This is a genomic window from Acidobacteriota bacterium (assembly GCA_038040445.1).
GTDB lineage: Bacteria > Acidobacteriota > Blastocatellia > UBA7656 > UBA7656 > Onstottus_A > Onstottus_A frigus.
This window is the reverse complement of the sequence record JBBPIG010000037.1, coordinates 1-41,816: the sequence shown is the minus strand read 5'-3', so window position 1 is coordinate 41,816 and position 41,816 is coordinate 1. Positions and strand designations below refer to the sequence as shown.

The window sequence follows — 41,816 nt, the reverse complement described above, 5'->3', positions numbered from 1 at the left end:
TCAGCAATCCGTAGTACCTCACCTTCACGAACCGCTCCGGCAACACGTGCTGTAACAACACGACGCTGGACGCGAGCCTCGCCGCACATCTCTTGTGGTAGCCAGCCAGGTCGGCGGCTTCGGCCACACCAGCTTACTCGTTAGACGCCCTCTTCGCGATCTTAAGGCGCTATCACTTCGCGCTTGCAACTGATAGCAATAAGCGCTAGCATCTGCCGTTGTGAACGCCAAACACCGAAAGACGCTTCAGGCCATCTTCGCCCGGCCAACGTCGCCGTCGGTTGTTTTCTCTGCCATCGAAGCGTTGGTCGTTGCTCTGGGCGGCTCGATCACAGAGCGTGAAGGTTCGCGCATCAAGATCACGTTGCAGGGTGAACAGTGGCACTGTCATCGTCCTCATCCGGGCAAGCACGCCAAGCGCTATCAGGTCGAAGAGGCTCGCGAGTTGCTGGAACGTATCGGAGTCAAGCCATGAACACCATGAGTCACAAGGGATACACCGCAAGAATCGAGTTCGACGAGCGCGACAACATCTTTGTAGGTCGCGTTCTTGGGCTGCACACCATGATTAGCTTTCACGGCGAAACAGTGGCCGAGTTGCGTTCCGAGTTCGAAACCGCCATCGAAGAGTTCTTGCGCGATTGCAAGGAGCAAGGTGTTCGCCCCGAGAAACCTGCGTCCGGCAAGCTCATGCTAAGAGTGCCTCCTGAGGTACACGGTGCGGCATTGGTCGCAGCTAAGGCGGCAGGCAAGAGCCTGAATCAATGGGCCACCGAGGTGCTCGAAGAAGCGAGCCATGGTTGAGCGTTTCCACCAAGAGGTATCTAACCCTTCCATCGAGCGGACGGCGAACCGCTACTCCCGTCGGCCGCCGCTCATGTCAAACGTTGGGGTGGCGGGACGGTTTGGCTATAAACAGGTCATCCCTCCAGGATAGGCTCAGTCAGGTTCCCGCGATGACGTAACATCCCTCTCGATCATTCGCTTTGCCAACTCGGCTTCCACTTGCTGGAGCGTTATGTCTTTGGCGGCTAACAAGACCATCAAATGATAGACGAGGTCGGCCGCTTCTTCGACGCAGCGTTGAACGTCGGGATATTGCGCGGCGATAGCAAGCTCAACGGCTTCTTCACCCAACTTCTGGCCGATCTTCTGAAGCCCGGCGCTGAACAATTCCGCTGTGTATGATCCCGCCGGTGCTTTCTCTTTACGGTCGGCGATTATCCGAGCGAGTTGGTTGAGAATTCTGCCGGCCTCCTCATCTTGTCGCGCAGGGAAACAACTCCTGCTCCCTGTGTGACAGACCGGTCCGCGAGGCCGTGCCCTGATCAACAACGTATCCCTGTCACAATCCAGGTCCACGGAGACGACCTCGAGGTGATTTCCGGAGGTCTCGCCCTTTTGCCAGAGCCGTTGTTTGGTCCGGCTCCAAAATGTCACCAGCCCCTGTTCCAGTGTTCGCTCAAGCGCTTCGGCATTCATGAAACCGAGCATCAAAACGGCGCCGTCAAAGTCGTCCTGGATAATCGCCGGGACAACGCTTACAAGGCCATTCATCTTTTCGAAATCTACTTCCTTTTTCATGCTCGCACCGCTATGCCCCGCGACTTCAAGAAAAGTTTGAGATCGCCAATCGGGATCTCCTCAAAGTGAAAGATGCTTGCGGCCAGCACGGCATCTGCCTTACCACGTTCGAGCGCTTCCAGAATATGCTCCCGCGTGCCTGCTCCGCCTGACGCTACTATTGGAACACGGACTGATTCGTGAAGAGCCCGCAGCAAGTCGCAATCATAGCCTGACTTCATTCCATCCCTGTCGATCGAGGTAATCAAAAGCTCGCCTGCTCCGTAGCTGACCAGTCGCCGTCCCCACTCGACTGCATCAAGGCGCGTTTCCTGGGTGGCGCTCTTAACACGAACGCTCCAGCCCCCGTGAATTCGCGTCGCGTCGATTGAAGCGACCAAAGCTTGCGAGCCAACCCTCTCGGCGGCCATTGACAGCAAGCCGGGATCTTCAACCAGAACGGTATTGAGCGTGACTTTGTCGGCGCCGGCGCGCAGCAGCTCGGTTATATCGTCGATGGTGCGAATGCCTCCCCCGACCGTGAGAGGAATCGCTACCTCGCGCGCTACGGTTCGCACGATGTCAAAAAAAGGTCTTCGTTCCTGCAATGAAGCCGATATGTCCAGTATGACGAGCTCATCCGCGCCTTCGGCAGAGTAGCGCGCGGCAAGCGAAGCCGGATCACCCACATCGATCAGGTTTTCAAAGCGCCGGCCTTTCACCACCCGGCCGGCGCGAATGTCCAGGCAGGGAATCACGCGTTTGGTCAACATAAGAACTCCGCAAGATCGCTGGCGTCTAGCGTGCCGTCATGCAGAGCCTTGCCCAGCACAACGCCGTAAACCTTTGTCTTTTGGAGTTCCATCAAATCATCCCTGGAGCGCACGCCGCCCGAAGCTATCCATCGAAGCGAGGGGAATTCGCCGACTAGTTGCCTATACAAATCGACGTTTGGGCCGGCGAGCTTGCCGTCTCGCATTACGTCAGTGCAGAGGAGCGTCTGAACGCCGAGATCTTTCACGCGGTTTACCACCTCGGCAAGAGGAACCGGCTCTTGGACGAGCCAAGCTTGGGAGACCAGCACGCCGTGCTTGACGTCAACTGCAACGCAGAAACTTTCGGGACCGAATTGTTTGATCCACTCCTCGAACAGGTGCGGGGATCTGATCGCAATGCTCCCGACTACTATTCTCTTCGCGCCCAGGCCCAGGAGCCGCGAGGCATCCTCTGCCGTTCTGACTCCGCCGCCGGCCTGAACCTCAATGCTGTCGAGCGCCAGGATGGCGGATAGCGACTTCCAGTTGACGACCCGTCCTTCTTTTGCGCCTTCAAGGTCTACCACGTGCAGCCGGCTTGCGCCCGCCGCGGCAAAACGCCGGGCCGCGGACACCGGATCACCGTAAGCCCGCTTGGTTGCGAAGTCGCCTTCCGTCAGCCTGACGCACTCTCCATTGATTATGTCTATTGCCGGAATGATTCGCATAAGCTGCAGAAGTTCCTTAATACCTGCAGGCCGGCAGGCCCCGATTTCTCCGGATGAAATTGCACGCCGTAATAATTATCTCTTCTGATCGCGGCCGAAAAGCTGACCCCGCATTCTGTTATCGCGCTGGTCGCCGGACCAATCGGCGAATAGTAGGAATGAGCGAAATAAAAGTGCGCCTTCCTGTCGAGCAACTGTGCCGGTGCTTCTTCTGACGTGAGCACCACCTCGTTCCATCCCATGTGCGGCACTCTCGCCGCGCGAGCGTCGAACTGTTCCACCGTTCCCGGCACGATCCCCAAGCATTTCGTGTTGCCTTCCCTTGACTGGTCGTAGAGCACCTGCATGCCGAGGCAGATTCCCAAGAACGGAACCTCGAGGGTCCGAATAAAGCCGGCAAGGTTGTGCCGGTTGAGTGAGTCCATTGCCAAGGGCGCCGCTCCTACTCCCGGCAAGATAATCCCGCTGCATCTGCCGAGCTGCCTCGCATCGGATGAGACGACGACGCTCGCTTCGACGGACCGCAATGCATTGGTCACCGATGCCAGGTTACCCGCTTCGTAATCGATGACTCCGATCATAGTCTGCCCTTGGTCGAGGGGAGAGTCGCCCGCGCCCGCGAGTCGATGCTGACGGCTTGCTTTAGAGCGCGGGCAGTTGCTTTGAAGATCGCTTCGATCTTGTGATGATCGTTTCGTCCACTACATTTTATGTGGATCGACGCGCCCAGACTATCGGCGAAAGCCTTGAAGAAGTCCTCGACCAACTCGGTTGGAAGGTCGCCTACGGTTTCACGCTTAAACTCGCATTTGAAAGACAAAAAACTCCGGCCGCTCAGATCGAGTGCGACTTCGGCGAGCGCTTCGTCGAGTGGAGCGGTGAATCCAAATCGCTCGATGCCTCGCTTGTCTCCCAGTGCTCTTCGCAGCGCCTCGCCGAGAGTGATGGCTGTATCTTCGACCGTATGGTGCGCGTCCACCTCTATGTCGCCCACGGCCGTCAACTGGATATCGATTCCCGAATGCCTGGCGAGCTGCGCCAGCATATGATCGAAGAAATGAATGCCGGTGCCGATCTCGTGATTTCCCATTCCGTCGAGAGTCACCGATACGCGGATTTGAGTCTCTTTGGTCACGCGCTCGATCGACAGAGACCGCGATGCGCGAGCGATGTATTGGCACGCCGCCAGAGCGTCTCGAGCAACGAAGCTGGCCGCCGATCTCTTTGCGTTTGATAACCGCACCGACCGGACCCCGAGATTGGCCGCGAACTCGATGTCGGTCTCCCGGTCGCCGAGAACAAATGAATGGCTGAGATCCAGGCTATTGGTCTTCAGGTAGTTTTTCAGAAGGCCCAATTTCGGTTTGCGACACTTGCAGTTGTCCTGCCGATCGTGCGGGCAGACGAGAATCTTCTCGAACACGATTCCTTCGCCGCTCAGCAATCGCAGTAGTTTTCCTTGAACCAGGTCAAAGTTCTTTCGGGGGTAGCGCGCGGTGCCGAGAGCGTCTTGATTACTCACAAGGACGAGCGAGTAGCCTGCGTCTACAAGCATCTTCAACCCGCTGATGATGCCCGGAACAAACTCGAGCTTCTCGAGCGAATCAATCTGCTTATCGCGCGGCTCACGGATAATCGTTCCGTCCCTGTCTACGAAGACTACCTTTTTCATCCTTCAAGTTCCGAAAGAGCATTCAACACGAGCTGATTCTCTTCAGCCGTGCCCACCGTTATTCTCAAGCAATCCTGGAGGCGCGGCTCGCTTCTGCGGCGAACGACGATGCCGCAAACCAGGAGATGGGAGAACGCGCGTCCTGAGTCTATGAATCGTGCCAGCAGGAAATTTGCGCTGCTTGGATAAACGTGGCGCACGATAGAAAGCTCCTGTAATGCGAGACCAAGCCGTTCACGCTCGGCTACAAGCTCGCGCGCCGTCTGTTGGACAGACGCGTTCATTTCGAGAGTCTTTAACGCCAATGCTGACGCGATGGCGCTGATGTTGTACGGCGACTTGATCCGAAGCAGGTACTCGACGAGCGCTGGATTAGCAACACAGTAACCGAGCCGGATGCCGGCGAGCCCCCACGCCTTGGAAAGCGTGCGAAGAACTACGAGATTGGCCGCCGGTGCAACATCCTGAGCAAGCGATGCCTGGCCGGAGAATTCAACGTATGCTTCGTCGGCTACCACGATGCCGTTGAAAGATCGGGCGAGAGCGAGAATATCCTGGCGCCGCAAAAGATTGCCGGTGGGGTTATTCGGTGAACAACAAAAAATAAGCTTTGTGCCGCGACGAACCGCGCGAAGCGTCTTCTCTACATCGATTTGAAAATCGTCGTCGAGCTCCACGCCGAACCCTTCAACGCAGTTCAACTCCGCGGCAACGCGATAGACGCCATAGGTCGGCTCGAGGACGATCGCGCTATCGATCGATGGCTCGCAAAAGAGGCGAAAAAGCAGATCGATAATCTCATCCGACCCGACGCCGACGAAGATCGAGTCGGACGAAACGCCCGACAGCGCGGCTAGTTTTGCTCTCAACTGCAATTGATTTGGATCGGGATAGCGATTCAGCGCCAGACCGTCAAACAAAACCGGGCACTCCAAACTCAACTCGTTTGCGTCAAGAAAGACTTTCGCTTCCACCGCCTCGCTCCTGGCGGAAACATACGGGCGGAAGTTTCTGAGGTGTGGACGAATCAATGCTTCCATCACGAGGCTTCCCCCCGAATTGTGGCGGCTCTGGCGTGAGCTTCGAGACCTTCGGCGCGCGCCAGGGTCGCTACGATTGGCGTTAGAGTCGCGAGCCCCGGTTGCGTGATCGTCTGAAATGCGATTGGCTTCATAAAACTGCTGACACAAAGGCTGCCCGTCGCTACCGCTGTCCCTGCAGTCGGAAGGGTATGGTTGGTCCCGGACGCGTAGTCACCGAAGACTACCGAACTTGCCGAGCCGATGAATACCGACCCTGCGTTTGTTATTTTGCACGCAAGCCGCTCAGCGTCCCGGACGGCAAGCATCAAGTGCTCGGGCGCGTATAGGTTCGCGAACTCCACCGCCCTGGTAAGGCTCGACGTGAGAATCACCAGGCTGCTCTCGAGAGCTCGTTCCAAAATCGAGCGGCGCTCAAGCCCGTGAAGTTGGCGAGATAGTTGGCGTTGGACCTCTTCGGCGACGGTTACCGAGGTGGTGACTAGAATGACTCGAGAGTCGGCGCCGTGCTCGGCCTGGGAGAGCAGGTCCGCGGCGACCCAGCCAGGATTAGCCGTCTCATCCGCGATGACCAGGAGCTCGCTTGGTCCGGCAAGCATATCGACGGCGATATTGTGCGGCGGCTGTGAGAGCAGCGACTTGGCCGCTGCAACGAAGCGATTGCCAGGCCCAAATAGCTTGTCTACTTTTGGAACAGTCTCCGTGCCCAGCCCCATTGCGGCAATCGCTTGCGCTCCGCCAACCTTGAAGACTCTCTTGATTCCGCACATCGCCGCCGCGCAAAGAATCTCCGGAGCTGCCGCCTCCGACTTCAAAGGAGGAGTGCACAACACAACATCCGCACAGCCCGCAATTCGGGCGGGAATCGCGAGCATCAACACCGTGGAGGCGAGCGGCGCGGTGCCGCCCGGTACATACAAACCAACTCGATGTATCGGCCGCCATTCGAGCCGGCAATAAGCACCAGGGACCGTTTCGGTCTCGACGGCGTTTGGAAGTTGAAGCTTGTGGAACTTCTCGATATTGTCCGCAGCCTGCTGGAGGGCTCGTCTAACTTCATCCGGGACCGAGTCTACGGCGTCGCGAATTTCTTGCTCTGAGACTCGAATATCGACGACCTGCGCCTGGTCGAATTCTCTCGAGTATGCGGCCAGAGCCTGGTCTCCGTTTGCCCGTACGTTATCGATGACTTCACGGACGGTGGCAATGACTTCGTGGAAGTCATCCGGTGTCCGCTGCGTAAGCGAGATGAGTTCGGTGTCGGTCAGTTCTTCAAGAATAAATTTGCGCATAAGCTCTAGGGGATAATCTTTTCTATGGACGTGACAACTATGTCCGAGGCCCCGGCCCGTTTCAGTTGTTCAATCACTTCCCAGAGAACTTCTTCTCCGACGACGCTTTGTATGGCTACCATCTCGCGGTTGGCGAGCGGCACGACGGTTGGGCTCTTCATTCCGGGGACGAGTTGTTTCAACTTCTCGACGGAGGAGAGAGGGGCGTTCATCATTACGTATTTCTTGCCGCGAGCGCGCAGGCTGCTTCGGATGCGGGTCAACAGCCGGTCGATCTCATTGTTCGCGCTCACCGACGCGAGCACTCGCTCGTTAGCGATCAGGACGGCTTCCGACTCCATGATATTGAGCATAGGCTCGAGCCCGTTTACCCGCGCCGTGCTCCCGGTGGACAGGATGTCACAAGTAGCATCGGCGACATTCAGGGCCGGCGTGATCTCTACCGAGCCGCTGATTTCTATGATGTTCGCCTCGATATCCCTGGAGGAAAGAAAGCGTCCGAGCGTCTTAGGATAGGACGTTGCTATTCGTTTGCCTTTGAGGGAATCGAGGTCGTTAAGGCTGCCGTTCTTTGGGACGCAGATGGCGAGCCGGCACTTGCCGAATCCCAGCCTTTCGACGACTCTCACCTTCGCTCCTTTTTCTTCGACCACGTTGGCGCCCACGATACCCAGGTCGCTCACGCCGTCCTGAACGTATTCCGGTATGTCGTCATCCCTGAGCGAAAGAACGTCGAGCGGGAAATTAGTGCATGGAGAAAACAGCGAACGCACGGTGAACTCGAAGTCCAAACCTGATGCCCTCAACAGGGCAATCGACTCGTCGGTGATGCGGCCGTTCTTCTGAAGGGCCAGCTTCAATCTGTAAGTTTCAGTTGTCATACTTTAGTTCAATAAAGTGCCTCGAGCAAAAAAGGGACTAGCGGCGAACCGCCCGTTTAAGCGCCGTCTGATAGCCACCGGCGCCGGCCTTAACCCAGCGAGCGACCCGCGCGACGGTTGTAGAGCTGAGGCCGGTCTGCTCGATGATCTGGGTGTACGGGACTCCCTCGGCGAGCAATCGGGCCGCCTTCCAGCGCTCGGCGAGCCCTTCAGTCTCAGTGGCAGTCAGAAGATCGCGGAAAAATCTGTCCGCCTCGCCGAGATTTCTCAAGTCCAGTATCGCCTTGTATAAGGACTCGATGTCTTGTTTCGCCACTTTTCTCATATTCCGGTACTTTAGTTGAGTAAAGTACCGCCTGGCGGCTTCTTTGTCAAGTGAGAAAATGCGCCTCGAGAGGTGGGAGGGTGAAAGCCAGAGAGACCCGTCAGGATCGTAGCTAAAGATCCTGCTCGGAACTGAGAGGGTAGTGATAGGGCTACAAACAGATTTCGTAACCATTTGATCGCTAGCGAAATGGTTGTTACAAGGCACTAGGACTCATGTCGAGGATTCGGAGTTCAAGATCGAGGTTGCTCATACGAGATCGGCAAGCTAAGGGTGTAAAGAAAAGACCGGGACAAGCCCGGTCTTTTCTTTACCTTTTGTTTTTGGAGCCGGCTACCAGCGCGGTTCGCGGCGCTGACCGCGCCCTCCGCCGTAGCCGCCGCCTCCGCCGCCTCCGAAGTTGCGTTCGGGCCGAGGCCGGGCTTGATTCACGTTGATTATTCGGCCGTTCAGTTCAACGCCGTTGAACTTTTCGATAGCCGCCGCCGCAGCGTTCTCGTCCATTTCGATGAAGGCAAAGCCGCGCGAACGGCCGGTGTCTCGGTCAGTCACAATAGTAGCCGACTCAACCGCACCCGCCTCTGAAAACAGATCGTTCAGCTGATCTTCTGTCGTTTGATACGACAGGTTTCCAACGAATATTCTCATTGTCTCTCCTGAGTTTCTAACGAAACCTTGTTAGAGGAACTCGTTTTGGCTATCCGGCAGAAAGTCGAGCAGTAGAAGCTGGCAAACCGTTCCGAACAGAGAAGACGCGCTCCTGAACCAACCGTTGCGGCGGCTGCTGCGCCACCGCGTCGAACAGCGGCAATCGTATCAGCATTGGTTACATTTGTCGAGATTTATGATCCATGGGTATGGTCAGTTTGCGGTTCAGCGTACAAGCTTTAGCTTGCCTCAGGTTCATGCGGCCGAAAGAGCAAGCTGAAGCTTGTACTCTGAACTCAAACTGACCCACCACCGATACATGCTATCCAGTGGTTATCGAGCGCATGGGGCTCTAATTCCGCACGGTGACCGGGAGTTCAGCAACCTTGCCCGAAGCACGATTGCCCGCGTAGTCTTCGGCTATCACCTTGACTACGTAGTCTCCGGAAGGGAGATTTGAGGTCCGCAGCAATCCGTTTCTGGCTTCGCCGTCTCGAACGCGATTCGTGACGATGTATCTGAACTTCGTCGGCGTTCCATAAGCGCTCACTCCGCTCCCGGGAGCATAAACCATAGTGACCGAAGAATCGTCGGGTGGCAGGCGATTGAACTCGATGTTCATAAGCGGCTGTTCGAATCCCTTAACTGGAGCGCCATCCGCATTCAGCAGTTGATAGCCGATCCGGTAGAGTCCCAGCTTTCGATTAGCGGCGTTGCCGTCGACCAGATCGTAAGCCGTGACCACGATCGCAACGTCGCCCGATATCAAGAGACGGCGATCGCGCTGCCCGGTTGAAGGCGCTGACCCCTCCTTCCCGATAACGCTTGCTGACAGTGCGTCCGGTGACACGATCTCAATCCTTTCGATGGTGGGAGCGACCGTGTCTTTGAATCCGACGAAAGGAAGCTCGAGCGGGTTCGCTTGAGCGTTCCACGGGCCCAGGTTAAGGTGCATGTGATTCAAACCATTCAACGAACCGATTAAATCCCCAACTCTGAAGCGTGTTCCGCGACGGACTCGCACACCGGCAAGCTTTCCAGCGCTGTCTGTTCTAGGTTTGAACTTCTCCGGGGCTTGAATCTCGCCGTTCGCCCTCCGTCCGACGCGAACGTGAATGTAGCTGAACAAGCCGACTCGAATTCCTTCGCCCCCGCCCTCGAAGTCCCAATTGGCTATGGGTGAGCTGACTTTTTCACTATAGACGGAAAGCGCTCCTTCGCCTGCGCTGCCGCGAATGTCGAGACCGCTGTGAAGATGATCAAGCGCGACTCCGCCCGGCGCTCCGCGAGCTTCGCCGGCTACGCCCGCGACTTCATGCCAGCTCTGTTGCGAGTTGAGAGGCCATGGAAATGTCTCACCCAGACCGAGTGCGGCCGCACTAAGTTTCGGAATCACAGCGTCCGGTTTGATCGCGGTGTTCTCATCAGGCTGAAGGAAAAGCCCGGTTTCCTGATCCGCCGTCAAAGGGGCGGGCGTTGGCGAAATCTGTCGAACCAGGTAGTTCTGCGAATCAGCCACGTGAAGAATGCCTTTCCGATCAATCGCGATCCCCGTGGGACCGTTCATCCTCGCGTGACCTTCGACGCCGTCTGCGTAGCCCGGCGAACTCCCCGCATAACTCTTCCTCGCGCCTTCTGGCGCTATGCGAATGATTCGGCCGCTGCCTTCATCCGAGATGAATAGGAAGCCATCGTGTGTGACGCTTATACCGACGGGGTTATTCAACCGGACTTCGTTTCCGTGCCCGTCATCGGCTGCGGTCCTTCCAGCTACTGTAGTCACTTCGCCGAGCTCGGTGATCTTGCGGACGGCGTGATTGCCGGTGTCGGCGACAAAGATATCGCCGCGCTCATCGATGGCGATGCCCGAAGGTGTGTCAAACGACGCCGAAGCCGACTGACCATCGCCATAGCCCGGCGCGCCCGTTCCGGCAATCGTGGTGACCTGGCCGTCCGTTGAAATCCGCCGTATGCAATCGTTGTAGGTATCGGCGACGAAAATATTTCCGTGCCTATCCGTCGCGATGCCGATCGGACCATCGAACTCGGCTTCGGTTGCCGGGCCGTCTCTAAATCCCGCAACGCCGCTCCCGGCGATCGTGCTGACGGAGCGGCCGTCGGAGGAGAGCTTTCGAACACGGTTGTTCGAAGTATCCGCAATGATCAGGTTGCCGTTCTTGTCGATGGCGATACCTGAAGGCGTGTTGAACTGAGCGCGCATAGCGTCACCGTCGGCGAAGCCTTCGGTGGAGCCGGCGATCGTCTCTACTCTGCCGTCAACTCTGATTCTTCTAATTCGATTGCTCTGTCCGCCGTCGGCGACGATCACGTTGCCGCGCCTGTCCACGGCGACGCCGAACGGGTCGTTGAAACTCGCTGATGTTACCGGCCCGTCTTCAACGCCCGGATATCCCGTGCCTGCAATCGTGGTGGCATTTCCAACGGCCTCGCGATCTGTCGGGATGGACTTGTTGACGAAAAGATAAACACCGACGGCCACGGCGGTAGGCAAAGCTAGAATAAGGACTGCGAGTAGAATTCTACGCATCAATAAAGCGCGCACGCTAAACCGAGTGTGATCCACGCCGTCGCGCCAGCAGATGGTCCAGCGAAAAGCGATCGTCCTCGCGCGGGAGCATCAACACAAACAACAACAACGCGAGTCGAGGAATTACGTGAGTGTGGAACTGGTAGAGCGGTTCTTTCAAAAGATGGCCGAACGTGACAAGAACTAAAATGCCCCCGAGCGCGATGAGCGCCTCGCGCGTTCGCAGACCAATAATGACCAGCGCTCCAGCTACAAGTTCGATTATCGGGACGATCGAGCCGACCGCCCAGAGAGACCACGTGGGCAAGAATGTGTCCGAGTACGGCTCGATGAAGAACTTCCGGGCGTGACCAAGCGGCCCCATCTCAAAGACCTTGTACACGCCGGCCATGAAGAAGATGAAACCGAGAACGCCGCGCGCAAACAGGAGCGCCCACGCACGGTCTTGACCAGTGTGTTCGCTCATTGCTTTTGACGAGGCAAGCGGCTTATCTGATCGAGATAGCGCACGAACATCTTCATACCACCCGACGCCATCCCCCAGTCGAAGTTTTCATTCTTCGCGTGATAACCGTGCTCGGGCAGCGAGAGACCCAGGAAGATGACTGGCGCTTTCAGGTACTTCTTCATAGTTACAACGGCGCCGATCGATCCGCCCTCGCGAGTGAAGGCGGGCTGGCGGCCGAAAGCAAACTTCGTCGCTTCTGCTGCCGCATCCGCGTACGGCCCGCTGAACTCGCCGATGTAAGGCTCGAGCGCGGAGATGAACTCTACTTTAATATCGGGATTCTTTTGTCGCACGAAATCGCGAATGACTTTGAAGACCGTCTTCGGGTCCTGCCGTGGAACCAACCGGCAACTGATCTTGGCTTGAGCGCGATAGGGGACAATGGTCTTCACCCCCGGTCCCTGATAACCGCCCGTGATGCCGTGAACCTCGAATGTAGGTTCCGCCATAATGGCCTTCAACACCCGCGCCGGGTCTTCGAACCGGAGCTTCTTCAGCTCGTGAGCAGCTTTGAACTTTGCCGTGGTGAATCCCGAATCAAGGAAGCTTCGCACTTCTTTCCTAGTCGCGGGCAGAACGTCGTCGTAGAAGCCCTTGATCTTGACCCGGCCTGTATCGGCATCGTAGCACTCGCTTATGACTTTGCATATCTCGCCGATTGGGTTGCGAGCGGGCCCTCCCGTCAAACCGGAGTGCACGTCCTTCGCGCCGGTCTCCAGCGTCATCGTCAACATCATCGCGCCTCGCAGCCCGTAAGGAATCGCCGGCCGGCTTCGGGATATCCATATCGTGTCACTCACAAGAACTGAGTCGCAGGCCAGTTTGCCAACGTGGTTCTTGACGAAGTGCTCGAAGTTCGGGCTCCCGATTTCTTCTTCAAGCTCCCACACGAAGTTGATGTTTAGAGGAATGTAGTTTTCAGCGGCGTAGCGCGCTGCCATCATCGCCGAAAGCGCCGGGCCCTTATCGTCGGTTGTGCCGCGTCCTTCGTAGCGGCCGTCTTCGTTGAAGAATGTGAACGGCGATTTGTGCCACTCGTCTGGATCGGCGGGCTGCACATCGATGTGGTTGTAGATTGTAAGGGTTGGATCGTTGGCGCCGCTCGCAATGCGGCCGAACACAACTGGATTGCCCGGAGTTTCGACCAATTCGGCTCGCGCGCCGATCGATTCAAGGAACTCGCGAGCAAGCTGGGCGCCTCGCCGGCAGTCGTCTTTCCGCTCGGGTTCCATGCTGACGGTCGGAACTTCGACGAGCTGGGCGAGCTTCGACTCAAACTCTTTCCTGGAAGCCTGAATATACGAATCAAGGCCCTCATAGAGTCTTTCGTTTTCTGACATTGGCAGCGGGATGACTCCTCTTCTGATCTAGGACGGTTGATGACCCGTCATTATGAGTACCGATCTGGAAGGGTGTCAAGGAACGGGTGTGATGAAAACCGGGTTTTGAGTTAGTCGCGTCTCATCTATTGGCGTGTCATTGCGCAACTCCAACAAGGATAACAATATGGTTGATTCACCCGTCAATCGGCTCGCCTAACTAGCGGCATGTAAGATGCGCTTCACTGGTGAAGGAGGATATCCGCGCAAATCGGTCGAATCAGTGTCATCCGTGGTCTATGCCGCGCTTGCAAGGCTCTTTCTTACGAACCCATAGACCACCGATGACGCGGGTTTGACGGATTCGCACGGATTTGATCCCTAGCGAAACGGCTGTTGCAAGTCACTAGACCTGCCCTGTAGCCGCCGGCGCCGTTCTCTCAAGGATTGCGCTTCGGACTCTGTTTCATTTCGTCGAGCTCCTTCTGCGCGTTTGCGATCGCACGCTTGATCACGCCTTGACGCTCGGGCGCGGTGACCTTCTCGAGGACTTTGTTCATCGCCGCGATGTGCGCGACCTTCAGGGCCTGGTCCGCGGGAACGTCAACGTCGGGCTTTACGCCGGTGCCTTCCCAATTTGTCTTGGTGATCGGATTTATCGCTCGGCCGCTTGGTACCCAGATCCCGAAGTGGTTGTTAATTCTGCGCGGGCCGCCGGGATGCGCACCGCCTCCGGTCGTCTCACCGACAATCGTAGCTCTCTTCAAGCTTTTCAAATTGTAGGTAAACTCCTCCGCCGCCGAGAACGTTCGATTGCTGGTCAACACATAAACGGCTTTCTTATTGCCGTAGCGTTTCCCGGGCACATAAGGCAGCGTCCACCACTGTCGAGTGCTGTTGTCGGGACGAAAGTAAAGATCGTTAAGATGGACCGGCTCGCCGTCGAAAAGGTAGCTTGAGATCAAAGCGACCATATCTGGCTGCCCGCCGCCGTTTCGCCGAAGGTCGATAATCAACGCATCCGTGTTGCCAACAAAGTTCATCGCCGCGACGACGGTTTCAGCTCCAAACTGGGCGGGTAAAAAGCCTCGCAGGTCGATATAGCCAACATTGCCTGGTAGCCGCTCCACTTTCTCGAAACCGAAATTTATCGTGCGAAGGAACTCAATCTCCTTCGCAAGCTCCTCGGGATTGGGCTCGCGATCTTCTTCGCGCTCGGGTGGCAGCCGCTCTGCGCTGAATATCACGCGCAGGTGTTTGTCGTGGCTGACGTCCTGCAGGTGAGCCTGGAGCGTTGTGGCCAGGGTCTTCGCGCTGGTGATCTGATCGTATTCCTTGCGGGCGATCCTTTCTCGAACCGCTTGCTCCATCTTCTTTGCTGTTTCAGGAAAGACATAGTTGTCGTTCAGTTTCTTCAGCGCCCCTTCGATCACTGCGGAGCGGGTTGCGGCGTCGATGGTCAAGTCGGGCTGTTCGGCCGGCCCCTGAGCCATCAAGGCGCGATGGCTCAGTAAGAGCGCCACCGCCATAGCGAACGCGTAAAGCCATCGCTTGGTTATCATTCCCCTTCCCTCCTCAACACCTGGTTAAACTGATTCGGATGGGCACCGTCTGAAACTTCCGCCTTGTCCACTATTACAATTCTCAGCCTTGAAAGTTCCAATATAAGCCGAAGGGTCTCTGTTTGCAGATCTTTTTCGACGAGGCGGCAGCGATGGCTTCAACTTGCGTTGCTTTACGTTGTAGTATGTAGTTGTGTAGAATTTCGAGCTTTGGAAGGACAGATCAAACGAAGAAGATGAGAGGTGAGCGGGCCTCCTGATCCTCTCTCATAACAGGACAAGCTATCATGGAATCAATAACGATTCTCGACAACGTCGAAGACAAACACATCGAAGAGCTGGAGACCGTTACGATACGGTTCGCAGGTGACTCGGGCGACGGCATGCAGCTCACCGGGACGCAGTTCACGAACACGGCTGCCGTAGTCGGCAATGACATCTCGACGCTGCCCGACTTCCCTGCCGAGATTCGCGCGCCTGCCGGATCGCTGCCGGGCGTTTCGGGGTTTCAGTTGAACTTCTCGAATCACGACATCCGCACGCCGGGCGACGAGCCTAACGTGCTGGTTGCGATGAACCCCGCGGCGCTCAAAGTCAACATCGCGGATCTTGAACCAGGCGGCATATTGATCACCAACACCGACGCCTTCAGCGAGAACAACCTGAAGAAGGCGGGCTACCAGTCGAACCCGCTTGACGATGGAAGTCTCAGCGGCTACCGCCTGTTCAAACTTCCGATCACAACGCTCAACCGGGCGGCGCTGCGCGATGCGGTGAAGCTGTCGTCCAAGGATGTCGATCGCTGCAAGAATTTCTGGGCGCTTGGAATGATGTACTGGCTTTACGACCGGCCGCTTGAACCGACTCAGCGGTGGATACAGGGCAAATTCAAGAACCAGGAACTTCAGACGGCGAACTTGACTGCGTTGAAAGCTGGATTTGCTTATGCGGAAGCGGCTGAGATATTCACCACTCATTATCGCGTGCGCCGCGCTGCGATCGCTCCCGGCAAGTACCGCAACATCACCGGCAACGAAGCGACCGCGCTTGGGTTTGTGGCGGCGTCGGTGCTTGCAAAGCGGCCGCTGTTCTACGCGAGCTACCCGATCACGCCGGCCTCCGACATCTTGCACGAGCTTGCGATTCACAAGAACTTCGGAGTGAAGACTTTTCAAGCCGAAGACGAAATCGCGGCTATGTGCGCGGCCATCGGCGCATCCTTCACCGGCAATCTCGGATTGACCGGCACCAGCGGCCCGGGCCTCGCATTAAAGAGCGAAGCAATCGGACTTGCGGTGATGACCGAGCTTCCGGTCGTGATCATCGACGTGCAACGCGGCGGCCCGTCAACCGGCCTCCCGACGAAGACTGAACAAGCTGATTTGCTTCAAGCGATGTTCGGCAGAAACGGCGAGTGTCCGGTCGCGATAGTCGCTCCCGCGACTCCCGCTGATTGCTTCCACATGGCGGTTGAAGCGTTCCGCATCGCGACCAGGCATATGCTGCCGGTGATTTACCTTTCGGACGGCTACCTGGCCAACGGCGCGGAGCCGTGGTTGCTGCCGAAAATGGACGAGCTGCCTAGGTTCGAAGTCAAGCTTGCCACCAACGCCGAGGGTTTCAACCCGTACAATCGCGATCCGGAAACGCTTGCGCGGCCCTGGGCAGTACCCGGCACGCCAAACCTGGAACATCGCATCGGTGGGATCGAAAAGGAAGACATAACCGGCAACGTCTCCTACGAACCAGAAAACCATATGCACATGGTTTTGACTCGCGCGGAAAAGGTCGCCCGGATCGCCTACGACATACCCGACGTCGAAGTGTTTGGCGAGCCCGAGGGCCGCTTGCTGGTGATCGGCTGGGGTTCTACCTACGGCTCGATTACATCGGCGGTCGAGGAGATGCAACGCAGCGGCAAGTCAGTTTCGAGCATTCATCTTCGTTATCTGAACCCGTTCCCCAGCAATCTTGGCGAGATACTGGGACGGTTCGATCGGGTGTTGATTCCCGAGCTGAACCTGGGCCAGCTCGCGATGCTGCTGCGCGCTCGTTACCTGGTGCCGGCAGTGTCCTTCCCGAAGGTCAAAGGCAAGCCGTTTAAGATCAGCGAGCTTACGGCAAAGATGAATGAGTTGTATGAGGACTGAGATGAGAGGCGAAACACGAACACACCAGGCACATCAAGAGAAATGAGCGTTAGATCTTAGTGGCCTGGTGCCTTTGTGGTTAGAAGGAAAACACTATGAGCACAGATGCAAACATTCCAACAAACGGAGGCGGCTCACAAGCTCCGCCGGTCAAGCTTACTCGAAAAGATTTTGTCTCGGATCAGGAAGTCCGATGGTGCCCGGGCTGCGGCGACTACTCCATACTCGCGCAGATTCAGAAGGTCATGCCCGAGCTCGGCATAAAGCGCGAGAACACCGTCTTCGTGTCAGGGATCGGCTGCTCGAGCCGTTTCCCGTACTACATGAACACCTACGGTTTTCACAGCATCCACGGCCGGGCGCCGGCGATCGCCACCGGTATCAAAGCGTCGAACCCTGATCTCTCGGTCTGGGTCATCACCGGCGACGGCGACGCGCTATCGATCGGCGGCAATCATTTGATCCATATGATCCGCCGCAATCTGGACATCAACATCATTCTGTTTAACAACCGAATCTACGGCCTGACGAAGGGCCAGTACTCGCCGACTTCCGAATTCGGCAAGAAGACAAAGTCGACCCCTTATGGAGTGATCGACTATCCGCTCAACCCGCTCTCGGTCGCGCTCGCGGCAGAGGCAACGTTTGTCGGGCGGTCGGTAGATACTTTCACTTCGCATCTTCAGAAGGTCGTGGAGCGGGCGATGCACCACAAAGGCGTCTCGTTCGTCGAGGTCTATCAGAACTGCAACATCTTCAACGACCACGCATTCGATATGTTCACCGACCGCGGCGTAAGGGATGATGCGATGATCGAAATCGAGCACGGCAAGCCGCTGGTGTTCGGCAAAGAACACAATCGCGGCATTCGAATACGCAACAGCGATATGCATCTCGAGGTTGTCGCACTCGGCGACGAAATCAGCGAATCCGATCTGATCGTACACGACGAGAAGGCGCCGGATTCCTATCTGGCCTACATGCTGGCGCGAATGGAATACCCGGACTATCCAGTTCCAATCGGCGTGTTCCGGGATATCACCAAGCCTACTTACGAGGACATGCTCGCGGGTCAAATAAAGACGGCGACCGAGAAGATGGGTCCGGGGAATCTCGAGAAACTGATTAACGCCGGTGACACCTGGGTTATCGAGTAGACCAGGGACGTAGCATAGGCTCTAGTAGACCGACGAATACTCAAGCCTATGCTGCTCCGCCTTGGCGGTTCTGCCTGGAATCACGCCTTCAGCTATTGTATAGTTGCCGACGCATAAAACGAATCAGCACAAAGCTCGGGCCAACGAAGCCTCGAGGGGTTTAGCAGTTTTCATCAAGGAGTACCGTCAGCTCATGAAATCCCATCGCCTGTTCCCAATCCTCACGCTGCTGCTTGTGTGCGCATCGACTGCTCTGGTGAGTAGTGACGACGCGACTCGGATAGTTTCCTCCAGTACAAGCGGAAAAGAAGTTCGCCGGTTTGAGGTGACCGGGCCGTGGGGCGGCGACGTTCGCGCGCTTGTAGCCTCCCCGTCCGACGCCGACCTGCTCTACCTGGGCACCGCCGACGGACAGATCTTCCGCTCGAACGATGGTGCTCGCACCTGGAAACGGCTCAAACCCGGACTCGATAAGCGCGGACTCTCGGTTGACCACATCGTCATCGATCCGCGGGATCCCAAAACGCTCTACGCCGGCGCGTGGGCGGTCGAGCGCGACCAGGAAGGCGGCGTCTTCAGAAGCAATGACGGCGGCGAGCATTGGAAGCAGCTCGAGGGTACGAAGAAACTGTCCGTTCGCTCTGTGGCCGTCGCTCCATCCGACTCCAATGTTTTGATTGCCGGGAGCGCCAACGACGATCCGAATCTAAACGGGGTCTTCCGCTCGACGGATGCCGGCAAATCATGGGAGCGCATCTCGCCGATCGGCGATAAAGAGATCCGCAACATTGAGTCGGTAGCGATCGATCCGCGTGATACAAACGTCATCTACGCCGGAACGTGGCATTTGCCGTGGAAGACAACCAACGGCGGAGCGACCTGGAAACAGATTGGCAACCAGATCGCCGGCATGATTAACGACTCGGATGTTTTTGGGATCACCGTCGATCCGAAACAGCCAAGTACTGTCTACGTCAATGCGTGCAGCGGGTTTTATCGCTCATTGAATTCGGGGGAGAAGTGGTTCAAGTTTCCCGGCATTCCGTTCAGTGCGCGCCGGACGTACACGCTACTGGTGCACCCATCGAACCCCAAAGTGATTTTTGCCGGAACGAGTGAGGGGTTGTGGCGCTCGAAAGATGATGGCAAGCGCTGGATGCTGCTGACCTCGAAGACGCTGGTGATCCGTTCGATCGTGGTCACTCCAGACAAACCGAACCGCGTATTGATTGCCACCGACGACTTTGGCGTGCGAGTGTCCGAGAACCTCGGCGATGACTTCAGCGACTCGAACACCGGCTTCATCCATCGCCACGTGCTTGCGATCATGCCGGATGCGACCGAACGCGGGCGATTACTCGCGAGCGTCTTCCACGACGGCTCAGGGGGAAGCGTGTTCGCCTCTTCCGATGGCGGCGAGTCCTGGCGGTCTTCTTCAACCGGGCTCGGCGGACGAGACGTGTTCTCCTTCTATCAGATTCCTGCCAACCCCAATGTGATTTACGCCGGCACCAACAGTGGAGTCTATCGCTCGAATGATCGAGGCGCGACCTGGGCCGTCACGGGAGTCAGCCAAATCAAAAAGCCTGAGAAGTCTGCGAAACCGCCGGCGAGAACTACTCGTCCAAGACGACGTGCCGGCGTTACCTGGTCACCAACCCAGGTCGGCCGATATGAAAGCGTCGCAGTTTCAAAACGGACGCCGAATCAGAAATCCAAAAAGCCGGCTCAGAAGCGTCCGGCGAAAAAAGAGAAGCCCAAGCCCAAGACTGAAACGGGTCTGGCGCCTGGGTTCGTCGAGTTGACCCGGGAGGTCGGCGACATCACCAGCTTCACCAACGGCGAAGGCCACGTAGGCTTGCTCGCCGCAACCATGGACGGGTTGTATCGCACCTTCGACGAGTCGAGGGGGTGGGAGAAGGTCTCGATAGACGGCTATGAGTCCGGAGGCCGCGTGTTCTCGGTTTCCACTCACAGAGACACACCGAGAAAGATACTAGCCGGAACCAAACAGGGTCTGTTTATCTCGAACGACAGCGGCGAAACGTGGCAGCACGTTGATCGCGGACCCAGCGATATGTCGGTCAAAGCTATTGCCCAGGACCCGCGCGACGCGCAGTTGGTAATCGTTGGCACCAACCAATACATCTTTCGGTCGACCAACGGCGGCCGCACGTGGGTGCGAAGAGGCGGGGGGCTGCCTTCCGGTGATTTCACGTCGGTGGTCATGAGTCCAACCAACCCCGATGAAGTGATGGCTGCCGAGTATTCGAAAGGCGGAGTGTTTCGTTCTACCGACAAGGGCTACAACTGGGAGCGCGTCGACGTAGAGCTACCATCGAATAGAGTATGGACATTAATCTTCGATCCGTTTGAACGTGATCGCGTCTATCTAGGCAGCTTCTCGAGCGGTGTTTACGTTTTTACTATTCAGCAACGCGCGAACACCACGGGCCAGCAATAGCACAAACGTAGTCCGTAGTCCGTGGTCCGTAGTCCGTAGTCCGTATGTTTAGATGCTACGGCACGAAGTCAAAACCTCCCAACTTTCCTGACTACCGACTACCGACTACGGACTACTACGATAAATGAAAATTCACGAATACCAGGGGAAACAACTTCTCGCCAGGTACGGAGTGCCTGTGCCGCGCGGCGTTGTCGTCACTCACCAAGACCAGGTCCGCAAGGCCGTCGAGCAACTCGGGCTTCCCGTTGTTGTCAAAGCGCAGATCCACGCGGGAGGACGCGGCAAAGGCGGCGGCGTCAAGCTCGCTCGATCCCTCGATGAAGCCATCGACATCGCCAGAAAGATGATCGGCATGAAGCTGGTCACTCATCAGACCGGTCCCGAAGGCCGCGTGGTCCGCACTCTGTTGATCGAAGAGGCTCTCAAGATCAAGCAAGAGTTTTATCTGGGCATCGTATTGGACCGAGCTATCTCGCGCCTGGTCTTCATGGCATCGGCGGCAGGCGGAATGGATATCGAGGAAGTCGCCGCCCGAGAGCCTGAAAAGATTCTCAAAGAAGCCGTCGATCCAGCCGTCGGGCTATTAGCTTTTCAAGCACGCAAGCTTGCATTCGGCATCGGCCTTCCAAAAGAGTTTGTCAACAGAGCGGTGAAGTTCATGACGGCGCTCTACCGAGCCTACGTCGATCTCGACGCATCGCTTGCCGAGATCAACCCGTTCCTGCTCACCGAAGACGGAGAATTGTACGCGCTCGATGCCAAGCTCAACTTCGACGACAACACGTTGTTCCGCCACAAGGAGTACGCCGAGCTTCGCGACCTGAACGAAGAGGACCCTCTGGAGATCGAAGCTTCGAAGTACGATTTGAACTACATCAAGCTGGACGGCAACATCGGCTGCATGGTGAATGGGGCGGGTCTGGCGATGGCTACAATGGACATCATCAAGCTCGCCGGCGGCGAACCCGCTAACTTCCTGGATGTGGGAGGCGGGGCCTCACAGGAACGAGTCGAGAATGCTTTCAGGATTCTGCTCTCGGACAAAAACGTCCGAGCCGTTCTGATAAACATCTTCGGCGGGATCGTGCGCACGGACATGGTCGCCTCTGGAGTTGTCGCAGCCGCGCGCAATATCGGCGTGAAAGTCCCGGTGGTCGTCAGACTCGAAGGGACCAATGTCGAGAAGGGCCGAGAGGTCATCGAGCAATCGGGTTTAGGATTTGTGTCTGCTTCAGGAATGAAAGACGCCGCAGAAAAGGTCGTCGCGCTCGCGAAGTGAGATCACGCAATGGGCGGTGTGATGGATGAAACAGAACCCGGCATCGAACGTTATGATACAGTCTGCGTGAATAGGGACCGATCATGAGCACTCAGATTGAACCACTCTTGACGATAGCCGACCTCGACGCCATGCCCGATGATGGCAATCGCTACGAGATTATTGAGGGGGAACTCTTCGTGTCTCGCTCACCTTTCCTCACTCACCAACGCGTTTCCGGAAACTTGTTCATGCGGATTAGAAATCACCTCGTGGAAGATCCAATCGGAGAGGTCTTGGCCACACCCGGAGTGATCTTCAGTGAATTCAGCGGAGTGATTCCTGACATCGTCTTTTTCAGCAATGAGCGACGAGACGAGATTGCGTCTACAGAACGAATAATGGGCGCGCCGGATTTGATAATCGAGATAATCTCGCCAGGTTCTGAGAATGATCGGAGAGACAGGGTGGCGAAAAGACAACTCTACGGGAAATACGGGGTGAAGGAGTACTGGGTAGTCGATCCGCTGCAACGCACGATAGAAATCTACTGCCGCGTTGGGCGAAACCTGAAACTGCAGACTGTATTGCGAGAGCAGGACGAGCTTACTTCTTCATTGCTACCGGGTTTCAGTTGCAAAGTCGCAGACATTTTTCTGTTCTGAAGCTACTTTTCCCACCAGGGAATTACTCCGTCCATAGAGCGCGTCGATTTCCGCATCGGGCATATACCGCCGCGCGGTCTCCTGACGCTGCAAATACTCCTCGCGCGTGATCGGTCTGGCCTGGCTGGCAATTGGTTTGAGAGGCGCGTCTTGAAGAGCGACTGCGCTCTTTGCGTTGACCCCGAGCGCTACGGACGACAGCGCGCTGAGTTTCACAAACGTCCTGCGGTTTAGATTCATCTTTTTATTGTCTCCAAGTTGCTCGATCGCACCTTATCAGGGCCGTCTTCAGGATCACAGGTCCGGAAGGGTCAAGAAGAGCGGGGGCAAGCCACCCTTCCCGACCCGTGAATCCTGGCAATCTAGTTTTCCCTGTTAGTGTACCGACTAGCTAGTCAATCCAGGTGAACTGATCTATCGAGCCGGGCCTGGTAGTGTCCCTACTAGTTAATCGGTTCAAGTGAGCCGATCTATCGAGCCGCCGGGCCAGTGCTAGCCTGTTTCAAGTAGTCCTGCGCCTCGCGAAGCTCGGGCAGATTCGGGTCGGCTTTGCTCCACTGACGTATCACCTTGGAATAGGTTTCCAGCGCTGCTTTCGTATCTCCCATCTTTGCTGCCGCCCGCGCCGCGCCCAACAACGAACGCGCCCGATTAGGCTGCCGCAGCAGCGAGGTCTCAAACTGCCGTGCGGCTTCTTTAGGACGGCTAGCGGAGAGTAGGATCTCACCGAATAATTCGTGCGACGGCTTAATAAGGCTGGGCGGTCCCGATGGGGGAGACATTTCCTCCTCGATCGCGCTGGCGCGCTTCATCAGTTCGATCGCTTGGTCGTAATTCCCTTTCGAGGCATGGACCATAGCACTGATCTCGTGATGCATGATCTCCGCCGACTTTGCTGCGTAGGATTCACCTCCCTCGGAAAGCTGCTTTGTCAGCGCCTGCAACTGAGCAGAGTATTGAGGTGCTTCGGTAGAGCCGGTCTTCGCCGCCGCCATCCCTCGTATGAAGACGGGTAGCGACTGGTTGCTGCGACGCCTCCCTGTTGCAGGCGCCGGCGGCGCATTGTGCGCCGCGTGTCCCGCCATTCCCTCGGCTGATGAATCTCCCCCGGCACCGAACAGCTTCACCACCAGGTCCCACCGCTCGGTCTCGACCACAAACGCAACGGCCATATCCTGGTTGTATCGCGCAACCCCGGCGTCGTTCTTCGCCTGCTCAACGTCGCTGCGTTTCATTGACAGTAGCTCTTCAGCTTTCGCGTACCGCCCTTGCTGCAAGTAAACGTACTCCAGCCAGTGGAGGCTGTGATAATCACGCGCACTGATCGGCAGCCCCTTTCTTTTCACCCACGCATTCGAGACTGCCCAGGCCGACTCATTGGACGCGGCGGCTTCGGGCCACATTCCCAACTGTAAAAAAATGTGAGCAGGCATGTGACGCGCGTGATGAGCTTCGGGAGCTATCTCGGCGTAGCGCCGGGCCGCCGGCAAGGCGAGGATCGCGTGTTCCGGATCATCGAACGAATGAATGATGTAGTGCGCCGCGCCGGGATGGTCGGGGTTCTTCTGATAGACATCGAAAGCGATCGCGCCGGCCAACGTCTGGCGCCCGAATCCCTTGTCGCCGGGACGCACAGTGCCGAGCAACGACAGCGAGTAAAAGCACGCCGCCTCCAAATCATCAAGAGAATTGCGGTAGAGCTTTTCGATCGCCGCGGAATAAGCCTTGTCGCGAGCCAGCTTATCACCCGGCCCGTAAAGCGCGCGCACAGCGTCGACGTAAGCTCGCTCCCGCGCGGTTGTCTTCGACCCGTCCTTGATCTTCGCAAGCGTCTTTCGCGCGGCCTCGGTGTCCTGCTCGGCCCAAAGCGGATGATTGTAGGCCATAGCTTCGCCCCAGTAGCCCATAACAAAGTCGGGGTCGATCTTCGTCGACTCCCGAAACTCGTCGAGCGCTTCTTCAAACCAGAACGAATGAAGCGCGGCGAGTCCCCGCAGGAAATGGACCTGGGCTTTTTCCGAACCGGAGGTCGGAAACTGAACCTTGCCCAGCTTCGTTTGTTGCGCGGTTGCGTTGAGCGATAGCGCTGAGATGATTAAAACGATTGAAGCGACCGACGATTTGAACCTGCTCCCGACTTCCAACATTATTTTACCTCCGCTGCGATGTGCTTCGTTCAGAGCGGCCCAATTCTATCCCCGGTCCCCTACGCTTACAAGCCGGCCGTTAGCTGGCGGTCGGTAAGGGTTGAACTGGAGCCGACCGCTACCACAAATAGGTCGGTGATCAGCAAACTGGTCAAGCTCGCGGTCGGGAAGGAGGGCTTGCCCGCGCGCTGACTGAAGGACCACATCATTTGTGAATCTCCAGCTTAGAAACAGCGGGGGCAAGCCACCCTTCCCGACCGCGAGCTTGAGGTCATAGCCATTCCTGGCAGTCGCATGGTGGACTCAGAGGTAAGCAAAGTGTCCAAGCTCTGTCGGTCATCAGAAGACCTCAGATGCCTTCCCGACCTGCGATCTTGAAGAACCTGCTGCAAGCCTACGGGCAGCATCGCTGTTCAGCCTGGCCGCCGCGCCTTGTTGGCCGCTTGTCTTAGGCATAATCTCCGCCGACCTTCGTGGCTGCCGTGTACACGTCAAATAGGCTCAATTCGCTCTCACCCGCGAGCACGGCTCTCGCCGCTGCCGCATCAAGCAGCGAAATCGCCTTAGCAGGAAAATGTCCGGTCAAAGGAAGCGCGGTCTCGATGACCGCGTTCAGCAGAGATTCTTCGATCGCAACGTGATGGTGCTCGGCGATCCGCTCTCGCAGCGCGAGCAACACCTCACCCGTCTCGCTCAAGCTCATTTCGACAAGCTCGGTTACTAGTAGCCGCCTCATCAAAGGCGCGATTTCGAAACTTGAAAGGTGCACCGGCAGCGTAGTCCCAATAATCCGCGCGCCCAGGTCCAGCGCTTGCCCAAGCAGAAGGTGCCCGCGAGGCACCCCCATCAAAGCCATCTCCAGATGCTCCAGCACGACGACCGTCTGCGGTTGTTCCTCCACGTCTTTGAGAAGCGCGATCAGCACGCTCTCGCGCTCGGAATCAAACAGAGTTCCGGCCATCACCGCGCTGAGCTCCACCGACATAACCTTGAACTGCGGCCGGCACTGCTTCAGCTTTCGCGCGACTGCGCGTACCAGGTTTGTCTTGCCGACACCGGACTCTCCGGCGATCACCGGCAAACGCACTTGCCATTGGAGCAGACCGGAGACGACCTCTTCGACCTTCTCTTCGCGTCCGATCGTCGGCTCGTCGATAGCGTCCGCCGCGCGAACGCGAATCTCCGTGGCAAAGCTCGCAAGAAGCTTTCCCCGAGTCTCGGGCTCCATGCCTGGCGCAAGCGGCTTCAACTCGGGCTCGCGACCGTCGAAGCCTACGGCGTCGAGCGCCTCCTCGATCACCTGCTGAATGTTCGCTCGAACGTCGTGCCCGACGAATAGCACCCGCCAACCCTGCTGCGTGTGACCGCCAACGAACGCGCGCGCCATAGCGGAATCCGACCCGGTGTAGTCCAGGTCTTCATCGACACAGATCAGGTACGGCATTCCTTTGCGCGGCCGTTTGATGAGCAGATTCGTCCGCGGCTTGCTGAAGAATTGATCGTTCGCCGGAACATTCCGCAGCAAGACCGTGTCGTTATCCGCCACGTCGATATGAACCCGCAGATGCTTCAGTCTCTTGGCCAGCTCTTGTTCCAACTCGAACACCGGTCGTTTCTCCTTAGCGCGCAAGGCAATTCGACGCTGAACGCCAGACGGTGGTGTCCCCTCTCAACCCCTCCCGGCTGAGCAACTCGATAAACGGACTAAGGCTGCTCGCTTGAGCTTCGTCCAGGTTGAGCCACCGCTCTTCGCTTTCAAACGGCTCCGATAGATCGAGCACCCGTTTCGCTACCAGATCGACCACGCCTTGCCAGTCGCACTTGTAGTATCCATTCTGACCGGCCAGCCGGCGGACGACCTCTCCTCGAACACGCGCGCGCCCGGCCGCGGGCGGATGAGTAGCAGCGTATTCTATGTTGTCCACTCCCGGAACATGATGTTTCAGCACACCCGCTCTATCGAGACTCGCAAAAATACCTTGCCCGCCGATTTGCCCAAACCGTGTGTCGATCTCGAAGAGCTCCTCTCTGAGCTTGAGCACCGATTCGATCGCATCCCAGCTAAGACCGTTCCGATCAGTGAACTCCGTCAGTCGTTTCATTGCCGGCTTCGCCGTGCTCCACTCGTTCAGAATGTGCTCGGCGCTCAGCGGCTGGTCATATTCACCACCGACGTCGACCACCTGACGAACCTCCTGGAGCACGCGCGTCCACTGAGGAAGCGAGCTCCACGCAACACCTTTGCTGTTTGCATAGCCCTCGTACACCGAGCGTTTGATTGCCCAATCCAGATTCGCCGCCACCGATTCAGGGGCGTCGAGCAAGCTATTCAACATCGCCCGCCACTTGCAACAGACTTCTTCCGCCCACGCCGGCATGCACGGGTCACCGGCGTGTTTCTCGGCCATGCTCAGGTAGTGATACTGGATCTCGATTGCGCTAAGACGCCGCCCTGTGGTCGTTTCCACACTCTTAGCGCACGACTGGTCCATCGCGATGGTTTGCATAGCTTGCAGGGGCGAGCGTAGACCAACCCCGTGACCGGGGTGCAGCCCGGCTTCTACCATCGCGACCACCAAAGCGGTCGTCGCCGCCTTCAACCACATGCCGGTCTCCGAGCACAGGCTTTCGCCGCAGATGATGTGAAGCCGGTGATAGCCAGGCTTGCTCAGCGACTCATCCTTTGTGTGAAAAATCCCACGATCAGAGGTCGAATTGTTCGACACCACGTTTGCCAGGTGAGGCACCCGTGGCGAAAGAGTGAACTCAAATCCCCTGGACACGGAATCGAACCCGCCCGCTCCCGTGTAGATGATCCGCGTGACCAGGTGGGGGATGATTTCGTCCGACATCGCGCTGGGCGACGCGCGATGCAGGTACGACTCATGGCAGCCCCAGGTCACATAGGTGCCGCCGTAGTCGACATTCGACTTGAACAGCATCAGCTTGCACTCTCGCAGTTCGCGCTCGAGCTCTTCTGTCAGGTTCGCGAGCACTCGCTCGCCGGCGAGAATGTACCGAACTACGTCCCACGGGTTTGTACACTCGGGCGTGGTCAACTCAGGGTGATTGCCGTAGTCGATATAGAATCGCGAGCCGTTTCCCAGGTACATGCCGCCGTGCACGTCGGGCAGGTGCACAAGCCTTCTCCGGGCCACTCCGAACAATTTCTTCAAGAGCTCGGTTTGGTCGAAGCCGCCGTGCCACTCCGTCATGGCGCTGAGCGCGTATTCAGTTTCTACCCCCATTAGCCTTTCGGCCATGGCTATTGACCTCCCTGTTGACGGGTGGCTTTCAAGAATGATTCGCTGTTGCCCGATAAAGCTCTTTGAATGGCATCCGCGCCCGCGGCAAGCAGGCTCTCACCCGCAAGCCGCATTCGCCGCAAGTTGGCGTCTCCCGAAGCATCACCGGCTGGGTCTCGCTCATCCGGTGGCCGATCGTCTTCGAGCCTTTCACGCATTGTCATCTCAACGTCCTCCCTTTTTCCCTCTTGTCTTTGCGCGGCGCACTGAAACCGATTGGAGCCAATTCAATCCTCGCCTCTCCCTCACGTTTCGATTCGCCTTGCATATTGCTCTCTGCCGCTCCCAGCGCATCAAGCAACTCGTCAAGCGTAGTCGCATTTTCGAAGGCGCGCTCGCAAGCTTCCTTACTAAACGCGAGCGGATTGGCCAGCTCGAGCTTGCGATAGATGGTCCTGTAGCGCTCATACCCCGTCTTGAAACCAATCGCATCCCAATCCACATCATCTACGCCGTCCGGCCCGGCCCATCGCAGAAGCATCGCCCGAGTCCACGCGCGCGTGTCTTCAGGCGGACTGACCGTGAAGCGTTCGATCTGCTCGTTACCCACCACGCGCTCTACGAATCCGCCTTCTTCATAAGCCCAATACAAACCCTCCGACGGGTCCAGGCTGGAGTAGAGAAGATCGAGATGTTTGATCTCAGGCGAATCCCAGGTCAGGTCCGGCCGCTCATCAAGCACCTGCTGCAAGATCGAAAGCTTCAACACCCAATCGAGTCTCGGCGCAAGCGGTTCGAAATCGCCCGCCTGAAGCTTGAGCAAGGTGTCCTCCCACAAGGCAAGAATCTCGTTTGCCCTAGGGACTATTTCGTCGCACCCTCCGTGCTCGACGAAACCTTTCGCGTCTTCCAGAAATCGCAACTGAAGCTCGACTGCGGTCAGTTCCTCGCCTGACGTCATCATCGCCCGGGCTTGAAGCGTCGGATCGTGACTCCATCGCACAACCGCTTCCACCGGATCGTCGAGCAGCAATTCGGGATTCACCTGCTCGGCCTCAATCATCGACAACACGATTTGCATCACTCCGACTTTCAACAGGCTCGCGGTGTGGCACAACGTGTTGTCGAAAAAGATCACGTGCAGCCGGGCCATCTCTTGCGAAGCGTCATCATCGTCCCGGCCGCGGCGGTTTCCGCAAAGGGGCTCGTCGCGGCTGTTCACGATAGGGCGATTATGAGTCGTCTGCGATCCCACCAACTGCTCGAAGAAGTCGGCGCGTTGGGACAACTGAAACGAAACGTCCGGCGCACTATTCTCGCTTCCGGCTTTTCCCTGCCCCGTGTAGACGATGCTCGACGCTTGAAACGCCGCCAGGTACAGCATGTAGTGAATCTTTCGCCGGAAGATGTTCTCCCACGCCTGACGAGTTATCAGAAAGTCGAGGTGGCTGCCATATGAGTTGCCTTTCCCGTCGCTGTTGTTGACCAGCACCTGAATCTTGTTTCGCGCGGGTAGCTTTTCGTTAGCCGCCTCGAGCGCCGCGCGGGCGATTCTTAACATCGCGTGCCAACACGCGACGTGGTCGTAAGCACTCAGCACTTCGGGCAAGCATAGCTCGAGATGATCGAGGTCGATGTAAACGCAGCCGCCGTTTGAAGCGAGATACTTGCGGCCCCAATCCTGCGGATTCACCGCGACCTGGCCGTTCGAGCCTCGAGTACTCGCCCCGTCGCCGGCGTCCGAGGAGCTTCGAGCGCGCCTGCACGCAGCGCAATCGCACGCCTCGCCACGGGACTTCTGGACTCGCGGCAGGCCGTCGATCTCCCGCAACAACAGGCGCGACGCCTCGTAACCTGTCCCGCGTTTGGTCTCTAGGCCAAGGAGAAAATTACCGAGCTCAATATCCGCACCGCACAGCTTGGGCAGGCACTTGCGCTCCGGCTTTCGGTTACGCGGTTGATTTTTGGTTCCGCTCTCTCTCATTTCAATCCCTGTCTAGCGTGGCGGCCGGACTTTGCGTCGATTCGAAGGACGAATTTCAAATTTCAGATTTCAGATTCCAAATCTCGATCATTCAAGTCCCAAATTGTTATTTCTGATATCACCGTTTCTCAAAACGTCCGGGATCTCAAAGCACCACTCTGAGATTTGAAATCTGAAATCCTTCTCCCGCCCTCCCTCACGCAACGTGCAAGTACGCGTGCGGTCGCGGCACTTTGCGCCGAATCGGTTCGACTCGCACCGCATCAACGTCCTGGGGCAAGTCGGTGAGGTAATCGCGGCAGTTCGCCGACGTCAGCGACCCCGCAAGGCATTCCAGCTCGTCAGCGATCGCCGACAACACGTGCTTCAGTCCCACACCGGACTGCCCGGTTTCAATTTCCTCCACGCATGCGCGCTCCTTTGCCGCCAGCGCAATCTTGGCAATGCTCGCGCCGCTGATCAGCTCCTTCGCCCGTACCGTGCGGCGCTTGCCGTCGCGAAACGTGATCGCCAGCAGCTCGCTGTCGCCGTTCGGCGAGTAGATCCTCGACACAGCCGACTCGATGATCTCGCGGCGCGCGGCGTTTGCGGCAAAGCCCTCGAGCGCGTACGGTATGCCGGATTGTAGATGCTTGCGTAAGATCTCCCGCGCGGCCTTCATATTCGGCCTCGGAACTTCGAGCACCAGATCGCCGAGCCTGCCCGGCCGCAACAGCGCGGGGTCGATCGCGTCGCGGCGATTGGTCGCCGCGACCACCAGTACGTTTCCGCGCGAATCCAGCCCGTCAAGCTCGGTCATGAACGCAGTCAACACGCGATCGTCAACCCGCATTAACGACTGCCCACGCGATGCGCCCAACGAGTCTACCTCGTCGAAGAACATCACTACCGGCACCTCCGGTTCCTGGTCTCCCGCCTCGCGCGCGACGCGGAACGCCTCGCGGTAGTTTGCCTCGCTCTGCGCGTACCACATGCTGTGAAGGCTCGCGGGCTTGATGTTCATGAAGCGAGCGCGCCCCGACTTCGAAATCGTTCCGAGCCAGTTCGCAAGTGCGCGCGCCATCATCGTCTTGCCGGTACCCGGCGGTCCTACCAGAAGCACCGAGCCCTTCTGACGAAGCTGATACTTTTGCGCCGTGTCGGCATGGTAGAGGTGCAATTGAATCGACCGTTGAAGCCCCTCGATCTGGCGTTCGAGCCCTCCGATGTTCTCGAAGCTCTCTTGCGGAGTCTCCTCGAGAAAGAGCTCGGTTCCCTGCGAGCGCTCGACGCGTTCAAACGCCATCCACGCGCTCCGGTCCCATCGAACCAGATCGCCGGGTTTCAGCTCGTTGCGATCCAGCGAGTCGGCGCCATCGACGATGACTTCGTCGTCTCGATGCTTGATCACCAACCGTCGATCGGGCATGTAGCGGTCGAACCTGGCAGTCTCGCCACTCTGAAAAAAGTTGTAGGGCGACTTGCCGACGACGACGTTTAGTTCGTTGCCGAGCAGCACCTCGTCGCCTACTGCCAGCGAATAGTGGTCTATATCATCAGAAATCGTCACAACCCGGCGCGAGTTGCCGTACATCACCATTGCGGCCTCGCGGCTTTCCATGGGAGCGAGACCGAGAAAGATCGCCGGATGCCAGGGCGGCGACGTCAGTTCATCGAGCATCGACTGAAGCTTCTCGTGAGTGACTCGCGCTTCATCCAGGCCCGACCGCAGTCGCGTCACCTGGTCTATCAGGAAATGATCGACCTGCTGTCCGGCTTCTCTCGACTGCCCGCGAATCAAATGGGCGAGTTGCACCTTCTCCTCGATCGAAGGAGCTTCATCACCAACGGCGGTAAGCTGCTTGAGCAAAGTTTCTATGTCAGCATCTTGTCGCGACCGCATCATTTTCGTCTCCACTTGAACTTGTTCGGCATCCTTCGGTTAAGGCATCTTCGTGAACTAGACAATTGAAAATTGAAAATTGAAAATTGCCGACGGTAGATCGCAGATCGAAGTTGAACCCGATGCTCGATTGCAATTTGCATTTTCAAATTTGCATTTTGCAATTTTCAATTTTCAATTTTCAATTCTTCTCCGTGACCTCGCTCTCTACGAAGTGACGGCACTCTGTTGTTGAGTACCAGCAACATAAAACCCGCGAGACTCCAGCAAGCCTTCTCTCCATCCGAAGGCGGAGAAAGTCACCTCGCCATTCGGAAGGTCGTTCGCCACCAGCGCGATGCTGTAAGCGCTCGGGAACACCGTGCGATGCAGCGCGTGATCGTGCGCGCTGAAAAAGTCTCCGGCCATCTTGCAGACCTGTTGCCGCTCGGCCGAGCAGTCCTTGCACCACTCGCGCACCGGATGCGAGTGCCACCAGCCGAGCATGATCTCGTCCTTTCGGCGAAGGTCGATCGCACCTTGAACTTCGGTCCACGTCTGGGCGGTGAACGTCAGCCTGGTCAAATTGGCTTCGGTGTGCCGCGCGTGAATCTGAGCAGTCACTTCAACGAAGACATCCGGAACCGCGGCATCCCTATGGAGATGTCCGATCAGGATTCCACCCGTCTCCTTAGCCCCGGCTTCGCGGCTCAGAGTGACCGCTTCGTCCAGTACACATCGAGGCACGAAGACCGGCACATCGCCCGCGCACATCGTACCGCCGGGCACAGACCCGGCCACGGCTTCGGCAAGCGACGAATCCTTAATCGCGATCGGCCGCGTGACCTCTTCGGTCGTGAACTGAAATCGTGAGCCGTTCGGCTGCTCACTCTGCTCCCGAAACGCAGCGGCCAGGTATCGGAAGCGCGCGCCGGTTTCGAGTCGTCCATTCTCAATGAAATGACTCGACGCCTGAGCCGCGATCCCTTTGAAGTAGCTGCTCGAGAAATCTGTGGCTACTTCGCGGCCGCCTCCGATGACGGCCACGCGGAACCCTTGGAGATACGGTTCTCCGGCTTCGCGCAGCCAGAGCGGCTGAATCGAGATGACGCGGCCTGTTTCATTCGAGCCGGTTTCGCCTCGGCGCAGCGCTTCGAACTTGGCCCACTCCTCGGCAGGCCCCCAGTCCACTTTTACGGAAGCCTGCCCGAGCGGCGTGTCATCCTCGCGAAACAGCTCTACGACGTAGCGATATCCATTAGTCGGCATGACGACCCCTCTTAGCGTGGAAACAGGATATTGAAAATTGCAAATTGCAAATTTGAAATTGCAAATTGCTGATGGCTAATCTCAGATCGCAGATCGCAGATCGAGGATCGAGGATCCCAGATCGATGTGGGACCCGATGCTCGAGTGCAATTTGCATTTTTCCATTTTCAATTTTCATTTTTCAATTCTCCTTCTTTTCCTAGCCGGCATCGATATTCGGCTGCAGAACGACCTTGTCGCCATTTTGAACTGCATCGCCGACGCGTTCGGATGCGTGCAAGTGGCGCCCCTCGCGCTCGAGTAGCGCGTGATACGTAAGCGGGCGCCCGCTTACATCGTTCTGCGGCAGATTCATCTGCGACAGCATTCCCTGTATCAACTCTCCGACCGTTGCATCGGGCGGCACGTTGCTGACATTGTGCAGCTTCTGGCCTGACACGTCGCTTACCTGAAGCCCAATGCCCAACTGTTGTGGCGTTCCCATTGTTTTTGACCTCCCTTTCTCAATCAGCCGCGGAGTGCATTGCTTCTTCTCTGACTTCCGCAGGGCCCGCGGCAATACCTGCGATTGCCAGATAGTCGTTGGCGATAGTTTCATCCCTCAGAGCCTGCGTCTCGCGTCCGCAAAGTGAACACGCGACTGACAGGGACGAAAGCGCGTGCGCCAATTCAATCGCGGTCGGCGGGGCGACAAACGCAACTTCGAACCGCGCCGCGACACGGCTCTCCTGTTCGTCGACCGACGGGCGAGCCATCCTCACAACTCCTCCGGTCTTGAGCAGCAAGGTGCTGATCGCCTGACGGCTCGTCGCAGCAAGAGCGTCGCAAACCGCGACCTCAACCGACACGTGAGCACCGGAACTACGCTGTTCAACCAGCGCTTGATAGAAGCCTCCTCGAGCGTCGAGATCAATCGCGAGCTTTCCCGCCGCGCGCTCGATGAACGGCCAGCCGGCTTCGCCACACAAACGCTGAAGCTCCTGAGCGCGGCTCTCATCCACGCCCTCACTCTGACCTGATTTCACCACGCGTTTGTTCGTCGCCTCGCCCCGAAAGCTCCGAAGCGCCGCTTTTAGTCCCGCGCACGCTGTCTCGACCCGTCGCGCCGGGTCGTCGTCCGTCTCGCCCTCGCACTCGGTCTCGCCATACTCTTCCTCGAACAGGGGTATGTCCGCGCGGAGGTGAACGGAGCGGTTGTCCGGCATCAGCACGAACTTGCTCGGCCCTTCGAGGGTCGCATTCATCCGAAGCAGGTCCCACATTTCGCCGCGCGCGATTCTATCGGTCAGCGGCAGATCAAGAAGCAGCCACTCGTCGACGGCTCGCGCGGTAACGGCGAACGACTTGCCGTTCCCCAGCGCGAAACTCCAGCGGCCGCCGCCGCTCTGTTCGGCGGAGGCCGCGCACTTCTTCAGCGACTCAAGGACTCTGCCGTCTCGTCTGTTTGCCGGATAAGCCACCCGTTCATCCCACCTTCTCAACTTGTTCGACCTGCAGGCTCAACATATTCGACCTGCAGGTCTAGCGCGCGCCGCTTGAGCGGGCGCCGATCGATCGGAAACCTGTGCTGATTCTCACGCGCCCACACGCAGGCTTCTCTGTTGAGTGCGTCGTCCTCCCTCATCGTCACCTTGTTGTAGGTGATGATCTCGAAGCACTGATACAAAATGTCGACAAGAGCCGTGTTCGGCGCCAGCTTGCCGACGCAGATAAAGGGCGCCTTGTCGCTGATGTTCGGGTGAAACACGTCAAACGGCCCCAGCCAGGTCAGAACTTGAAACGGCTCGGCGCGCCGAAGGTAGTCGGACGGAAACCAGATGCCGACCTCGAAACGATCGGCTTCAACCACGTCACCACCCTCGGACCGCATCAGCCCCTTGCATCGAAACTCGGCGATGTAGCGGTCCGGCGGATCGCCGGCCATCGGATAGATCTCGATAAGATCGCTCGATGCAGCCAGCGCGATGCCGTCCTGGTATTGGCGCTTTAGAAAGGCTTCAAAGATATTGTCCTGCATTTCCTTCCTTTGCGTCTTAAGCGTCTTCGCTTCTTTGCGCGAAATTGATATCTCTTTTCTCGCGCGCGCCTCCCTCTCAGAACCGATAACCCACTCCCACGGCTATCGAGCGGAGATCAATCGCGCCCGTTCCGCGTGAGCCAAGCAACCGATGATTTGTGAATCGGACGTCGACAAAAACTGCCGGCGCTTTGCCGGCAAACAGTTTCACTCCGCCTCCCGCATTCCACATCAAACGGTGGTGTGGTTCCTGATCGTTGATGTTGTCGAGGTCGGCGGATATCAACATCCCTCCTATGCCGCTCGTTACATAAGGCCGTACCCTGCCCTCTCTGACCGCCCTGCGAAGCGGATAAAGCAGCGCCTCGCCGGAGTAAAGCAAAGGCGTTTCAGCGTGATGGGGAAACAGCACGCCAAACTCATTCCTGACCACCACGGCGTTGCCGGTGGTGAGAAAATTAGCTTCCAAGCCAATCAGCTCGCTGTGTACGCCGGCTCGCAAGCCGAGCGCACCCCCGTGATCCAGTCTCGCTATCAGTTGCTCGCCTCCCGTTGCATTGACTCTGCGCGCTACTTGTTTGCCGGCGATCATCGCTCCGAAGAACGTCGCTACCTCGAACCTCGAAGCTCGCGCCTGAGATTGTGTCTGCGCATTCGTAACACCGTTCAGAACGCAGAAAGCAAGCGCGATCAGGCTCAATTTGCCGAGACTGGTTGTCATTTCATCTACCTCCGCGGTTTTCGATTCGCACGTTGAAACGATCCGCTCGATAAGCCGCTCTCTTAAATCAGACCACATCAACAATCGGGCGGCGTGCGCGGTCTCAAAGTCACACGGGTTATCCGCGCGCAAAGCTAGCGTTCGTTCCGGTTTCTCAATCTTCAATAGCAGCAAGTCACAATCGGTCACCGCCATCTCGTTAGCTGACTCTGAACCGAACGCCGGTCGCGAAAGCGACGATGATCTACCCGACTGCCAATCATCGTCTTGGTCATCGCGCCTCTTGCCTTCAAGCTAGCGTTGAGTTCTTGTAGTTCGTTTCTAGGTGGGTGCGAGCAGCGTGCCGCGAGACAGCAGCACGAGAATGTTACGATTTCGCGAGGACGGCGACGGCGCGCGGGCTAGCGGATTGAGTTGCGGAGTTGAGATCGGTTCGTTGAGAACATCGAATGTTGAGTTTAGTGCTCTCGACGTAAGAGTCGTTGATCCGGGCTGGGGCAGTGGGTCACCCGCGCGGGCGATGCGAGTCGCTCAATCTTCCTTTCGGTAGATGCCCCGCCCCACCAGGCGGAGAATCTCCGGAATCGCGTTGATTTGGTTCCAATCCTTCTTCCTGTCCTTCTCTTTGAGCTCATTCCAGAGCACGAGGCTTTCGTTGATCTTGAGTTCGCGCGCGGTCGGCTTTCCGTATTCCCAACCAGCGAGAAAGCGTTCGGCGCACCAGCGAGCGTGTTCCATCTTAGCGAGCAGCTCCATCTGCTTTTCATCGAAGCGCCCGATTCGCTCGGTGCGTTCATCAACGGGACGGTCGACGTAACCAAGCGCCCGGAGCTTGATCGGAATATGGTCCGCGGCCTGCCGGTTGGATTCCTTAAAGTGCTCCGGGAGTTCCCCCCAACGCGGCACCCCTGCCTCGCCGCTCGTGGCCTGATAGTTTTCATGCACGGCTTTCGCCAGGTCATCTTCACTTTCGTGCAACAGAACGTCCCAGGTGTACACGCCTTCTTCCATCCCGAATGCGTGGATATTATTGCTCAGTCCGCGGCCACGACCTTGGTTCGGGAACAACGAGGCGAAGCCGCCAGAAGAAGTCTGATGAATCAACACCCTCGCCGGACGGCCGGCTAATAGCTTCGACAGTTCCAACCCCAGCCGCAGGTTGGTTCGGTCACAATTATTGTCTTCTTCTTCGCCTTCGATGCAGATAGCGTAGGTGACCAATGCGAGGCGCGAGCCCGCCGCCGGACTAAGAGCGGCAAGCGCGCTGATGAAGCCGGCATCGCCGAGCTTATGCACAAAGAAATCCGCGGCGCACACCTTCTGCAGGTTCTTGTATCGTGACGCGAAGCCATTCCAGCCGCTCGGATCCGTGTCCGCAACGGTGATCCGAAGCTGCATGTGGCCTCCCCCAACTTCGTTGGCAAAGTGGCCTATGCGTGCCGCTTGCAGCGCAAGGCTCTTGCCGATCTGGCCAAAGCCGATCACCACCAGATGAACCGCGGTCTGGTCGTCCTGCTGAATTGACTCGAAGTCGAGCGGATACCGGCGCAACGCCTGTCTAGCCGCGGTAGCCTCGAGGTCGAGATCGCTGAAATTGACTCGATAGCCCGGTCCTGTGTGAGGGAAGAGGGCTTCGTCGCTGACGATCGCGCGAAGCTCAGGGTCGCGAATCAAGAGGCGGCAAACAAGCGGGGCTCCTAGTTTCTCCCGTTGCGCAAACTGGCCGGCGATCGAGGCGACGGCTACGTTGGTGTGATCGTCCGGACAAGCAGCAACAAGAAACTCAGCACGCTCTACTCGCGCCCGGCGCAACTGCGCGGGGTCGCGCGCATCCCCTTCTATTACCAGCACCCCGCACGCGCGCGCTTGCTCCAACGCGCCTGAAGCAGAATGCTTCTCGATGGCCACAACAAACCGCCCCCGCTTCCGCCCATCGAGCGCCAAACGCAGACCCAGGTCACCAAGACCGCAAACAACCACGTGTCCCCGCCGCCACGGCAACCACAGTCGCACCAGCAAGAGTTCATCGCGAAACACTTTAACGAAAGCCTTGCCGGCGGCTGCAAAGAACAACCCCGCGGCGAGCATTCGGCCGACGTGCAGTTGCCAGGGCGCCGCGTGTTCCAGATGAGGCGCGTGAAGAATGAACAACTGCAGCGTATGGTAGAAGACCGAGACGGCATCCGGGTGGGCGCCGTGTTCCGCGGCGCTCTCGTATTCCCACAGCCCGAAAGCGCCAAACCCAAAAGCGGTCGCGGCAACAAGCAGGCCGATACGCCATTGCCAGTCTGAGCGATGTTCGGATTTCAACGGATCACCGTGTTTCATCTGAGTTCTCCTCGCCCCTGGCAATCACAGCAGGAGCCTATCCTCTCACAACCCGAAGGTCGCACAAAACCCACTTAGTATTATCTGCTTGCTGCGACGGATGCTAAGCCGATGAGCACGGAGTAGACTACATCAGCGTGATCACAGGGAACCGATAGAGTCGAATCACAGAGGTTGCTCAATGGCAGCAGGTTGGAAGACGGTACGGGTTTTCATCTCCTCGACCTTTCGGGATATGCACCTTGAGCGCGATCATCTGGTTCGCGTGGTGTTTCCCGAACTGAAAGAAAGATGTCGAACCAAACACGTGCAACTGGTCGACGTGGATCTTCGCTGGGGTGTTACCGAGGCCGATGCCGAACACGGAAAGGCGCTCGACATTTGTCTGGATGAGATCGATAGTTGCCGCCCCTACTTTCTCGGAATCCTGGGGCATCGTTATGGTTTTGTTCCCGAAGGTCACCGCCACTCCATCACCGCACAAGAAATCTATCACGGAGTATTGCACGGGAGCATTCCGAAGCAGGTAGTGGACCTGCGCAAGATCCTCGCAGATCAGCTCGCAGATCAACTCGAAGTTCAGCTCGAAGGACAGACTCTCTCGATCGAGCAGAAGGACTGCCTGGTCCGCTGCTACAACTGGGATACGGATAGACACAAGTATCTCCTGCAGGAAGATGTAGCGCCGGAAGATGCAGACATCATCCGCTCTGTGTTCGAGCGCTATTCGATCTACCAGAAGGACCGAAGCTTCTTCTTCTTCCGGAGCGAAGCTCTCTCTCGCCAGATTGCAGGCACAAAGACAATCGACTTCTTCGAGCAGAACCAGGATGATCGGGACAAGCTCGATGCGCTGAAGAAGGAGATTGTAGATGCAGAGTTGCCACATTCCGAATATGACGGCATCGAGGCGTTTGGGCAGCTTGTTCTGAACACGCTTTGGGAGCGGATCGAAGCCGAGGCAGAGCAGGCGCCCAGTGAAGAGAGAGACTGGCTGGGGCAGGAAGCCGAGCTTCATGAGTTGTTCATGGCCGACCGCACGCGTCGCTTCGTTGGCCGCCGCGATCTGCTCGACCGCATGCACGGATTCTGCAACGGCGATGAGAATCCATCGTTGCTGGTGATCATCGGAGAACCCGGCTGCGGCAAGTCCGCTTTGATGGCCCGCTTCACCGAAGAAGCATTGCGCCTGCATCCGGACTGGCTGATCCTCGGGCATTTTGTCGGGGCATTCCCTTCTTCCACGAGTCTGCGCCAGATGCTGCGCAGGTTGTGCACGCATCTAAACCGCGCCACCGGCGTCACTGAAGATGCGCCAGAGGATATCAAAGAATTACTCAAGCTGTTTCCCGAGCTGCTAACAAGCGCGAGCGAGCAGCGAAACCTGTTGATCATCATCGATGCGGTAAACCAGTTGGAGCAGTCCGATCACGCGCACTCCATGCACTGGCTTCCTCAGGTGCTGCCTAAGAACGTGCGCGTGGTGATCAGCACTCTGAAAGGCGACGCGCGCGACGCGATGCTGCAGCGAAGGATCAAGCCGCCGGAAGAGACCGTCACGGGACTCACCGCTCCGGAGATAAGAGAGTTGGCCGGGACGTACTTGCGCGAAATCCGTCACGAGTTTCCAAACCCTGACGTGGAGCGGGAGTTTTATCGAAAAGTAGAACAGGGAAATCCGCTGTACATTCTGGTAGCACTGGAAGAACTGCGGGTCTTCGGCAAGTTCGAAGAGCTGGGCGGCAGAATCAACAGGCTTCCCGACAACGTGCCCGCTCTGTTCGATCAGGTGCTGGAACGCATCGAATCCGACTTCAATCCTGCGCTTGTCGGTGATTGCATGTCTTACATTGCTTGCGGGCGCCACGGTATGACCGCGGAAGAGTTACAGACGCTGCTCAAAGCTCATGCGCCGCGCATTGAACCTGCCGCCGAGGCGCCCAAACTACCTGACATGTTATGGAGCCGCCTCTACCGTTCCCTGAGCGCCTATCTGTTCGAACGTTCCGGCGTGATCGACTTCTTTCATGGTCAGCTCAAGGAAGCAGTTGGGAAACGGTATCTATCGGAGAAAAGCAGTCGCGATGCTGCACATAGCGCGATAGCGGACTACCTGAACGAGCGGTGGAGAGAGCCGTATGCGCGCGCCCTCGATGAACTCCCTCACCAGCAAATGAGGGCAAGAAACTGGGAGGCGCTGGTTGGAATACTTTGTGACCTGCAATTCATCGAGTTGAAATGCCAGGCGGCGATGACCTACGACCTGGGAGCAGACTATGAATCCGCGTTGAGTGCGGAAGGTGTTCCGGTTGAATCGCGATCCGGCCTGGATGACTTTGCCCGCTTTGTGCATGCCCAGAGTCACGAGCTGGTCAGGAAGGCTGCGCTCACTTTCCAACAGGCGGCGAATGAGCCGGACTCTACGGCGCCTGCTCGCGCTGCGCACGCCCGCATGGAAGTGGGACTTGAAACTCGCCCCTGGTTTCAGTATGTGAATAAGCCTCAATCACGCTCGGCTTGCTTGATGACCCTTGAGGGCCATACAAGTTTTGTCGTGGGGTGCGCCTTTTCCCCCGATGGCAGCCGCGTGGTTTCGGCCTCCTGGGACAACACCCTGAAGGTTTGGGATGCTCAGACAGGCGCCGAGCTGGCCACCCTTGCGGGCCATACGTTTTGGGTGGACGCCTGCGCGTTTTCCCCCGATGGCAGCCGCATCGTTTCGGCTTCCTCGGACAACACTCTGAAGCTTTGGGATGCTAAGACGGGAGCCGAACTGGCCACCCTCAAGGGTCACACGGATTCGGTGGAGGCTTACGCCTTTTCCCCCGATGGCAACCGCATCGTTTCGGCGTCCAAGGATGATACCCTGAAGCTTTGGGATGCCAAGACAGGAGCCGAACTGGCCACCCTTGCAGGCCACAAAAAAAAGAGCGTGGTGAAAGGGGGGGCGTGAACGCGTGCGCCTTTTCCCCCGATGGCAGTCGCATCGTTTCGGCTTCCCGGAAGAGCCTGAAGCTTTGGGATGCTAAGACAGGAGCGAAACTGGGCACCCTCAAGGGCCACACAGGGTGGGTGACGGCGTGCGTCTTTTCCCCCGATGGCGGCAGCATCGTTTCGGGTTCCGGGGATGATACCCTGAAGCTTTGGGATGCTAAGACAGGAGCCGAACTGGCCACCCTCAGGGGCCACACAGATACGGTGCGTGCGTGCGCCTTTTCCCCCGATGGCATCCGCATCGTTTCGGCGTCCGTCGATACGACCCTGAAGCTTTGGGATGCTAAGACAGGAGCCGAACTGGCGACCCTTGCGGGCCATACGTGTGAGGTGAAGGCTTGCACCTTTTCCCCCGATGGCAGCCGCATCGTTTCGGCTTCCGGGCTCTTCGAGAGCACACTGAAGCTTTGGGATGCTCAGACAGGGACCGAAGTGGCCAGCCTTGCGGGCCACACGAAGGAGGTGGTGGCGTGCGCCTTTTCCCCCGATGGCAGCCGCATCGTTTCGGCTGGGCTTTTCTCCCTGAAGCTTTGGGATACTAAGAAAGCCGAACTGGCCACCCTCAAGGGCCACACATATGAGGTGGAGGCGTGCGCCTTTTCCCCCGATGGCAGCCGCATCGTTTCGGCCTCCGACGATGGAACCCTAAGCCTGACTAATCCATCGTCTGTTAAACACGTTACTTCGGAAGAGCGCCGATGAGAGGATGTGT

36 protein-coding genes are annotated in these 41,816 nt (G+C 57.6%); 9 read left to right on the top strand and 27 right to left on the bottom strand.

Annotated elements, in window-relative coordinates; translation table 11 throughout:
- The first annotated feature begins 220 nt into the window (after positions 1 to 220).
- Positions 221 to 475 carry a type II toxin-antitoxin system HicA family toxin gene (locus AABO57_26405; GenBank protein ID MEK6289260.1) on the top strand — a complete coding sequence of 85 codons (255 nt, stop codon included), beginning with the start codon at positions 221 to 223 and terminating at the stop codon, positions 473 to 475.
- Entirely contained in the window at positions 472 to 804 is a 333-nt protein-coding gene (locus tag AABO57_26400) for a type II toxin-antitoxin system HicB family antitoxin (GenBank protein ID MEK6289259.1), read from the top strand. Before AABO57_26405 ends, AABO57_26400 begins: the two co-directional genes overlap by 4 nt.
- A gap of 135 nt (positions 805 to 939) precedes the next feature.
- On the opposite strand, the gene hisIE is transcribed toward AABO57_26400, so the two are convergent.
- From hisIE to AABO57_26330, 14 genes are all read right to left on the bottom strand, one after another.
- Positions 940 to 1,584 carry a bifunctional phosphoribosyl-AMP cyclohydrolase/phosphoribosyl-ATP diphosphatase HisIE gene (gene hisIE / locus AABO57_26395; protein MEK6289258.1) on the bottom strand — a complete coding sequence of 215 codons (645 nt, stop codon included), beginning with the start codon at positions 1,582 to 1,584 and terminating at the stop codon, positions 940 to 942.
- On the bottom strand, positions 1,581 to 2,336 hold the full coding sequence (hisF, locus tag AABO57_26390) for an imidazole glycerol phosphate synthase subunit HisF (protein MEK6289257.1): 756 nt from the start codon (positions 2,334 to 2,336) through the stop codon (positions 1,581 to 1,583). The genes hisIE and hisF overlap by 4 nt, the downstream gene beginning before the upstream one ends.
- Entirely contained in the window at positions 2,330 to 3,046 is a 717-nt protein-coding gene (gene hisA, locus AABO57_26385) for a 1-(5-phosphoribosyl)-5-[(5-phosphoribosylamino)methylideneamino]imidazole-4-carboxamide isomerase (GenBank protein MEK6289256.1), read from the bottom strand. The genes hisF and hisA overlap by 7 nt, the downstream gene beginning before the upstream one ends.
- Positions 3,025 to 3,627, bottom strand: a complete 603-nt coding sequence (gene hisH, locus AABO57_26380; GenBank protein MEK6289255.1) for an imidazole glycerol phosphate synthase subunit HisH — start codon at positions 3,625 to 3,627, stop codon at positions 3,025 to 3,027. The genes hisA and hisH overlap by 22 nt, the downstream gene beginning before the upstream one ends.
- Positions 3,624 to 4,718, bottom strand: a complete 1,095-nt coding sequence (gene hisB / locus AABO57_26375) for a bifunctional histidinol-phosphatase/imidazoleglycerol-phosphate dehydratase HisB (GenBank protein MEK6289254.1) — start codon at positions 4,716 to 4,718, stop codon at positions 3,624 to 3,626. The genes hisH and hisB overlap by 4 nt, the downstream gene beginning before the upstream one ends.
- The gene (gene hisC, locus AABO57_26370; GenBank protein ID MEK6289253.1) at positions 4,715 to 5,758 is read right to left on the bottom strand and encodes a histidinol-phosphate transaminase; all 1,044 of its coding nucleotides are present in this window, start codon (positions 5,756 to 5,758) and stop codon (positions 4,715 to 4,717) included. The genes hisB and hisC overlap by 4 nt, the downstream gene beginning before the upstream one ends.
- Positions 5,758 to 7,050 (bottom strand): histidinol dehydrogenase, encoded by a 1,293-nt coding sequence (gene hisD / locus AABO57_26365; GenBank protein MEK6289252.1) that lies wholly within the window; start codon positions 7,048 to 7,050, stop codon positions 5,758 to 5,760. The genes hisC and hisD overlap by 1 nt, the downstream gene beginning before the upstream one ends.
- A gap of 5 nt (positions 7,051 to 7,055) precedes the next feature.
- The gene (gene hisG / locus AABO57_26360) at positions 7,056 to 7,931 is read right to left on the bottom strand and encodes an ATP phosphoribosyltransferase (GenBank protein MEK6289251.1); all 876 of its coding nucleotides are present in this window, start codon (positions 7,929 to 7,931) and stop codon (positions 7,056 to 7,058) included.
- Between the two features lie 37 nt (positions 7,932 to 7,968).
- Positions 7,969 to 8,247 carry a YerC/YecD family TrpR-related protein gene (locus AABO57_26355; protein ID MEK6289250.1) on the bottom strand — a complete coding sequence of 93 codons (279 nt, stop codon included), beginning with the start codon at positions 8,245 to 8,247 and terminating at the stop codon, positions 7,969 to 7,971.
- A 342-nt stretch (positions 8,248 to 8,589) separates the two neighbouring features.
- Entirely contained in the window at positions 8,590 to 8,904 is a 315-nt protein-coding gene (locus AABO57_26350) for an RNA-binding protein (protein MEK6289249.1), read from the bottom strand.
- 352 nt (positions 8,905 to 9,256) lie between these two features.
- The gene (locus AABO57_26345; GenBank protein MEK6289248.1) at positions 9,257 to 11,452 is read right to left on the bottom strand and encodes an NHL repeat-containing protein; all 2,196 of its coding nucleotides are present in this window, start codon (positions 11,450 to 11,452) and stop codon (positions 9,257 to 9,259) included.
- A gap of 16 nt (positions 11,453 to 11,468) precedes the next feature.
- The gene (locus AABO57_26340) at positions 11,469 to 11,918 is read right to left on the bottom strand and encodes a DoxX family protein (GenBank protein MEK6289247.1); all 450 of its coding nucleotides are present in this window, start codon (positions 11,916 to 11,918) and stop codon (positions 11,469 to 11,471) included.
- Positions 11,915 to 13,300: a M20/M25/M40 family metallo-hydrolase gene (locus tag AABO57_26335; protein ID MEK6289246.1), complete on the bottom strand. Its 1,386-nt coding sequence runs from the start codon at positions 13,298 to 13,300 to the stop codon at positions 11,915 to 11,917. Before AABO57_26335 ends, AABO57_26340 begins: the two co-directional genes overlap by 4 nt.
- A 419-nt stretch (positions 13,301 to 13,719) precedes the next feature.
- Positions 13,720 to 14,841, bottom strand: coding sequence for a S41 family peptidase (locus AABO57_26330; protein MEK6289245.1), 1,122 nt, complete (start codon positions 14,839 to 14,841; stop codon positions 13,720 to 13,722).
- 287 nt (positions 14,842 to 15,128) lie between these two features.
- Between AABO57_26330 and AABO57_26325 the strand changes: the two genes are divergently transcribed.
- The 5 genes from AABO57_26325 (at position 15,129) to AABO57_26305 (ending at position 22,538) form a co-directional block, all read left to right on the top strand.
- Complete coding sequence (locus tag AABO57_26325) at positions 15,129 to 16,991, top strand: 2-oxoacid:acceptor oxidoreductase subunit alpha (GenBank protein MEK6289244.1); 1,863 nt, start codon at positions 15,129 to 15,131, stop codon at positions 16,989 to 16,991.
- Between the two features lie 95 nt (positions 16,992 to 17,086).
- The gene (locus AABO57_26320) at positions 17,087 to 18,148 is read left to right on the top strand and encodes a 2-oxoacid:ferredoxin oxidoreductase subunit beta (GenBank protein MEK6289243.1); all 1,062 of its coding nucleotides are present in this window, start codon (positions 17,087 to 17,089) and stop codon (positions 18,146 to 18,148) included.
- A 193-nt stretch (positions 18,149 to 18,341) separates the two neighbouring features.
- Positions 18,342 to 20,612, top strand: a complete 2,271-nt coding sequence (locus AABO57_26315) for a YCF48-related protein (protein ID MEK6289242.1) — start codon at positions 18,342 to 18,344, stop codon at positions 20,610 to 20,612.
- A gap of 124 nt (positions 20,613 to 20,736) precedes the next feature.
- A complete protein-coding gene (gene sucC / locus AABO57_26310) occupies positions 20,737 to 21,894 on the top strand; it encodes an ADP-forming succinate--CoA ligase subunit beta (protein ID MEK6289241.1) in 1,158 nt (385 codons plus the stop codon).
- Between the two features lie 83 nt (positions 21,895 to 21,977).
- Positions 21,978 to 22,538 carry a Uma2 family endonuclease gene (locus tag AABO57_26305; protein MEK6289240.1) on the top strand — a complete coding sequence of 187 codons (561 nt, stop codon included), beginning with the start codon at positions 21,978 to 21,980 and terminating at the stop codon, positions 22,536 to 22,538.
- Here AABO57_26305 and AABO57_26300 read toward each other — a convergent pair.
- The 13 genes from AABO57_26300 to AABO57_26240 all read right to left on the bottom strand — a co-directional run bounded on the left by AABO57_26300 (position 22,494) and on the right by AABO57_26240 (position 38,110).
- The gene (locus AABO57_26300) at positions 22,494 to 22,778 is read right to left on the bottom strand and encodes a hypothetical protein (protein MEK6289239.1); all 285 of its coding nucleotides are present in this window, start codon (positions 22,776 to 22,778) and stop codon (positions 22,494 to 22,496) included. The two genes, AABO57_26305 and AABO57_26300, sit on opposite strands and share 45 nt — an antisense overlap.
- Before the next feature lie 230 nt (positions 22,779 to 23,008).
- On the bottom strand, positions 23,009 to 24,685 hold the full coding sequence (locus tag AABO57_26295; GenBank protein MEK6289238.1) for a tetratricopeptide repeat protein: 1,677 nt from the start codon (positions 24,683 to 24,685) through the stop codon (positions 23,009 to 23,011).
- Positions 24,686 to 25,133: 448 nt separating this feature from the next.
- A complete protein-coding gene (locus AABO57_26290; protein ID MEK6289237.1) occupies positions 25,134 to 26,291 on the bottom strand; it encodes an AAA family ATPase in 1,158 nt (385 codons plus the stop codon).
- Positions 26,292 to 26,304: 13 nt separating this feature from the next.
- A complete protein-coding gene (locus AABO57_26285) occupies positions 26,305 to 27,948 on the bottom strand; it encodes a proteasome accessory factor PafA2 family protein (GenBank protein ID MEK6289236.1) in 1,644 nt (547 codons plus the stop codon).
- 2 nt (positions 27,949 to 27,950) lie between these two features.
- A complete protein-coding gene (locus tag AABO57_26280) occupies positions 27,951 to 28,154 on the bottom strand; it encodes a hypothetical protein (GenBank protein MEK6289235.1) in 204 nt (67 codons plus the stop codon).
- Positions 28,151 to 29,914 carry a proteasome accessory factor PafA2 family protein gene (locus AABO57_26275; GenBank protein MEK6289234.1) on the bottom strand — a complete coding sequence of 588 codons (1,764 nt, stop codon included), beginning with the start codon at positions 29,912 to 29,914 and terminating at the stop codon, positions 28,151 to 28,153. Before AABO57_26275 ends, AABO57_26280 begins: the two co-directional genes overlap by 4 nt.
- A 196-nt stretch (positions 29,915 to 30,110) precedes the next feature.
- Complete coding sequence (locus AABO57_26270; protein MEK6289233.1) at positions 30,111 to 31,799, bottom strand: AAA family ATPase; 1,689 nt, start codon at positions 31,797 to 31,799, stop codon at positions 30,111 to 30,113.
- Positions 31,800 to 32,003: 204 nt separating this feature from the next.
- Positions 32,004 to 33,044 (bottom strand): Mov34/MPN/PAD-1 family protein, encoded by a 1,041-nt coding sequence (locus tag AABO57_26265; protein ID MEK6289232.1) that lies wholly within the window; start codon positions 33,042 to 33,044, stop codon positions 32,004 to 32,006.
- Between the two features lie 199 nt (positions 33,045 to 33,243).
- A complete protein-coding gene (locus AABO57_26260; GenBank protein ID MEK6289231.1) occupies positions 33,244 to 33,528 on the bottom strand; it encodes a hypothetical protein in 285 nt (94 codons plus the stop codon).
- Positions 33,529 to 33,547: 19 nt separating this feature from the next.
- Positions 33,548 to 34,504: a hypothetical protein gene (locus tag AABO57_26255; protein ID MEK6289230.1), complete on the bottom strand. Its 957-nt coding sequence runs from the start codon at positions 34,502 to 34,504 to the stop codon at positions 33,548 to 33,550.
- Between the two features lie 17 nt (positions 34,505 to 34,521).
- On the bottom strand, positions 34,522 to 35,061 hold the full coding sequence (locus AABO57_26250) for a hypothetical protein (protein MEK6289229.1): 540 nt from the start codon (positions 35,059 to 35,061) through the stop codon (positions 34,522 to 34,524).
- A gap of 76 nt (positions 35,062 to 35,137) precedes the next feature.
- Positions 35,138 to 35,782, bottom strand: a complete 645-nt coding sequence (locus AABO57_26245) for a hypothetical protein (protein MEK6289228.1) — start codon at positions 35,780 to 35,782, stop codon at positions 35,138 to 35,140.
- Positions 35,783 to 36,313: 531 nt separating this feature from the next.
- Positions 36,314 to 38,110, bottom strand: coding sequence for an NAD-binding protein (locus AABO57_26240; GenBank protein ID MEK6289227.1), 1,797 nt, complete (start codon positions 38,108 to 38,110; stop codon positions 36,314 to 36,316).
- A gap of 181 nt (positions 38,111 to 38,291) precedes the next feature.
- Here AABO57_26240 and AABO57_26235 point away from each other — a divergent pair, with 181 nt between their 5' ends.
- Positions 38,292 to 41,063, top strand: a complete 2,772-nt coding sequence (locus tag AABO57_26235) for a DUF4062 domain-containing protein (GenBank protein ID MEK6289226.1) — start codon at positions 38,292 to 38,294, stop codon at positions 41,061 to 41,063.
- On the top strand, positions 41,060 to 41,806 hold the full coding sequence (locus AABO57_26230; GenBank protein ID MEK6289225.1) for a WD40 repeat domain-containing protein: 747 nt from the start codon (positions 41,060 to 41,062) through the stop codon (positions 41,804 to 41,806). The genes AABO57_26235 and AABO57_26230 overlap by 4 nt, the downstream gene beginning before the upstream one ends.
- Positions 41,807 to 41,816 lie beyond the last annotated feature (10 nt).

Excerpts from the sequence above, each read along its gene's own strand:
- AABO57_26315 (MEK6289242.1), top strand. The coding sequence starts at position 18,342 with ATGAAATCCCATCGCCTGTTCCCAATCCTCACGCTGCTGCTTGTGTGC.
- AABO57_26320 (MEK6289243.1), top strand. The coding sequence starts at position 17,087 with ATGAGCACAGATGCAAACATTCCAACAAACGGAGGCGGCTCACAAGCT.
- AABO57_26235 (MEK6289226.1), top strand. The coding sequence starts at position 38,292 with ATGGCAGCAGGTTGGAAGACGGTACGGGTTTTCATCTCCTCGACCTTT.
- AABO57_26300 (MEK6289239.1), bottom strand. The coding sequence starts at position 22,778 with ATGAATCTAAACCGCAGGACGTTTGTGAAACTCAGCGCGCTGTCGTCC.
- hisB (MEK6289254.1), bottom strand. The coding sequence starts at position 4,718 with ATGAAAAAGGTAGTCTTCGTAGACAGGGACGGAACGATTATCCGTGAG.
- sucC (MEK6289241.1), top strand. The coding sequence starts at position 20,737 with ATGAAAATTCACGAATACCAGGGGAAACAACTTCTCGCCAGGTACGGA.
- AABO57_26280 (MEK6289235.1), bottom strand. The coding sequence starts at position 28,154 with ATGACAATGCGTGAAAGGCTCGAAGACGATCGGCCACCGGATGAGCGA.
- AABO57_26305 (MEK6289240.1), top strand. The coding sequence starts at position 21,978 with ATGAGCACTCAGATTGAACCACTCTTGACGATAGCCGACCTCGACGCC.
- hisC (MEK6289253.1), bottom strand. The coding sequence starts at position 5,758 with ATGGAAGCATTGATTCGTCCACACCTCAGAAACTTCCGCCCGTATGTT.
- AABO57_26350 (MEK6289249.1), bottom strand. The coding sequence starts at position 8,904 with ATGAGAATATTCGTTGGAAACCTGTCGTATCAAACGACAGAAGATCAG.
- AABO57_26275 (MEK6289234.1), bottom strand. The coding sequence starts at position 29,914 with ATGAGAGAGAGCGGAACCAAAAATCAACCGCGTAACCGAAAGCCGGAG.
- AABO57_26270 (MEK6289233.1), bottom strand. The coding sequence starts at position 31,799 with ATGATGCGGTCGCGACAAGATGCTGACATAGAAACTTTGCTCAAGCAG.
- AABO57_26240 (MEK6289227.1), bottom strand. The coding sequence starts at position 38,110 with ATGAAACACGGTGATCCGTTGAAATCCGAACATCGCTCAGACTGGCAA.
- hisIE (MEK6289258.1), bottom strand. The coding sequence starts at position 1,584 with ATGAAAAAGGAAGTAGATTTCGAAAAGATGAATGGCCTTGTAAGCGTT.
- hisD (MEK6289252.1), bottom strand. The coding sequence starts at position 7,050 with ATGCGCAAATTTATTCTTGAAGAACTGACCGACACCGAACTCATCTCG.
- AABO57_26295 (MEK6289238.1), bottom strand. The coding sequence starts at position 24,685 with ATGTTGGAAGTCGGGAGCAGGTTCAAATCGTCGGTCGCTTCAATCGTT.
- AABO57_26285 (MEK6289236.1), bottom strand. The coding sequence starts at position 27,948 with ATGGCCGAAAGGCTAATGGGGGTAGAAACTGAATACGCGCTCAGCGCC.
- hisG (MEK6289251.1), bottom strand. The coding sequence starts at position 7,931 with ATGACAACTGAAACTTACAGATTGAAGCTGGCCCTTCAGAAGAACGGC.
- AABO57_26335 (MEK6289246.1), bottom strand. The coding sequence starts at position 13,300 with ATGTCAGAAAACGAAAGACTCTATGAGGGCCTTGATTCGTATATTCAG.
- AABO57_26330 (MEK6289245.1), bottom strand. The coding sequence starts at position 14,841 with ATGATAACCAAGCGATGGCTTTACGCGTTCGCTATGGCGGTGGCGCTC.
- hisH (MEK6289255.1), bottom strand. The coding sequence starts at position 3,627 with ATGATCGGAGTCATCGATTACGAAGCGGGTAACCTGGCATCGGTGACC.
- AABO57_26245 (MEK6289228.1), bottom strand. The coding sequence starts at position 35,782 with ATGACAACCAGTCTCGGCAAATTGAGCCTGATCGCGCTTGCTTTCTGC.
- AABO57_26345 (MEK6289248.1), bottom strand. The coding sequence starts at position 11,452 with ATGCGTAGAATTCTACTCGCAGTCCTTATTCTAGCTTTGCCTACCGCC.
- AABO57_26325 (MEK6289244.1), top strand. The coding sequence starts at position 15,129 with ATGGAATCAATAACGATTCTCGACAACGTCGAAGACAAACACATCGAA.
- AABO57_26260 (MEK6289231.1), bottom strand. The coding sequence starts at position 33,528 with ATGGGAACGCCACAACAGTTGGGCATTGGGCTTCAGGTAAGCGACGTG.
- AABO57_26400 (MEK6289259.1), top strand. The coding sequence starts at position 472 with ATGAACACCATGAGTCACAAGGGATACACCGCAAGAATCGAGTTCGAC.
- hisF (MEK6289257.1), bottom strand. The coding sequence starts at position 2,336 with ATGTTGACCAAACGCGTGATTCCCTGCCTGGACATTCGCGCCGGCCGG.
- hisA (MEK6289256.1), bottom strand. The coding sequence starts at position 3,046 with ATGCGAATCATTCCGGCAATAGACATAATCAATGGAGAGTGCGTCAGG.
- AABO57_26265 (MEK6289232.1), bottom strand. The coding sequence starts at position 33,044 with ATGCCGACTAATGGATATCGCTACGTCGTAGAGCTGTTTCGCGAGGAT.
- AABO57_26250 (MEK6289229.1), bottom strand. The coding sequence starts at position 35,061 with ATGCAGGACAATATCTTTGAAGCCTTTCTAAAGCGCCAATACCAGGAC.
- AABO57_26340 (MEK6289247.1), bottom strand. The coding sequence starts at position 11,918 with ATGAGCGAACACACTGGTCAAGACCGTGCGTGGGCGCTCCTGTTTGCG.